This window comes from Streptomyces sp. NPDC094143 (genome assembly GCF_040303825.1).
Lineage (GTDB): Bacteria > Actinomycetota > Actinomycetes > Streptomycetales > Streptomycetaceae > Streptomyces.
Genome location: NZ_JBEOTZ010000035.1, coordinates 1 through 55,519 on the forward strand (window position 1 = coordinate 1; position 55,519 = coordinate 55,519).

General features: G+C 71.6%; 51 protein-coding genes and 1 pseudogene (1 of these 52 cut by a window edge). 25 read left to right on the forward strand and 27 right to left on the reverse strand.

Going from position 1 to position 55,519, the window contains the following annotated elements; translation table 11 throughout:
- Nucleotides 1-140: 140 nt before the first annotated feature.
- From ABTZ58_RS32435 to ABTZ58_RS32445, 3 genes are all read right to left on the reverse strand, one after another.
- Complete coding sequence (locus tag ABTZ58_RS32435; protein WP_351364566.1) at nucleotides 141-1,967, reverse strand: glycosyl hydrolase family 18 protein; 1,827 nt, start codon at nucleotides 1,965-1,967, stop codon at nucleotides 141-143.
- Between the two features lie 133 nt (nucleotides 1,968-2,100).
- Nucleotides 2,101-2,742: a response regulator gene (locus tag ABTZ58_RS32440; protein WP_351364569.1), complete on the reverse strand. Its 642-nt coding sequence runs from the start codon at nucleotides 2,740-2,742 to the stop codon at nucleotides 2,101-2,103.
- A complete protein-coding gene (locus ABTZ58_RS32445; RefSeq protein WP_351364572.1) occupies nucleotides 2,739-3,944 on the reverse strand; it encodes a sensor histidine kinase in 1,206 nt (401 codons plus the stop codon). The genes ABTZ58_RS32440 and ABTZ58_RS32445 overlap by 4 nt, the downstream gene beginning before the upstream one ends.
- A 152-nt stretch (nucleotides 3,945-4,096) precedes the next feature.
- On the opposite strand from ABTZ58_RS32445, the gene ABTZ58_RS32450 reads away from it, so the two are divergent.
- Nucleotides 4,097-4,684 carry a hypothetical protein gene (locus ABTZ58_RS32450; RefSeq protein ID WP_351364575.1) on the forward strand — a complete coding sequence of 196 codons (588 nt, stop codon included), beginning with the start codon at nucleotides 4,097-4,099 and terminating at the stop codon, nucleotides 4,682-4,684.
- The gene (locus tag ABTZ58_RS32455) at nucleotides 4,681-4,806 is read left to right on the forward strand and encodes a DUF5708 family protein (RefSeq protein WP_351364578.1); all 126 of its coding nucleotides are present in this window, start codon (nucleotides 4,681-4,683) and stop codon (nucleotides 4,804-4,806) included. Before ABTZ58_RS32450 ends, ABTZ58_RS32455 begins: the two co-directional genes overlap by 4 nt.
- Here the strand turns inward: ABTZ58_RS32455 and ABTZ58_RS32460 are convergent.
- The 3 genes from ABTZ58_RS32460 to ABTZ58_RS32470 are packed head-to-tail and all read right to left on the reverse strand — an operon-like array spanning nucleotide 4,803 to nucleotide 6,931.
- Entirely contained in the window at nucleotides 4,803-5,375 is a 573-nt protein-coding gene (locus ABTZ58_RS32460; protein ID WP_351364580.1) for a cob(I)yrinic acid a,c-diamide adenosyltransferase, read from the reverse strand. The two genes, ABTZ58_RS32455 and ABTZ58_RS32460, sit on opposite strands and share 4 nt — an antisense overlap.
- A 13-nt stretch (nucleotides 5,376-5,388) precedes the next feature.
- On the reverse strand, nucleotides 5,389-6,138 hold the full coding sequence (locus ABTZ58_RS32465) for an ABC transporter permease (RefSeq protein WP_351364583.1): 750 nt from the start codon (nucleotides 6,136-6,138) through the stop codon (nucleotides 5,389-5,391).
- Between the two features lie 10 nt (nucleotides 6,139-6,148).
- Entirely contained in the window at nucleotides 6,149-6,931 is a 783-nt protein-coding gene (locus ABTZ58_RS32470) for an ABC transporter ATP-binding protein (RefSeq protein WP_351364586.1), read from the reverse strand.
- Nucleotides 6,932-7,012: 81 nt separating this feature from the next.
- Here ABTZ58_RS32470 and ABTZ58_RS32475 point away from each other — a divergent pair, with 81 nt between their 5' ends.
- From ABTZ58_RS32475 to ABTZ58_RS32490, 4 genes are all read left to right on the forward strand, one after another.
- Nucleotides 7,013-7,651, forward strand: coding sequence for a TetR/AcrR family transcriptional regulator (locus tag ABTZ58_RS32475; RefSeq protein WP_351364589.1), 639 nt, complete (start codon nucleotides 7,013-7,015; stop codon nucleotides 7,649-7,651).
- A 129-nt stretch (nucleotides 7,652-7,780) separates the two neighbouring features.
- Nucleotides 7,781-8,629, forward strand: coding sequence for a 3-hydroxyacyl-CoA dehydrogenase family protein (locus ABTZ58_RS32480; protein ID WP_309094267.1), 849 nt, complete (start codon nucleotides 7,781-7,783; stop codon nucleotides 8,627-8,629).
- A 151-nt stretch (nucleotides 8,630-8,780) separates the two neighbouring features.
- Complete coding sequence (locus ABTZ58_RS32485) at nucleotides 8,781-9,104, forward strand: STAS domain-containing protein (RefSeq protein WP_003993003.1); 324 nt, start codon at nucleotides 8,781-8,783, stop codon at nucleotides 9,102-9,104.
- 266 nt (nucleotides 9,105-9,370) lie between these two features.
- A complete protein-coding gene (locus ABTZ58_RS32490; RefSeq protein WP_351364594.1) occupies nucleotides 9,371-11,875 on the forward strand; it encodes an ATP-binding protein in 2,505 nt (834 codons plus the stop codon).
- A gap of 63 nt (nucleotides 11,876-11,938) precedes the next feature.
- Here ABTZ58_RS32490 and nucS read toward each other — a convergent pair whose 3' ends face one another.
- A complete protein-coding gene (nucS, locus tag ABTZ58_RS32495) occupies nucleotides 11,939-12,610 on the reverse strand; it encodes an endonuclease NucS (protein ID WP_351364597.1) in 672 nt (223 codons plus the stop codon).
- A 252-nt stretch (nucleotides 12,611-12,862) separates the two neighbouring features.
- Between nucS and ABTZ58_RS32500 the strand changes: the two genes are divergently transcribed.
- On the forward strand, nucleotides 12,863-13,255 hold the full coding sequence (locus tag ABTZ58_RS32500) for an SCO5389 family protein (RefSeq protein ID WP_351364600.1): 393 nt from the start codon (nucleotides 12,863-12,865) through the stop codon (nucleotides 13,253-13,255).
- Nucleotides 13,256-13,339: 84 nt separating this feature from the next.
- Here ABTZ58_RS32500 and ABTZ58_RS32505 read toward each other — a convergent pair whose 3' ends face one another.
- The gene (locus tag ABTZ58_RS32505) at nucleotides 13,340-14,368 is read right to left on the reverse strand and encodes an LLM class flavin-dependent oxidoreductase (protein WP_351364603.1); all 1,029 of its coding nucleotides are present in this window, start codon (nucleotides 14,366-14,368) and stop codon (nucleotides 13,340-13,342) included.
- Nucleotides 14,369-14,639: 271 nt separating this feature from the next.
- On the opposite strand from ABTZ58_RS32505, the gene ABTZ58_RS32510 reads away from it, so the two are divergent.
- Complete coding sequence (locus tag ABTZ58_RS32510) at nucleotides 14,640-14,969, forward strand: Rv1322 family protein (RefSeq protein WP_351364606.1); 330 nt, start codon at nucleotides 14,640-14,642, stop codon at nucleotides 14,967-14,969.
- A 6-nt stretch (nucleotides 14,970-14,975) separates the two neighbouring features.
- On the opposite strand, the gene ABTZ58_RS32515 is transcribed toward ABTZ58_RS32510, so the two are convergent.
- The 7 genes from ABTZ58_RS32515 to mce all read right to left on the reverse strand — a co-directional run bounded on the left by ABTZ58_RS32515 (nucleotide 14,976) and on the right by mce (nucleotide 24,922).
- A complete protein-coding gene (locus tag ABTZ58_RS32515) occupies nucleotides 14,976-15,848 on the reverse strand; it encodes an ABC transporter permease subunit (protein WP_351364609.1) in 873 nt (290 codons plus the stop codon).
- Nucleotides 15,845-17,239: an ABC transporter ATP-binding protein gene (locus ABTZ58_RS32520; RefSeq protein WP_351364612.1), complete on the reverse strand. Its 1,395-nt coding sequence runs from the start codon at nucleotides 17,237-17,239 to the stop codon at nucleotides 15,845-15,847. Before ABTZ58_RS32520 ends, ABTZ58_RS32515 begins: the two co-directional genes overlap by 4 nt.
- 121 nt (nucleotides 17,240-17,360) lie before the next feature.
- Complete coding sequence (locus tag ABTZ58_RS32525) at nucleotides 17,361-18,131, reverse strand: ABC transporter permease (RefSeq protein ID WP_351364615.1); 771 nt, start codon at nucleotides 18,129-18,131, stop codon at nucleotides 17,361-17,363.
- Between the two features lie 2 nt (nucleotides 18,132-18,133).
- A complete protein-coding gene (locus ABTZ58_RS32530; RefSeq protein WP_351364618.1) occupies nucleotides 18,134-19,096 on the reverse strand; it encodes an ABC transporter ATP-binding protein in 963 nt (320 codons plus the stop codon).
- Between the two features lie 86 nt (nucleotides 19,097-19,182).
- Complete coding sequence (locus tag ABTZ58_RS32535; protein ID WP_309094258.1) at nucleotides 19,183-20,118, reverse strand: coiled-coil domain-containing protein; 936 nt, start codon at nucleotides 20,116-20,118, stop codon at nucleotides 19,183-19,185.
- Between the two features lie 183 nt (nucleotides 20,119-20,301).
- Nucleotides 20,302-24,249, reverse strand: a complete 3,948-nt coding sequence (scy, locus tag ABTZ58_RS32540; RefSeq protein ID WP_351364622.1) for a polarized growth protein Scy — start codon at nucleotides 24,247-24,249, stop codon at nucleotides 20,302-20,304.
- Between the two features lie 232 nt (nucleotides 24,250-24,481).
- The gene (gene mce, locus ABTZ58_RS32545) at nucleotides 24,482-24,922 is read right to left on the reverse strand and encodes a methylmalonyl-CoA epimerase (RefSeq protein ID WP_094055890.1); all 441 of its coding nucleotides are present in this window, start codon (nucleotides 24,920-24,922) and stop codon (nucleotides 24,482-24,484) included.
- A gap of 148 nt (nucleotides 24,923-25,070) precedes the next feature.
- On the opposite strand from mce, the gene ABTZ58_RS32550 reads away from it, so the two are divergent.
- Entirely contained in the window at nucleotides 25,071-26,270 is a 1,200-nt protein-coding gene (locus tag ABTZ58_RS32550; protein ID WP_309094255.1) for an acetyl-CoA C-acetyltransferase, read from the forward strand.
- A 40-nt stretch (nucleotides 26,271-26,310) separates the two neighbouring features.
- A complete protein-coding gene (gene meaB, locus ABTZ58_RS32555; RefSeq protein ID WP_351364740.1) occupies nucleotides 26,311-27,267 on the forward strand; it encodes a methylmalonyl Co-A mutase-associated GTPase MeaB in 957 nt (318 codons plus the stop codon).
- A gap of 292 nt (nucleotides 27,268-27,559) precedes the next feature.
- Here meaB and ABTZ58_RS32560 read toward each other — a convergent pair whose 3' ends face one another.
- Nucleotides 27,560-28,207 (reverse strand): PepSY domain-containing protein, encoded by a 648-nt coding sequence (locus tag ABTZ58_RS32560; protein ID WP_351364626.1) that lies wholly within the window; start codon nucleotides 28,205-28,207, stop codon nucleotides 27,560-27,562.
- A 116-nt stretch (nucleotides 28,208-28,323) separates the two neighbouring features.
- On the opposite strand from ABTZ58_RS32560, the gene ABTZ58_RS32565 reads away from it, so the two are divergent.
- Together ABTZ58_RS32565 and ABTZ58_RS32570 are read left to right on the forward strand one after the other, a co-directional pair.
- Nucleotides 28,324-28,992 carry a response regulator transcription factor gene (locus tag ABTZ58_RS32565; protein ID WP_351364629.1) on the forward strand — a complete coding sequence of 223 codons (669 nt, stop codon included), beginning with the start codon at nucleotides 28,324-28,326 and terminating at the stop codon, nucleotides 28,990-28,992.
- Nucleotides 28,989-30,398, forward strand: coding sequence for a sensor histidine kinase (locus ABTZ58_RS32570; protein WP_351364632.1), 1,410 nt, complete (start codon nucleotides 28,989-28,991; stop codon nucleotides 30,396-30,398). The genes ABTZ58_RS32565 and ABTZ58_RS32570 overlap by 4 nt, the downstream gene beginning before the upstream one ends.
- A 10-nt stretch (nucleotides 30,399-30,408) precedes the next feature.
- Here ABTZ58_RS32570 and ABTZ58_RS32575 read toward each other — a convergent pair whose 3' ends face one another.
- The 4 genes from ABTZ58_RS32575 to ABTZ58_RS32590 form a co-directional block, all read right to left on the reverse strand.
- Nucleotides 30,409-30,885, reverse strand: a complete 477-nt coding sequence (locus ABTZ58_RS32575) for a MarR family winged helix-turn-helix transcriptional regulator (RefSeq protein ID WP_351364635.1) — start codon at nucleotides 30,883-30,885, stop codon at nucleotides 30,409-30,411.
- A 116-nt stretch (nucleotides 30,886-31,001) separates the two neighbouring features.
- On the reverse strand, nucleotides 31,002-31,802 hold the full coding sequence (locus ABTZ58_RS32580) for an AIM24 family protein (RefSeq protein WP_351364638.1): 801 nt from the start codon (nucleotides 31,800-31,802) through the stop codon (nucleotides 31,002-31,004).
- Entirely contained in the window at nucleotides 31,799-32,449 is a 651-nt protein-coding gene (locus ABTZ58_RS32585) for an AIM24 family protein (RefSeq protein WP_351364641.1), read from the reverse strand. Before ABTZ58_RS32585 ends, ABTZ58_RS32580 begins: the two co-directional genes overlap by 4 nt.
- A gap of 1 nt (nucleotide 32,450) precedes the next feature.
- A complete protein-coding gene (locus ABTZ58_RS32590) occupies nucleotides 32,451-33,083 on the reverse strand; it encodes an AIM24 family protein (protein ID WP_351364644.1) in 633 nt (210 codons plus the stop codon).
- A gap of 169 nt (nucleotides 33,084-33,252) precedes the next feature.
- Here ABTZ58_RS32590 and ABTZ58_RS32595 point away from each other — a divergent pair, with 169 nt between their 5' ends.
- The 4 genes from ABTZ58_RS32595 to glxA all read left to right on the forward strand — a co-directional run bounded on the left by ABTZ58_RS32595 (nucleotide 33,253) and on the right by glxA (nucleotide 38,218).
- Nucleotides 33,253-33,597, forward strand: a complete 345-nt coding sequence (locus ABTZ58_RS32595) for a DUF3817 domain-containing protein (protein ID WP_351364647.1) — start codon at nucleotides 33,253-33,255, stop codon at nucleotides 33,595-33,597.
- Nucleotides 33,594-33,887: an MTH1187 family thiamine-binding protein gene (locus ABTZ58_RS32600; protein ID WP_030854324.1), complete on the forward strand. Its 294-nt coding sequence runs from the start codon at nucleotides 33,594-33,596 to the stop codon at nucleotides 33,885-33,887. Before ABTZ58_RS32595 ends, ABTZ58_RS32600 begins: the two co-directional genes overlap by 4 nt.
- 536 nt (nucleotides 33,888-34,423) lie before the next feature.
- Nucleotides 34,424-36,259: a glycosyltransferase family 2 protein gene (locus ABTZ58_RS32605; protein ID WP_351364650.1), complete on the forward strand. Its 1,836-nt coding sequence runs from the start codon at nucleotides 34,424-34,426 to the stop codon at nucleotides 36,257-36,259.
- 3 nt (nucleotides 36,260-36,262) lie between these two features.
- Nucleotides 36,263-38,218, forward strand: a complete 1,956-nt coding sequence (gene glxA, locus ABTZ58_RS32610; protein WP_351364653.1) for a radical copper oxidase GlxA — start codon at nucleotides 36,263-36,265, stop codon at nucleotides 38,216-38,218.
- 10 nt (nucleotides 38,219-38,228) lie between these two features.
- On the opposite strand, the gene ABTZ58_RS32615 is transcribed toward glxA, so the two are convergent.
- Complete coding sequence (locus tag ABTZ58_RS32615; protein WP_351364656.1) at nucleotides 38,229-39,218, reverse strand: glycoside hydrolase family 6 protein; 990 nt, start codon at nucleotides 39,216-39,218, stop codon at nucleotides 38,229-38,231.
- Between the two features lie 168 nt (nucleotides 39,219-39,386).
- On the opposite strand from ABTZ58_RS32615, the gene ABTZ58_RS32620 reads away from it, so the two are divergent.
- From ABTZ58_RS32620 to icmA, 3 genes are all read left to right on the forward strand, one after another.
- A complete protein-coding gene (locus ABTZ58_RS32620) occupies nucleotides 39,387-39,896 on the forward strand; it encodes a MarR family winged helix-turn-helix transcriptional regulator (RefSeq protein WP_351364659.1) in 510 nt (169 codons plus the stop codon).
- Between the two features lie 43 nt (nucleotides 39,897-39,939).
- Complete coding sequence (locus ABTZ58_RS32625) at nucleotides 39,940-40,278, forward strand: DUF3817 domain-containing protein (RefSeq protein ID WP_351364662.1); 339 nt, start codon at nucleotides 39,940-39,942, stop codon at nucleotides 40,276-40,278.
- Between the two features lie 75 nt (nucleotides 40,279-40,353).
- The gene (gene icmA / locus ABTZ58_RS32630; RefSeq protein WP_351364665.1) at nucleotides 40,354-42,054 is read left to right on the forward strand and encodes a coenzyme B12-dependent isobutyryl-CoA mutase large subunit; all 1,701 of its coding nucleotides are present in this window, start codon (nucleotides 40,354-40,356) and stop codon (nucleotides 42,052-42,054) included.
- Here icmA and ABTZ58_RS32635 read toward each other — a convergent pair.
- Nucleotides 42,030-42,659 carry a TetR/AcrR family transcriptional regulator gene (locus tag ABTZ58_RS32635; RefSeq protein ID WP_351364668.1) on the reverse strand — a complete coding sequence of 210 codons (630 nt, stop codon included), beginning with the start codon at nucleotides 42,657-42,659 and terminating at the stop codon, nucleotides 42,030-42,032. The genes icmA and ABTZ58_RS32635 overlap by 25 nt on opposite strands.
- 235 nt (nucleotides 42,660-42,894) lie before the next feature.
- Between ABTZ58_RS32635 and ABTZ58_RS32640 the strand changes: the two genes are divergently transcribed.
- From ABTZ58_RS32640 to ABTZ58_RS32655, 4 genes are all read left to right on the forward strand, one after another.
- Nucleotides 42,895-43,866 (forward strand): tetratricopeptide repeat protein, encoded by a 972-nt coding sequence (locus ABTZ58_RS32640; protein ID WP_351364671.1) that lies wholly within the window; start codon nucleotides 42,895-42,897, stop codon nucleotides 43,864-43,866.
- A gap of 621 nt (nucleotides 43,867-44,487) precedes the next feature.
- Nucleotides 44,488-45,120 carry a DUF6230 family protein gene (locus ABTZ58_RS32645; RefSeq protein WP_311679326.1) on the forward strand — a complete coding sequence of 211 codons (633 nt, stop codon included), beginning with the start codon at nucleotides 44,488-44,490 and terminating at the stop codon, nucleotides 45,118-45,120.
- Nucleotides 45,121-45,238: 118 nt separating this feature from the next.
- A complete protein-coding gene (locus ABTZ58_RS32650; RefSeq protein WP_351364675.1) occupies nucleotides 45,239-45,802 on the forward strand; it encodes a DUF6114 domain-containing protein in 564 nt (187 codons plus the stop codon).
- Nucleotides 45,792-47,153 carry a hypothetical protein gene (locus ABTZ58_RS32655; protein WP_351364678.1) on the forward strand — a complete coding sequence of 454 codons (1,362 nt, stop codon included), beginning with the start codon at nucleotides 45,792-45,794 and terminating at the stop codon, nucleotides 47,151-47,153. The genes ABTZ58_RS32650 and ABTZ58_RS32655 overlap by 11 nt, the downstream gene beginning before the upstream one ends.
- A 106-nt stretch (nucleotides 47,154-47,259) precedes the next feature.
- Here the strand turns inward: ABTZ58_RS32655 and pyk are convergent, their stop codons facing one another.
- The 3 genes from pyk to pta all read right to left on the reverse strand — a co-directional run bounded on the left by pyk (nucleotide 47,260) and on the right by pta (nucleotide 52,060).
- The gene (pyk, locus tag ABTZ58_RS32660) at nucleotides 47,260-48,684 is read right to left on the reverse strand and encodes a pyruvate kinase (protein WP_351364681.1); all 1,425 of its coding nucleotides are present in this window, start codon (nucleotides 48,682-48,684) and stop codon (nucleotides 47,260-47,262) included.
- Nucleotides 48,685-48,758: 74 nt separating this feature from the next.
- Complete coding sequence (locus tag ABTZ58_RS32665) at nucleotides 48,759-49,973, reverse strand: acetate kinase (protein WP_351364684.1); 1,215 nt, start codon at nucleotides 49,971-49,973, stop codon at nucleotides 48,759-48,761.
- A complete protein-coding gene (gene pta / locus ABTZ58_RS32670; protein ID WP_351364687.1) occupies nucleotides 49,970-52,060 on the reverse strand; it encodes a phosphate acetyltransferase in 2,091 nt (696 codons plus the stop codon). Before pta ends, ABTZ58_RS32665 begins: the two co-directional genes overlap by 4 nt.
- Nucleotides 52,061-52,277: 217 nt before the next feature.
- Here pta and ABTZ58_RS32675 point away from each other — a divergent pair, with 217 nt between their 5' ends.
- Nucleotides 52,278-53,303, forward strand: a complete 1,026-nt coding sequence (locus ABTZ58_RS32675; RefSeq protein WP_309094234.1) for an ATP-dependent 6-phosphofructokinase — start codon at nucleotides 52,278-52,280, stop codon at nucleotides 53,301-53,303.
- Here ABTZ58_RS32675 and ABTZ58_RS32680 read toward each other — a convergent pair.
- The gene (locus ABTZ58_RS32680) at nucleotides 53,300-54,031 is read right to left on the reverse strand and encodes a helix-turn-helix domain-containing protein (RefSeq protein WP_351364691.1); all 732 of its coding nucleotides are present in this window, start codon (nucleotides 54,029-54,031) and stop codon (nucleotides 53,300-53,302) included. The genes ABTZ58_RS32675 and ABTZ58_RS32680 overlap by 4 nt on opposite strands.
- Before the next feature lie 483 nt (nucleotides 54,032-54,514).
- Here ABTZ58_RS32680 and gudD point away from each other — a divergent pair.
- Nucleotides 54,515-54,769: pseudogene (gene gudD, locus ABTZ58_RS32685) on the forward strand (glucarate dehydratase); the annotation flags it as partial.
- Between the two features lie 52 nt (nucleotides 54,770-54,821).
- Here the strand turns inward: gudD and ABTZ58_RS32690 are convergent.
- Nucleotides 54,822-55,519, reverse strand: the 3' portion of a protein-coding gene (locus tag ABTZ58_RS32690) for a zinc-binding dehydrogenase (protein ID WP_351364694.1). 223 nt of this gene lie beyond the right edge of the window; only the last 698 of its 921 coding nucleotides appear in the window; the start codon falls outside the window, past its right edge; the stop codon is at nucleotides 54,822-54,824.

Consider the following 55,519-nt stretch of genomic DNA (forward strand, 5'->3'; position numbering starts at 1 on the left):
GTGGGGGCGCCCCCCCCCGGACCGGGGTTCACGTGGGCGACCCCCGTTCACCCGCTGCGTGGGGTCCCCCCGGACGAAGTCTGGGGGAGCGTCAATGTCGCTTAGGACCTATGGCCCTTCGAACTTCCTTGTGAAGCGGTCTACTTGAGGCCGCTGTCGATCGCGGTCGCCAGTTCTCCGTTGGCGGTGTCGCCGCTGAACTCCCAGAAGAACGCGCCGCCCAGGCCCTGGTTCTTGGCCCAGCTCATCTTGCCCGCGATGGTCGCCGGGGTGTCGTACGACCACCAGTTGCTGCCGCAGTGGGCGTACGCCGTGCCGGCGATGGTGCCGGTGGCCGGGCAGGAGTTCTTCAGGATCTTGTAGTCCTCGATGCCCGCCTCGTACGTGCCCGGAGCCGCGCCGGTGGCCGAGCCGCCCGGGGCGGACTGGGTGACTCCGGTCCAGCCGCGGCCGTAGAAGCCGATGCCGAGCAGCAGCTTCTTGGCGGGGACGCCCTTCGCCTTGAGCTTGGCGATGGCGTCGGCCGAGTTGAAGCCGTCCTGCGGGATGCCCGGGTACGAGGTGAGCGGGGAGTGCGGGGCGGTCGGGCCGTCCTTGTCGAAGGCGCCGAAGTAGTCGTAGGTCATCACGTTGTACCAGTCGAGGTACTGTGCGGCACCGCCGTAGTCGGCCGCGTCGATCTTGCCGCCGGAGGAGCCGTCGGCGGTGATGGCCGCGGTGACCAGGTAGTCCGGGCCGAACTCGTTGCGCAGCGCCTGGGAGAGGGTCTTGAAGGCCGCCGGACCGGACGTGTCGCAGGTCAGGCCGCAGGCGTTCGGGTACTCCCAGTCGATGTCGATGCCGTCGAAGACGTCGGCCCAGCGCGGGTCCTCCACGACGGCCTTGCAGGACTTGGCGAACGCGGCGGCGTTCTGCGCGGCCTGGCCGAAGCCGCCGGAGTAGGTCCAGCCGCCGAAGGAGTACAGCACCTTGATGTGCGGGTACTTCGCCTTCAGCTGGCGCAGCTGGTTGAAGTTGCCGCGCAGCGGCTGGTCCCAGGTGTCGGCGGTGCCGCTGACGGACTGGTCGGCGGTGTAGGCCTTGTCGTAGGCGGCGTAGGTGTCGTCGACGGTGCACTGACCGTTCTTGACGTTGCCGAACGCGTAGTTGATGTGGGTGATCTTCGACGCGGTGCCCGACGTCACGAGGTTCTTGACGTGGTAGTTGCGGCCGTAGACGCCCCACTCGGTGAAGTAGCCGAGCTTGACCTTGTCGCCGGTGGGCGGGGGCTCGGTGGTGCCGCCGGTGGTGCGGACGCGGACGGAGCCGCTGACCGGGCCGGTCTGGTCGGCGGTGTCGCGCGCCTGCACGGAGTAGGAGTAGTCCGTGCCCTTGGTCAGGCCGGTGTCCGTGTACGAGGTCGTCGTCACGGTGGCGACCTTGGCGCCGTCGCGCAGGACGTCGTAGTTCTTGACGCCCTTGTCGTCGGTGGCGGCGGACCAGCTCAGCTTCACCGAGGTGTCGGTGATGCCGGAGGCGGTCGGGGTGCCGGGGGCGCTCGGCGCGCTGTCGCCGGGCTCGGTGGTGCCGCCGTCGCAGCTGCCGCCGTTGAGTTTGCAGTTGGCGGGGGAGCCGGAGCCGGAGCCGTTGAAGCCGAAGGTGACGGAGGCCCCGGGGGCGAGGGTGCCGTTCCAGGACTTGTTCTTCGCGGTCCAGTGGGTGCCGGAGGAGGTGACGTCGGCGTCCCAGGCGGAGGTGACGGAGGTGCCGGAGGGGAAGTCCCACTCGACGGTCCAGGAGCTGAGGGCGGTGGTGCCGGTGTTCTTCACCGTCCACTTGCCCTCGAAGCCGGAGCCCCAGTCCTGGGTCTTGGCGTAGGTCGCGGTGGCGGACGTCGCTGCCTGGGCCGGGCTCGCCAGGCCGACGAGGCCGGCGAAGGGGAGCAACAGGGTCGCGAACCCTGCCGCGGCTCTGTGTCTGAAGCGCATGCTGCGCCTCCTTGATGGAGTTGTGGGGGGCGTGACTGAGCCTCACGCCACACATGGTGCGGTGAGAATAGAAAGGTCTGGACCACCGGTCAATAGGTCTGGACCACCGCGACGCGCTGTGATCAGGGCCGGATCAGATCCCCAACTCCTGCGCGAGCACCGCAGCTTGCACCCGGCTGCGCAGCTCCAGCTTCGCCAGCAGGCGGCTGACGTGCGTCTTCACCGTCGCCTCCGCCATGTCGAGCCGCTCGGCGATGCCCGCGTTGGACAGTCCCTCACCCAGGCAGGACAGCACCTCGCGCTCACGGCGGGTCAGCCGGTCCAGCACCGCCGGGTCGGCCGCGGGCTCCCGGGCCGGCTTCGCGGCGAACTCCGCGATCAGCCGCCGGGTGACCGCGGGGGCGATGAGCCCTTCCCCGCGCGCGACCGTCCTGACCGCCTCCAGCAGGTCCCGCGCCTCGGTGTTCTTCAGCAGGAAGCCGGCCGCGCCCGCGCGCAGCGCCCCGAACACGTACGCGTCGAGATCGAAGGTGGTCAGCACGAGCACGTCCGCGAGCCCTTCGGCGACGACCTGCCGGGTGGCCGACACCCCGTCCAGACGGGGCATCTGAACGTCCATCAGCACCAGGTCGGGCCGCAGCTCGCGGGCCAGCGCCACCGCCCGCTCGCCGTCCGGCGCCTCGCCGACCACCTCGATGTCGGGCGCGCTGCGCAGGATGAGGACCAGGCCTGCGCGGACGGCCGACTGGTCCTCGGCGACCAGGACGCGGATCATGCGGTGTCTCCTTCGGCGGTGTCGCTGACGGGCAGGGCGGCGCGGACGGCCCAGATCCTGCCGTCCGGCGAGTCCTCGGGGCCGGCCTCGAAGGTGCCGTCCAGCAGCGCGGCGCGCTCCCGCATGCCGACCAGGCCGGCTCCCGAGCCGGGGGCCGTGGGCCCGTCGCGGTCGCCGTAGGGGCTGGTCACCTGGACCGTCAGGACTCCGTCGCAGCGGGCCAGGGACACGGTGACCCGGCCGGCGCCGGCGTGCTTGAGGGCGTTGGTGAGGGACTCCTGGACGATGCGGTAGGCGGCGAGCTCCACCGGTGCCGGCACCGCGCCCCGGGCCGCGTCGAGGGCCGCGTCGAGGCTGACGTCGAGGCCGTTGGTGCGGGCGTTGTCCACCAGGGCGCCGAGGCCGTCGAGGGTGGGGGCGGCGACCGGTTCGGTGTCGCCGCTGGAGTCGCGCAGGATCCCGATGAGCCGCCGCATCTCCGCGAGTCCCTCGACGCTGTTCTCGCGGATGACCATCAGCGCCTCCTGCGAGGTCCTGGCGTCCTGGAGGGAGAGGGCGGCCGTGGAGTGGATGGCGATCGCGGAGAGGTGGTTGGCGACCATGTCGTGCAGTTCGCGGGCCATCCGGGCCCGCTCGGCGGTGACGGCCTGGGTGCGGTCCATCTCGGCGAGCAGCGCGGTCTGCTCGGCGCGCAGCCGGGCCGCCTCCGCGGCGTCGCGGTGGTTGCGGACGATCAGGCCGGTGGCGGCGGGCCCGAAGGTGACCAGGCCGGTGAGCACGCCGATGAGCAGCGCTTCGGGCTCGCGCCAGATCGCGAACGGCACCACGGCCCCGGCCACCGTGAGCAGCCCGGTGATCCGCGGGATGCGGTGGGCCGAGGCGGGCGGCCCGTACAGGACGGCCGCGTACATCAGGTCGGTGTACAGCAGGATCGTGACCAGGTTGCCCTGGGTGACGAGGTCCAGCACCAGCGCGGGGGTGCCGATCAGCAGGGCGGCGCGGGGGGCGCTGCGGCGCAGCAGCTCGCAGCCCGCCATGACCACCAGCGGCAGCAGCAGGGGCCAGCGCCCGGGCAGGAGCACGTACGGCTCGGTGTGCGTACGGGTGGCCAGGCCGACACCCCACAGCAGCAGCCCGCCGAGCAGACCGCCCAGCGCGACGTGGACGTCGAAGCGGCGGGGGCGGGGGAAGCGTGCGGCCATGGCCCCATCCAACACGGCCGCCGTGCCCCGCGCCTGATTCCCGCGAAGGGTCCTGGGCTGCATCTTTAGATGTACCGAGGGTTCGTCACGCGCGACGACGATTCCGGCCGCGCCGCCCGGGAGCCTGGAAGGGTGACCGAGAGGAGCGAACCGTGATCGTCGCCTTGATCGCCGCCTGTGAGATCGGCTTCTGGGTGCTGCTGGCGGCCGGGCTGGCCTTCCGCTACCTGCTGCGCATGCCGCGTACGGGGCTGGCGCTGCTGCTGTGCGAGCCGCTGCTGGAGGTCGTCCTGCTGGTCGCCACCGCGCTGGACCTGAGGAACGGCGCGGATCCCGACTGGACCCACGGGCTGGCCGCGCTGTACATCGGCTACACCGTCGGTCACGGCCACCGCACGGTGAAGTGGCTCGACGGGCACGCGGCCCACCGCTTCGGTGGGGCCCCGCCGCCCCGGAAGCCACCGCAGTACGGCATGGCCCGGGCCCGTCACGAGGGCAGGGTCTGGCTGGGCACGGTGCTGGGCGCCGCCGTCGCGACCGCGCTCCTGCAGCTCGCCATCTGGTACGTGGACGACCCGAGCCGCGTGACCTCCCTGGAGAGCTGGCGCTACGTGGCCTGGCGTGCGGCCGGGATCCACGGCCTGGTCGCGCTGAGTTATCTGATCTGGCCGCGGAAGGCCCCTGCGGGCGAGCCCGCGGGGGAGGCGGTCACCGACCCGAAGGAGAGGCTCCACCGATGAGCGAGGCGAAGCAGTACGCGACAGAGGGTGTCGTCACGCTGCCCGAGGTCGGCGTCGTGATGACGATCGTCGGCGGGGTCCTCTCCGCCAACGGCCTCCGCACGCCGCGGGGCCTGACCTAGCGCTCCCCGCCGGGCACCCACAGCACGTCTCCGGCCTCCTTGTTCGCCGTCCTCGCGAGGATGAACAGGAGGTCGGAGAGGCGGTTCAGGTAGGTCGCCGTGAGGGGGTTCATCGTCTCGGCGTGGACCTCCAGGGCCGCCCAGGTCGAGCGTTCCGCCCGGCGGACCACCGTGCAGGCCTGGTGCAGCAGGGCCGCGCCCGCCGTGCCGCCCGGCAGGATGAAGGAGCGGAGCTTGTCCAGCCGCTCGTTGAAGCGGTCGCAGTCGGCCTCCAGCCGGTCGATGTAGAACTGCTCGACCCGCAGCGGCGGGTACTCCGGGTTCTCCACCACCGGCGTGGACAGGTCCGCACCCACGTCGAACAGGTCGTTCTGCACGCGGGTGAGGACCTCGACGACCTCCTCGTCCAGGCCGCCCAGGGCGATCGCGGTGCCGATCACGGCGTTCGCCTCGTTGGCGTCGGCGTACGCCGAGATCCGCAGGTCCGTTTTGGCGACCCGGCTCATGTCGCCGAGGGCGGTCGTGCCCTGGTCGCCGGTCCTCGTGTAGATGCGCGTCAGATTGACCATGCGGCCAGCGTAGTTACGCCCCGGCGGATCGGAACACGCGTGTGCCCACCGTCACGGACAGCGCGGTCAGGCCGAGGGCCACCAGCACGCCGTGGAGCATGTCGGCCGTCGCGTAGCTGCCGACGTAGGCGTCGCGCACCGCGTCCACCAGATAGCGGAACGGCATGAGGTGCGACAGGACGTCCAGCCACGCCGGCCCCAGGGACATCGGCAGCATCAGGCCGGACAGCAGCATCGAAGGCATCGTCAGCGCGTTGACCGCCGGGCCGAACCCCTGCGGGGTGCTCAGCTTCATCGCCAGCGCGTACGACAGCGCGGACAGCGACACGGTGAGCAACGCGACGAAGCCGAAGCCGATCAGGACGCCGGCCAGCGGCGCCCGCAGGCCCATCGCCACCGCCGCCAGCACCAGCAGCACGGCCTGGAAGACGAAGACCGTGGCCTCCCGCAGCACCCGCCCGAGCAGCAGGGCCAGCCGGCTGACCGGGGTCACCCGCATCCGCTCGACCACTCCCTGCCCCTTCTCCAGGATGATGGTGAAGCCCGCGAACGACGCCCCGAACAGGCCCAGTTGGAGCAGCAGCCCGGGGACCAGGACCTGCCAGGAGCTGCCCGGCTCGTCGAGCGGCAGACCGGTCAGCAGTGGGCCGAAGAACAGCAGGTACAGCAGCGGCATCAGCACGCCGAACAGCAGCGCGAAGCGTGAGCGCAGGGACTGGCGCAGGTAGCGGCCGTAGACGAGGGCCGTGTCGTGGAGCAGCATCGGTGACTTCCTAGACGGCTACGGGGGCGGTGTCGGCGGGCGTGGCGCTGCGGCCGGTGACGGCGAGGAACGTGTCGTTCAGCGAGGCGTCGAGCGAGCCGCCGTACCGCAGCTTCAGCGCGCTCGGGGTGCCCTCGGCGGCGACCACGCCCCGGTCGACGATCACCAGCCGGTCGGAGAGGGCGTCGGCCTCGTCGAGGTAGTGGGTGGTCAGGAAGACGGTGGTGCCCTGCTCGTCGCGCAGCCGCCGCACCAGGTCCCACAGGTCGGCGCGGCTGCCCGGGTCGAGCCCGGTCGTCGGCTCGTCCAGGAACAGCACCTTCGGGCGGTGGGTGAGCGCCATCGCGATGTCCAGCCGCCGCCGTTGCCCGCCGGAGAGCGCGCCGCACTTGCGGTCGAGCAGCTCGGCCAGGCCCAGCTCACCGGCCAGCTCCTCGGCGCGCTCGGCGGCCCGCGTCCGGCTCAGCCGGTACAGACGCCCCTGGGTGACCAGTTCCTCGCGCACGCTGATCTGCGGGTCGACCCCGCCGGACTGGGCCACGTAACCGCAGGCCCGGCGCACTCCGGCCGGGTCGGTCGCCAGGTCGTGGCCCGCGACGGTGGCGGCGCCGCCGGTCGGCTCCAGCAGGGTCGTCAGCATCCGCAGGGTCGTCGTCTTGCCGGCGCCGTTCGGGCCGAGGAAGCCGAGGATCTCGCCCTCGCGGACGGTCAGGTCGATGCCGCGTACGGCCTGGACGGGGCCGCGCTTGGTCGTGAAGGTACGGGCCAGACCGGCCGTACTGATGATTGCCATGCCGCCCAGAAAAACAGAATGCCTCAAATTTTGCAATGCCCCCAAGATTTGGCAGACCCCAGGGAACGCTAGGATGCGGGCATGGCTGAAGGGCTCAGGGAACGGAAGAAGCGCGAGACCAGGCAGCGCATCTCCGACATCGCCACCGGGCTGTTCCTGGAGCACGGGTTCGTGAGCGTGACCATGGCGGACGTGGCGGAGGCGGCCGACGTCTCCGTGAACACCGTCTACAACTACTTCCCGGCCAAGGAAGACCTCTTCTTCGACCGCTCCGCGGGGGTCGTCGACCGGCTCTCCCGCTGGGTGCGCGGCCGGGACGCGGCGGAGTCGGCCGCCCGGGCGGTGCTGCGGGAACTGCGCGCCGAGGTCGAGGCCGTCTCCCCCCGGATCGGCCTCATCGAGGGCTACGACCGCTTCATGCGGTGCGTCGAGGAGGCGCCGCCGCTGCGCTCCCGGCTGTGGCGCATCCAGCAGGAGGTCCAGGAGAACCTGGAGGCGACCCTCCGCGAGGAGACCCGTGCCGCGGTCGGCGACCCGCTGCCGGGGCTGATCGCCGGTCAGATCTGCTGGGTCCACGGCACCCTCTTCGCCTCGATCGGCCGCGAGATGGCCCGGGGGCGCAATCCGGGCGAAGTATCCCGGGAGATGCTCGGGCTCCTCGACGACATCGAGGGCCTGTTGAGCGAGCAGGTGCTCAACTACGCCGTCCGTGGCGCGTAATGACCCTCGCCGGTGTGACGTCCGTCATGTGAGACGTGACGCGCATTACTTACCGGTCACACGGGCCCTCACGAGCGCTAGTGTCCGCCCGAGAGGCAGACACAAGCAGCGCGTCAGGGGAGTCGCACAGTGGCACGGAAGCTCGCCGTCATCGGAGCCGGCCTCATGGGATCCGGCATCGCCCAAGTCTCCGCACAGGCGGGCTGGGACGTGGTCCTGCGCGACGTCACCGACGAGGCGCTGACGCGGGGCACCGACGGCATCAAGGCGTCGTACGACAAGTTCGTCGCCAAGGGCAGGCTGGAGGCGCACGACGCCGACGCCGCCCTCGCCCGCATCACCGCGACCACCGACCTGGACGCCGCGGCCGACGCGGACGTCGTCGTCGAGGCCGTGTTCGAGAAGCTGGAAGTCAAGCACGAGATCTTCCGCGCGCTCGACAAGATCGTGAAGGACGAGGCGATCCTCGCCTCCAACACCTCCGCCATCCCGATCACCAAGATCGCGGCCGCGACGGAGCGTCCCGAGCGGGTCGTCGGCACGCACTTCTTCTCGCCGGTGCCGATGATGCAGCTGTGCGAACTCGTCCGCGGCTACAAGACCAGCGACGAAACCCTCGCCACCGCCCGCGAGTTCGCCGAGTCGGTCGGCAAGACCTGCATCGTCGTCAACCGCGACGTCGCCGGGTTCGTGACGACCCGCCTCATCTGCGCCCTGGTCGTCGAGGCCGCGAAGCTGCAGGAGTCCGGCGTGGCCAGCGCCGAGGACATCGACCTGGCCTGCAAGCTGGGCTTCGGCCACGCCATGGGCCCGCTGGCCACGGCGGACCTGACGGGCGTCGACATCCTGCTGCACGCCACGAACAACATCTACACCGAGTCCCAGGACGAGAAGTTCGCCGCCCCCGAGTCGATGCGCCGGATGGTTGACGCCGGTGACATCGGCCGCAAGAGCGGGCAGGGCTTCTACAAGCACTGAAACCGCACATGCCCCGGGGGGCATCACACCCCCGGGTGAATTCGGTATCGGTTCGCTTACAGGAAGCAACCTCTGACTCCTCCACACAGTCAGAGGTTGCATCACCCAAAACCAGAACGCGGAGCACGATTCGCACGCACGGGGAGCGCATATGCACATCAGGGGCGACCACGCCGAGCTGGTCGTCGGGGGCCGCCTCGACGTCCGGAGCGCGGCGGACGCCCGTACGGTCCTGCACTCGGCCGTCGACGACGGCGTCGGCGACCTCGTGCTCGACCTGTCCGAACTGGACTCCTGGGACGCCACCGGCCTGGGCGTGATCATGGGTGCCCACCGGCGGGCCGGCCGCTGCGGCCGACGCCTGGTGCTGCGCGGTGTACCGCCGCAGATGCAGCGCCTGCTGGTGGCCACACGCCTGCACCGAATCCTGGCGATCGAGGGGGGCATCGGGGTGGAGACACTGCCCCGCGTGTGACCCCGCGTACGGGTGTGAACCGGGCGACCGGGGAGACCCGGACGGACGTCGTCGAACCGTGCGACGCGCACAATCCTCACGAGACCGTGACGTTACGGACGCCGCGGTACCCCGGACTGTCGTAGATACTGTGCGAAGGTTTAGGGTTCGGCTGCCCGCTGCCTTGTCACCCTTCTAGCGGGCCCGGACCAGAAGCGACAGCGCGGTGTGCAGCAAGGCCGGGAGGGGCTTTCACAGCACACACCCGCTTTTGGGGGGCTTGACCTATGGACCCGAACACCCGGGGACCCGAGGAGTACGGCCACGAAGGCGACGGCCAGGGGCCGCGCCAGCGCCCGCCCCGGGAATCCCTCACACCCGACTTCGGACAGCACGCGCCCGCGCTCGCCCGCACGGTGCAGCTCGTCTCCGGCGACTTCCTGCTGACGGTCAACCCCGTCGACGGCAGCGAGATAGAAGCCTGCCCACCCGCCGAGCGGCCCGCCCGGCCCGTGAAGCTCACCACGGCCGAGCGCGCCGAGGCCGAGCGCGCGGCCCGGCCGCCCGTCCCGGCCGGACCCGCACAGCCCGCCCTGCCGCTGCTCGCCCGGCAGGACGAGCGCGAGCAACTGGTGCGCCTGCTCGCCCGCGGCCGCTCCGTCCGCCTCACCGGCCCGGCCGGCTCCGGCCGCACGCGGCTGCTCGACCTCGTCGCCGAGGACTGCGCGGACCTCGCCCCCGACGGGGTGGTCCGCCTCAACGGCTTCGGCCGCAGCTCGGCGGATCTGCTGTACGACCTGTTCCACGCGGTGTACAGCGCCCCCCTGCACCGCCCGGACCGGGACGAACTGCTCAGCCACCTCGGGGAGATCGGCGCCGTCGTCGTCCTCGACGACCTGCAGTTCGGCGGAGCCGCGCTCGACGAGTTGCTGGACGCCACCCCCGAGTGCGCCTTCCTGCTCGGCGCCACCCCGGACGTGCCCGCCCCGTCCGCCGGCGCCGCGATCGAGGAGGTCCTCCTCGGCGGCCTGGAGCGCGCGGACGGACTCGACCTGCTGGAGCACGCCGTCGGCCGGCCCCTCACCGAGGAGGAGTCCAACTGGGCGGGCGACCTCTGGTTCGAGTCCGAGGGCCTGCCCCTGCGGTTCGTCCAGGCCGGTGCCCTGCTGCGGCAGCGCGACCGGCTGCGCGCCGGCGCCGGGGCCGTCGACGAGTTCGGCGTCTTCGAGGACGCCCCTCCGGCCGACGCCGCGGGCGCGTACGACCTGGATGACGACGTACCGCTGCCCTCGCTGGGCGAGGCCGCCGCGCCCGCGCCGCTGCTCGCCTCCCGGCTGAGCGCCTCCGCGCGGGCCACGCTGCGGTTCGCCGTCGCCCTCGACGGCGAGATCCCGCACCAGGCGCATCTGCCCGCCCTGGTCGGCGACACCCACGCGGACGCCGCGCTCGGCGAACTGGTCTCGTGCGGACTGGTCTCCCCGGTCGGCTCCCGCTACCGGCTCGCCGCGGGCGTCCCCGCGCAGCTGGAGGCCGCCGGATACGCCGACGAGGCCGAGGCCTGCGCCCGCAGCGCCGCCCAGCACTACTCCTGGTGGGCCGGGCACCCCTCGGTCACTCCCGAGCGTGTGTGCGCCGAGGCCGACGCGCTCCTCGCCGCCCTCACCGTGCTCGGGCCGCTCGCCACTTCGGCCACCGAGGGCGAGGAGAGCGCGGCCGTGCACCTGGCCCGCACCGCCGCGCCCGCGTTCGCCGCCGGACTGCACTGGAGCGCCTGGGAGCGGACCCTGCGGGCCGGCGCCGAAGCCGCCCGGCTCGCCGGGGACGTCGCCGAACAGGCCTACTTCCACCACGAGCTCGGCATCCTCGCCCTGTGCGGCGGCAGCCTCGACCGGGCCCGCAGCGAACTGGAAACCTCCATCGGCCTGCGCGGCGCCCTCTCCGACAAGCGCGGCACGGTCGCGGGCCGGCGGGCCCTCGCCCTGGTCGCCGACCGCTCGGGCACGCCGATCGGGCTCGGGCCGACCGCGGCGGAGGAGGTGCCCGACGCCCGGTACGAGGAGTCGGCGTCGCCCTCCGGCGGTGTCCCGGCAGCCTTCCCGACGCTCCAGCCGCCCACGACCCCGGCCCTGATCACCCACCGCAGTTCCCCCGCGCCCTCCCGCAAGGCCCGGGGCGGGCTCAAGGGGCTGGCCCGGCGCAACCTCGTGGCCGCCGGTGCGGGCGCCCTGCTCGTCGCCGTGCTCGGCACGGTCGTGACGCTCGGCGCCACCTCCGACAACGAGCCGAACGTGCCCTCCGACCAGGTGGGCGTTAACCCCTCGGCCAGCCAGGGCGTGGGCGACGGCAGCCTGGGCGCCGACCCCGCGGCCAACGACGGCGACGGCGGCCCCGGCGCCGCGACCGGCCGTCCCACCGACCCGGGCCCGGACGGCACGCTGGGCACCTCGGACGATCCGACCCCGACCGGCTCCCCGAGCGGCTCGGCGGACCCGAGCGATTCCGCGTCACCGTCGAAGCCGCCGTCGTCCTCGAAGCCGCCGTCCTCGTCGAAGCCGCCGTCCTCGTCGAAGCCGCCGACGACGTCGAAGCCGCCGACGACGTCCGAGCCGCCCACGTCGGACCCGCCGACGTCCGACCCGCCCACCTCGGAGCCCCCGACGTCCGACCCGCCGTCCTCGCCGTCCACGTCCAACTCGGCGAGCGGCCCGGCCTCCAGCGCCCCCGCCAGCACCTCGGCGAGCGCGCCGGAGGGCGGCTCGGGGGCGCCGAGCGGCTCCCCGTCGGTGATCTGACGCCCGTACGCACGAAGGGGCCGGGTCCGCTCAGCGGACCCGGCCCCTTCGTGCGTGGAGGGGTCAGAACAGGCGCAGCTTGTCGTCCTCGATGCCGCGCAGGGCGTCGTAGTCGAGGACCTGGCAGCCGATGCCCCGGTCGGTCGCGAGGACGCGGGCCTGGGGCTTGATCTCCTGAGCCGCGAAGATGCCGCGCACCGGGGCGAGATGGGGATCGCGGTTCAGCAGCTCCAGGTAGCGCGTCAGCTGCTCCACACCGTCGATCTCACCGCGCCGCTTGATCTCCACGGCGACGGTCCCCCCGTCGGCGTCCCGGCACAGGATGTCCACCGGGCCGATGGCCGTCGGGTACTCGCGGCGGATGAGCGTGTAGCCCTCGCCGAGTGTCTCGATGCGGTCGGCGAGCAGCTCTTGCAGGTGCGCTTCCACGCCGTCCTTGATCAGGCCCGGATCGACGCCCAGTTCGTGCGAGGAGTCGTGGAGGACTTCCTCCATCGTGATGATGAGCTTCTCGCCCGCCTTGTTGATGACGGTCCAGACGCCCTCATCCTCGCCGGTGCCCTCCTTCAGGGTGCAGGGCGGCGACATCCAGTTCAGGGGCTTGTAGGCCCGGTCGTCGGCGTGGATCGAGACGCTGCCGTCCGCCTTCACCAGGATCAGGCGCGGGGCCGAGGGAAGGTGGGCGGTGAGCCGCCCGGCGTAGTCCACGGAGCAGCGGGCAATGACGAGACGCATGGTCGGCAACGCTACTCGACGGGCGCCGGTCCACGCGATTCGCCCTGGAAAACACGTGTTCGGTAATGGCCGATTGTGTGCACGGTGTGCTCACTGGGAGTGTCTCATCTGCGCATTTTCCTGGTGCCGCCCCCGGCCGTTGCTTACGGTATGAACGGGAGGTCGCGGTGCGTGTACGCAGCGTGTCCGGTATCGCGCTCTCCCTCATCTGTCAGGCAACCCCTGCTCCTTGGGGGTGCGAGAGGAGAACTCATGTCGCTCGACGTCTCACCGGCCCTACTCGATCAGGCCGAGCGAGGCGAGGTCGACGAAGCGGAATTCGTCGACTGCGTCCGGACCTCCCTGCCCTATGCGTGGGAGATGATCAGCTCCCTGGTGGCCCAGCTGAAGGTGGACGGCGGCACGTTCGCCGACAACCAGACGCCCCCACCGGACGAGCAGGCACGCGGCCAGCTGCTGCGTGCGCTTGCGAGCGACGCGATACGCGGCGCGCTGCAACGGCACTTCGGTGTGCGCCTGGCCTTCCAGAACTGCCACCGGGTGGCCGTGTTCCCGCTTGACTCCTCGGTCGACGAGACGCTGACCCGCTTCACCTCGATCCGCAGTCAGGTGCTGAACCAGTCGCCCGAGTTCCGGGACTGCTGACGCGGCGCCGCTTGCTTGCCGCTCCGTACGGGGGAGGTGCAGTGCTGTACCGGAGCGGCAAGCCCCCAGGAAGTCACCGCGTCCTCAGACGAGTTGGGGGAGCACCTCGGCCCCCAGCCGCCGTACGTTCTCCTCGGTCGCCGCCAGGTCCCCGGAGCCCTCGACCAGCAGCGCGAAGCGGGTGATGCCCGTCCGCTCGCTGGTCGCCGCCAGCCGGTCCGCGCACAGCCGCGGGGTGCCCACCGGGTGCAGCCCGCAGAGCAGTTCGGTGTACGCCAGGGGGTCGCGCATCCGGCGCGTGCGCCCGTCGACCGTGACATGGGCCTCCAGGCCCTGCTTCAGCCAGCCCGGCATGGCCTTCAGCAGCGTCTCCGCCGCGTCGATCCTCCGGTCCCCGATCTGGCAGACACCGGCCGAGACATGGGAGGCGCGGTGGATCTCCTCCGCCGGCCGCCCGGACCACCGCGCGTACCGCCGCCACAGGGCGACCATCTCCGCCTTCTCCTCGTCCCCCACGTGCATCCCGAGGAGCATCGACAGCCCGCGCTCGGCCGCCAGCCGCACACTCGCCGGCGACGTACAGGCGACGACGAGCTCGGGTCCGGCGACCTCGGTGAGTGCCTCCGAGGGCCGGGGCACCACCGGGACTTCACGGAAGCGGTACCGCTCCCCGTCGGCCGCCACGGACGGCTCGCGCAGCCACCGCCGCAGGACGTCAAGGGACTCCGGGAACCCCTTCTCGTAGGCCTCCAGGCCCGCGCCGAACACCTCCAGGTCGACCCACGGGCCACCGCGCCCGACGCCGAGCGTGAAACGGCCGCCGCTCGTGTGGTGCAACAGCGCCGCCTGTTCGCCGAGGGCCACGGGGTGGACGGTGGGCAGCACGCTGACCGCCGTACCGACCCGGACACGGCGGGTGCGGCCCAGCAGGAAGGCGGCCAGGGTGATGGCCGACGGGCACGTGCCGTACGGCACGAAGTGGTGTTCGGCCAGCCAGACCGTGTCGAGCCCGGCCTCCTCGGCCACCTCGGCCGAGCGGACCGCGCGGTGCAGCGCCTCTCCCTCGCCCTGACCGGGGAACTGGGCTGCCAACACGAAACTTCCAACGCGCATTGCTTTCCTGCTTCCTTGGCTCCGACACGGAGCTCCCCACAGGGCATAACCGTCTGACACGTGCCGAGGACACGGCCGGCCGGGGCAATTTGCGGATTGTCTGCAGAATGCGGCGCTCCGCGAGGGATTCGGCAGACCCCGCGGGCGGGTCCGGGGGAGAGCCCGCCCCGCCCGGGAGGGACTTGTGGCGATTGGTGCCGTACGCGTACCCCGCCGTGCGCCGCGTAGGCTGGACACGGCCCGCTTCCTGTATAGCCCCGAGAGGTGTCCCGTGTCCCCGCGTCGTAACCGACCCAAGGGCGCCGGATCGTCCGGCCGGACTGCCGAGGACGAGAACGGCCGCTACGGCGGCTGGCAGTCCTCGGAGCACTGGCGGGGCGAGAACTGGAGCGTGCGGCACGTGGCCGGCGCCAGCGCGCAGGGCAAGTCCTACCGCTGCCCCGGGTGCGACCAGTTGATCCCCGACGGGGTGCCGCACGTGGTGGCGTGGGCCGAGCACGCGGGCGTCGACGACAGACGGCACTGGCACAAGGCCTGCTGGAACGCGCGGGACCGCCGCACCCCGGGGGTGCGGCGGTCCCGTAACGCGCCGAGGTTCTGACCGGACTCAGACGTCCCGCTTCTCCAGCAGAGCGAAGGCGGCGGCGAAGGCGACGGCCGTGGCGCCGAGCATGATCCACAGCGGGTCCCAGCCGGACGGGCCGGACGTGCTGAGGGAGTTGGAGTAGAAGACGCTGAGCTGGTTCGGGATCGAGTACTCGAACAGCGCGTCGCGGACGTCCTGCAGCGACTCCGCGAACATGAACAGCGCGATCACCAGCGGGGCCAGGACGGCGCCGATCATGATGGTGATGGCGCCCGCCGAGTGCCGGATGATCGAGCCGACGGCCAGCGAGAGCAGGCCGAGCAACGCGACGTAGGCGGCGATGCCGACCGTGGCCTTCAGCCACTCACCACCGGAGGGGGACCTGGCGCCGTCGCCCTCCAGCATCGCCACGTGCATGACGGCCACGAGGGCCGCGGACACCAGCGTCACGACGAACGCGACCAGGAAGAACACCACGGCCTTCGCCGCCAGTACCCGGCCGCGGCTCGGGCAGGCGACCATCGTGGTGCGGATCATGCCCGTGCCGTACTCCGAGGCCGTGGTCAGCACGCCCAGCGTGATGATGCACATGCTGCCCAGGAGCAACCCGAAGAACCCCAGGCCGAGCGGGCTCTCGCCGCCCAGGGCCGGGTCGGAGTTGGCCACCACCACGCCGGTCAGCGTGCCGATGCCGATGACGAGCAGGACGAACACGCCGAGCGTCCACAGGGTGGAGCGCACCGACCTGATCTTCGTCCACTCGGACGCGATGGCGTTCCCGAGGTGCGTGCGCACGATGGGGATCGGCGAGGTGTAGCCGGACGGAAACGCGGTGCCGGGCGCCGCCGGCCAGGCGGGCGCGGCCTGCGGCATCTGGGACTGGGGGCTGCTCATCGGGCGTCCTCGGGCTTGGTCAGGTCGGCGGTCGGGGCGGCGGCTGGAGCGGACGGCGCGGCGGCGGGCCGGGGCGCGGGTGCCGCGTCCGCCTGCGGCGCGGCCGGAGCGCCGGCGTGGGCCTGACCCGCCGGGGCCTGCGGCGCGGGCGCCACGGAGGCGTCAGCCGGCCGGTCGGCCCCGACCTGCGGCGCGGGCTGCGGGGCGCTCTGCGGGGCACCCTGGGGCGTCTGGACCGGCTGGGGCGCGGGCTGGGCGTACGGGTTGGGGCTGCCCGGCCCGGAGGGGTCCTGGGCGGCCCCGTACGGTCCCGCCGGGGCCGGTCCCGGGGCGCCCTGCGGCGGCATCGGGAACGGCTGCCCGCCCTGCTGGGGCGGCGGCGGGGCGTACCACCCCGGCTGTCCCTGGCCCGGTACCGGCATCGGCGGCTGCACACCGGGCGGCAGCGGCTGCTGCAGGCCTTCCTTCTGGTCGATGGTCGAGCGGTAGTCGACCGCGCCCTGCGTCATCCGCATGTACGCCTCCTCCAGCGAGGCCTGGTGCGGCGACAGCTCCCACAGCCGGACGTCGCTGAGGTGTGCGATGTCGCTGATGCGCGGCAGCGGCAGTCCCGTCACGCGCAGCGCGCCGTCCTGCTCGGGCAGCACGTGCCCGCCCGCCTCGGTGAGCGCCGACGACAGCTTCTCCCGCTGCTGCGGCTCCGAGTCCGGCGTGCGCACCCGCGCGAAGTCGGCGGAGTTCGCCGAGATGAAGTCCGTGACGCTCATGTCGGCGAGCAGCTGACCGCGCCCGATGACGATGAGGTGGTCGGCGGTCAGGGCCATCTCGCTCATCAGGTGGGAGGAGACGAAGACCGTCCGGCCCTCCGCGGCGAGCGCCTTCATCAGGTTCCGCACCCAGAGGATGCCCTCGGGGTCGAGGCCGTTGACCGGCTCGTCGAACAGCAGCACCTGCGGGTCCCCGAGCAGCGCCGCGGCGATGCCGAGCCGCTGCCCCATGCCGAGCGAGAAGCCCTTGGACCGCTTCTTGGCAACGTCCTGCAGACCGACGACCCCGAGCACCTCGTCCACCCGCCGGGCCGGGATGCCCGACAGCTGGGCCAGGGACAGCAGGTGGTTGCGGGCGGAGCGGCCGCCGTGCACGGCCTTGGCGTCCAGCAGGGCACCGACCTGACGGGCGGCGTTGGGCAGCCTGCGGTAGGGATAACCGCCGATCGTCACCTGCCCGGCCGTCGGGTTGTCCAGCCCGAGGATCATCCGCATCGTCGTCGACTTGCCCGAACCGTTCGGCCCGAGGAAGCCCGTGACGGCGCCCGGCCGCACCTGGAAGGAAAGGTTGTACACAGCGGTCTTGTCGCCGTAGCGCTTCGTCAGGCCGACTGCTTCGATCATGCTCCGCACCCATCGCAAGGTTCAGGACAGCGGGGCACACGCCCCCGTAAGGGTTAGGAGGATATCGAGGCGCTGACGGTTCCACCCAAGAGCAGGTAAAAGGCGGGCCCGGCCCGTCCCTCTAGGCGTCGCGCTTCTTCAGCAGCACGTAGCCGCCGATCAGTGCCGCGAGCACCCACAGCCCCATGATCCCGAGGCCGCCCCACGGCCCGTACGGCGTGTCGTCGTCGAGGGGCGGGACCACCTGCATGATCCTGCTGCCGGCCTGGTCGGGCAGGAACCGGCCGACCTTCTTCGTCGCGTCGACGTTCCCGAGGATGTTGGAGATGAGGAAGAAGAACGGCATCAGGATGCCCAGCGACAGCATCGGCGAGCGCAGCATCGCGGCGACGCCCATGGAGAACATCGCGATCAGCGTCATGTAGAGGCCACCGCCGAGCACCGCCCGCAGCACCCCAGGGTCGCCGATCTCCGCCCGGTGCTCGCCGAGCATCGCCTGCCCCAGGAAGAAGGCGGCGAGGCTGGTGACCAGCCCGACCAGCAGCGCGAGCGCGGTGGCGACCGCGATCTTGCTGAACAGGAAGGAGCCGCGCTGCGGTACGGCGGCCAGCGAGGTGCGGATCATGCCCGTGCTGTACTCGTTCGAGACGACCAGCACCCCGAACACGATCATCGCGAGCTGGCCGAGGCTCATCCCCGCGAAACTGATGAAGGTCGGGTCGAACTCCGCCCGGTCCTGCGCGTTCATCGAGTCGAACTCGCTCTTCGACAGGGCCGAGATCAGCATGCCGAGCGCGACCGTCACGACCACCACCAGCGACAGGGTCCACACCGTCGACGCCACCGACCGGATCTTGGTCCACTCCGACCGTACGACCTGGGTCACCGCCATGCTCAGCCCCTCTTCCAGCCGTCGCCCCACTGCTGCTGCGGTGGCGGCTCGGCGCCCGTCCCGCTGTGGGCGTGGTACTCCACCGACTCCGCCGTCAGCCGCATGAACGCCTCCTCCAGCGAGGCCTGTTGCGGGCTCAGCTCGTGCAGCGTGATCCCGTGCTGCGCCGCCAGCTCGCCGACGTGCTCGGCCTTGTCACCGTCCACCTCCAGCACACCCTCGTCGCTCTCGACGGCGACGACCCCCGCCTGGTGCAGCACATCGAGCAGCCGCTCCCGCTGCGGGCTGCGCACCCGGACGTACGAGCGCGAGTTGCGCGCGATGAAGTCGGCCATGGAGGTGTCCGCCAGCAGCCGCCCCTGCCCGATGACGACCAGGTGCTCGGCCGTCAGCGCCATCTCGCTCATCAGGTGGGAGGAGACGAACACCGTCCGGCCCTGCGCGGCCAGCGACTTCATCAGGGTGCGGATCCAGTGGATGCCCTCGGGGTCCAGGCCGTTGACCGGCTCGTCGAACATCAGGATCCGCGGGTCGCCGAGGAGCGCGGCCGCGATGCCGAGCCGCTGCCCCATGCCCATGGAGAAGCCCTTGGTCTTCTTCTTCGCGACCGCCGTCAGCCCGACCGTCTCCAGCACCTCGCCCACCCGGCGGCGCGGGATGCCGTTGCTCTGCGCGAGGCACAGCAGGTGGTTGTAGGCGCTGCGCCCGCCGTGCCAGGCCTTGGCCTCCAGCAGGGCGCCGATGTACGTCAGCGGGTCCTTGAGCTGCTGGTAGTGCTTGCCGTCGATCCGGACGTGCCCGGCGGTCGGGTGGTCGAGACCCAGGATCATCCGCATGGTGGTGGACTTGCCCGCGCCGTTCGGCCCGAGGAAGCCGGTGACGATGCCCGGTCTCACCGCGAACGACAGGTTGTTGACCGCCACCTTCTCGCCGTACCGCTTGGTCAGCCCCTCCAGCTCAATCATGCCCGCCACGCTAGAACGGGACAAAGCCCTCTGCCACCCGAGCGGCAGAGGGCTTTGCGGAGATTCAGACTCCGTGTGCCGGGCTGTTACCGGGACTGCTGGGCCGGCACCCCACGGGAGATCGGCTCGTCCTCGGTCGGCGTGCCGGCGGCGGCCACCGCGGCGCCGGTGAGCGTCGCGAGCATCTCGCGGACGTTCGTCAGCTGCGCGTTGATGCTGTCGCGGCGGTTGGTGAGGGCGGCCAGCTCGCGCTCGGATTCCGAACGGATGCGGTCGGCCTTGGCGTTGGCGTCGGCCACGATGTCCTCGGCCTGGCGCTGGGCCGTCTCCACCGTCTGGCGGGCGCGGCGCTCGGCGTCCGTGCGCAGCTTCTCGGCCTCCAGGCGCAGCTGCTCGGCGCGGTGCTCGATCTCGGCGAGGCGCTTCTCGGCCTTGGCCTGACGGGAGGCCAGGTCGCGCTCGGACTGCTCGCGGCGCTTGGCGAGGTTCGTCTCGAAGTCGGCGGCGGCCTGCGCGGCCTTGGCGCGGGTCTCCTCGAAGAGGGCGTCCGCCTCCTCGCGCTTGGACTGCGCGTCCTTCTGCGCCTCGGCCCGCAGCTGGGCGGCGTCACTCTTGGCCTTCTCGACGATCCGCAGGCCCTCGTCCTCGGCCTTCGCCTTGCGCTCCGCGGAGTACGACTCGGCGTCGTTGCGCACCTGCTGGGCCGCCGACTCGGCGAGCTCGCGGTGCTGCTCCGCCGCGCGCCGGGCCTCCTCGCGCAGGTCCTTCGCCTCTTCCTCGGCGAGGCGGAGGATCTTCTCCACGCGTGCGCCGAGACCCGCGTACGACGGCTCGGCGTCGGTGATCTGGGCCTGGGCGTTCTGCGTCTCGAGGTGGAGCTCTTCGATGCGCTTTTCCAGAGCGGTGATGCGGGCGAGAGCGCTGTCACGGTCGGAGACGAGCTTGGAGATACGTTCGTCCACCTGAGCGCGGTCGTACCCACGCCGCACAAGCTCGAAGCCGTAGGGGGAAGTGTCGCTCATGGGGTTCCTGTCGAATGAGACCGGTGAGGTGATAGGTGGAATCCTAGGGGCCGAAACGGTGTGTCATCGAGCGGATGCGCGTTTGATCTGGAAAATGACACCCCTTTTGAGTGGCTGACCGTCGGACTGCTTGCCAAGTCTTGGTCAAAGCCCCTCAGCACACACCGGATTCGCCCCACTTCGCTAGCTTTCCGAGCTCTTGCCACCCGATCGGGGTGCGCCGACCGTCGCGCCCGCCTTGACTCCGCTGTCCTTGGCGGCGGACGGGGCCTCGAAGGACTCCAACGCCTCCAGCACGTCCTGGACACGGGAGATCTCGGCGTTGATGTCCTCGCGGCGCCGGACCAGGACCTCAAGCTCGCGCTTGCCCTCCTCGACCGTGCGCCTGGCCTCGCGGATCGCCTCGGCCTTCAGCTCCTCGGCCTCCCGGACGAGCGTGTTCTTCTTCTGCTCGGCCTCCTTGAGGAGACCCTCGGCCTTCTTCACCGCGGCGATCCGGACCTTGCCCGCCTCGGAGTTGGCCTCCGAGACGATCTCCTTGGCCTTCGCCTGCGCCTTCGCCAGCTGCTCCTCGGCCGCCTTGACGAGCGCGTCGCAGCGGTCGCCCGCCGTCTTCATCGCCTCGGCCGACTCCCGGCGGGCCCGCTCGTGCAGCTCCTCGATCTCCGAGGTGATGCGGTCGCGCAGCTCCTCGGCGCGCTCCCGGATCTGCGTGGCGTCCCGGCGCGCGCCGACCAGCAGCTCGTCCGCGTCCGTACGGGCCTTCTCCACCAGCGAGTTGCCCTCGACCGTCGCCTCGGACACGATCCGCTCGGCCTCGGTGCGGGCCGCGCCCACCATCGTGTCGGCCTGCGCCTCGGCCTCCGCGGTGGTCTTGTGCGCCTGCTGCTGCGCCTCGGTGAGCAGCTTGTCCGCCTCGGCCGTGGTCTCCGTGATGAGCTTGTCGACCTGCTCGGCAGCCTCGGAACGCCGCTTGTTGGCGTCCTTGCGGGCCTCGTCCAGGGTGCGGTCGGCCTTCTCGCGCGCGGTGGCGACGAGCCGCTCCGCCTCCGCCTGAGCGTCGGCCTTGACGCGCTCGGCCTCGGAGCGGACCCGCTCCGCGTGCTGCTGCGCCGAACCGACCGTCTCGGCGGCCTCGGCCCGCAGCCGCTCCGCCTCGCCGGTGGCCTCCCCGACCAGCTGGTCGGCCGTGGCGACCGACTCCGCCCGCAGCCGTTCGGCCTCCGCCGCCGCCTCGGACCGGACGCGCTCGGCCTCGGAGAGGGCCTCGGTGCGGACCCGCTCGGCCTCGGTGACCGTCTCCATGCGCAGCCGGTCGGTCTCCTGGACCGTCTCGGTGGTGAGCCGCTCCGCCTCGCTGCGCGCCTCGGTGATGAGGGCGTCCGCCTGCGCCGCCGCGTCCGACCGGATGCGGTTGGCGTCCTCGCGGGCGTCGGCCCGGGTGCGCGAGGCGCTCTGCTCGGCCTCGGCGATCGTGTCCGACGCCTCCGTGCGCACCCGCTGGGCGTGCTCGGCGACCTCCGTACGGATGCGCTCCGCCTCCGCGATCGCCTCGGACATCGTCCGCTCGGCGAGCGCCTTGGCGGCCTCGGACTCCTCGTGGGCCTCGCGTCGCAGCCGGCCCGCGTCCTCGCTCGCCCGCTCCCGCTCGGCGTAGGCGTCGGAGCGGACCCGGTCCGCCTCCTCCTGCGCCTCCCGCCGCGTACGGTCCGCCGCGTGCTCGGCGGCGGAACGCAGTCCGGCGATCTCCTCCTGCGCCTGCTCGTGCAGCCCGGCGACGGAGTCCCGGACCTGCTGCGCGTGCTGCTCGGCCGCCGACACCATCTCCGTGGCACGCCGGTCGGCCTCCTCGACCAGCCGGACGGCCTCGGTCTGCGCCTCCTCCACACGCTTGCGCGCCGAGGCCAGCAGCTCCTCGCTCTGCTCGCGGGCCCGCTCGCGCTCCTGGTCGGCCTCCTGCCGGGCGCTGCCGAGGAGTTCCTCGGCCTCGCGGCGGCGCCGGTTGGCCTCCTCCTGGGCAGCGGCCAGCGTCTCGGACGCCTCCGTGGCCAGCCGCTCGGCGGCCGCCTGCGCCTCCGCGCGCATCCGGTCGGCGCTCTCCTGCGCCTCCGACTTCAGCCGCTCGGCCTCGGTCGCGGCCTCCGTGCGCAGCCGGACGGCGACGGCCTCGCCCTCGGCGCGCGCCGCGGACGCGTCCGACGCGGCCTCGTCGCGCAGCCGCTCGGCCTCGGCCTCGGCCTGCTGCTGGAGCGAACGGATCCGCTCGGCGGCCTCGGCGCGCAACCGCTCGTTCTCCTCGGCGGCCTCGCGGCGGATCCGCGCGGCCTCCTCACGGGCGTCCGACAGCGCCTGCTCGGCCGCCGTCAGCCGCTCCTCCGCCTCCGCCTGGAGACGCCTCAGCTCCTCGGCGGCCTCCGCCCGCCGGGCCTCCATGGCCCGCTCGGTCTCCTCGTGCAGCTCCCGCGCCGCGCGCTCGGCGTCCGCCTTGAGGGCCTCGGCCTGCTCGACGACCTCGTCGCGGTGCCGCTCGGCCTCCTGCCGGGTGCGCTGGAGGGTCTCCTCGGCCTGCCGGCGCAGGGTCGTCGCCCGCTCGATGGCCTCCGTGCGGACCTTCTCGCTGTCCGTCTGGGCCGTCGCGCGCAGCTCGTCCGCGTCCGCCTTGGCCTTGGCGAGCAGTTCCTCGGCGGACCTCGCCGCCTCCTCGATCTGCGCCACGGCCTCCTTGCGGGCCCCGGCGCGGATCTTCTCGCCCTCCTCGACGGCGTCCGCCCGCAGCTGCTCGGCCTCGCCGCGCAGCCGGCGGGCCTCCTCCTGCAGTTCGACCGTCTTGGCGCGGTACTCCTTGGTGTCGTCCTTCGCCGCGCCCTTGAGCTGCTCGGCGATGTCGTGCGCCTCGGCGCGCAGCCGGTCCGCCTCGGCCTCGGCCTCCCTGCGGATCCGCTCGGCCTCCTCGGCGGCGGCCCTGGTGGTCTTCTTGGCGTCCTCCGACGCCTTGTTGAGGACCTCCTCGGCCGTGCGGGCGGCCTTGGACAGCTGGGTCGCGGTCTCCTCGGCGGTGAGCGTGCGGGCCCTCTCGGAGGCCTCCGCGACGATCTTCTCGGCCTCGGCGCGGGCGTCCGCGACGATCTGCTCGGCCTCGGACTTGGTGTTCTCGGCCTCCTTCGTGGCCTCCTCGACCAGCCGGGCGACCTGCTCCTTGGCCGTGCGCGTGCGCGTCTCGTTCGCGGCCTCGGCGCTCGCCAGGGCCTTGGCGGCGGCCTCCTTGGCCTCCGCGACCAGCTTCTCCGACTCGGCCTGCGCCTTGCGCAGCGCCTCCTCGGCCTCGGCCATCCGCTGCTCGGCGGCCTTGCTGAGCTCCTGGGCGCGGCGGCGCGCCGACTCGGACTCCGAGACGGTGGACGTGCGCAGCTGCTCGGCGTGGTCGGTGGCCTCCTGGGCCTGCGTGGAGGCGGCGTTCAGGAGCCGCTCGGCGTCCGTGCGGGCGCGCCGCAGGATCTGCTCGGCCTCGGCCCGGGCCTCCTCGGCCGCGTTCGTCAGCCGCTGCCGGGCCTCGGTCGCCAGCCGCTCGGCCTCCGCGCGGGCGGTGGCGAGGGCCTGCTCGGCCTCGGCGCGGGACTCCTCCAGCAGCCGGCGGGCCTGCTGCTCGGTGCGGGCGCGCAGCTGCTCGGCCCACGCCACGTTCTCGTTGACGTGCGACTCGACCGTCTGGCGGCGCTCGGCCAGCTCCTGGTCCAGCTGCTGGCGGCGGGTCACCGCCTCCTGGTGCAGCTCCGCCTGGAGCCGGGCCGCCTGCTCGGCGTGCTCCTGGAGGATCCGCTGGGTCTGGGCCCGGGCCTCGCTCAGCTCGCGGTCGGCGTCCGCGCGGATCTGGTCGGCCTGCATCTGCGCGTTGCGCAGCAACTGCTCGGCCTGCCAGCCGATGTCGCCCCCCTCGAAGGAGGGCCGGGACATGATGGTGCGCCGCGCCTCGTGCAGCTTGGCGCGCAGCACCTCGACCTGGTAGCCGAGGTCCTCGGCGTGCTGGATCGCCTTTTCCCGTTCGGTCTTCAGCCGCTTCATCTCGGCTTCGAACCGAGAGAGGTGGTCGACGTCAGCCGCCGGCTCTCGCTCCTGGCTCTCGTAGCCCCGCACTGCGCGGTCCCATCCGTCCCCTGGTCGCAACTCTTTCCGAACGAGCTCCGTCCATCCGCCGAACGGGGCCCCCGGGGAATGGTGTCAGATCATCGGCGGAGCAGAGGCTGCTGCCCCGGCGCTCGTCCCCCGAAACCCGGACCCCGGTGGTCCTGCCGTCGCACGGCGGGACCGCGGTCACCCTGGCTGAGCGGCGACCGCACCCAACCCTACCGGCCCCTATGTACGAGGGTCAGTGCTCAGGTGACTCAACAGGCGCCGAAGTGACCAGTTCTGTCAGTACGCCATGGCAGTCCTTGGGGTGCAGGAAGGTGATCCGTGACCCCATGGAACCGCGTCGGGGCTCTTCGTAGAGCACGCGAACGCCCTTGTCGCGGATGTCCGCGGACTCCGCGTCCACGTCCGCCGTGCCGAAGGCGATGTGGTGGACGCCCTCGCCGTTCTTCGCCAGCCACTTCGCGACCGTGGAGTCCTCGCGGGTCGGCTCCAGAAGCTGCAGGTAGGAGGCGCCGCCGTCGGACGTCTCGTTGATCTTGAGCATGGCCTCGCGCACGCCCTGCTCCTCGTTGACCTCGGAGTGGAACACCTCGAAGCCGTAGGTGGCACGGTAGAACTCGACGGTCTTGTCGAGGTCGAAACAGGCGATTCCGATGTGGTCGATTCGCGTCAGCATGAGTTCAGTGCAGCGCCCCCGGGGTGGTTACGCAACGTGCGCGCGATCACACCGACAGCCCGATGACGGCACGGAGTGCCACTCAGTACATTCGAAGTAAACCCTCGTTCACTCCTCGGCTGTGCAGCCGGTAAGGGGATCGCAGCTCATGTCTTCTGCAACGACCAGCTCGGTCATCGTCTCGGGCGCGCGTACGCCCATGGGACGGCTGCTGGGCTCCCTGAAGTCCTTCTCCGGAGCCGACCTCGGCGGCTTCGCGATCAAGGCCGCCCTCGACCGTGCGGGGATCGGCGGCGACCAGGTGCAGTACGTGATCATGGGCCAGGTGCTCCAGGCCGGGGCCGGGCAGATCCCGGCGCGCCAGGCCGCGGTCAAGGCCGGCATCCCGATGAACGTGCCGGCGCTGACCATCAACAAGGTCTGCCTGTCCGGCCTCGACGCGATCGCGCTCGCCGACCAGCTCATCCGCGCCGGCGAGTTCGACGTGATCGTCGCCGGTGGCCAGGAGTCCATGACCAACGCCCCGCACCTGCTGCCCAAGTCCCGCGAGGGCTTCAAGTACGGCGCGGTCCAGATGCTCGACGCCATGGCGCACGACGGTCTGACCGACTCCTTCGAGGGCATCGCCATGGGCGAGTCGACGGAGAAGCACAACACGCGCCTGGGCATCGGCCGGGCCGAGCAGGACGAGATCGCCGCGCTGTCGCACCAGCGGGCCGCCGCCGCGCAGAAGAACGGCCTGTTCGAGGCCGAGATCACGCCCGTCGAGATCCCGCAGCGCAAGGGCGACCCGGTGCTGTTCAGCAAGGACGAGGGCATTCGCGGCGACACCACCGCGGAGTCGCTCGGGAAGCTGCGTCCGGCGTTCTCCAAGGACGGCACGATCACGGCCGGTTCCGCCTCGCAGATCTCCGACGGTGCCGCCGCCGTGGTCGTGATGAGCAAGGCCAAGGCGCAGGAGCTCGGCCTGGAGTGGATCGCCGAGATCGGGGCGCACGGGAACGTGGCCGGGCCGGACAACTCGCTGCAGTCGCAGCCGTCCAACGCGATCCGGCACGCGCTGAAGAAGGAGGGGCTGGAGGTTTCGGACCTCGACCTCATCGAGATCAACGAGGCGTTCGCGGCGGTGGCCGTGCAGTCCATGAAGGACCTCGGGGTGTCCACCGAAAAGGTGAATGTCAACGGCGGTGCCATCGCCCTGGGTCACCCGATCGGGATGTCCGGTGCGCGTCTCGTGCTGCATCTGGCGCTGGAGCTGAAGCGGCGGGGCGGTGGCGTCGGCGCGGCCGCGCTGTGCGGTGGCGGTGGCCAGGGTGACGCGCTGATCGTCCGGGTACCGAAGGCCTGAACGGCGGTCTACTGATCGCCCTGTCATGAACGGAGCTGTGATGCAGGACGTCTCCACGCTGGTGGCCCAGGCCAGGGAGGGGCGGCCACGGGCCGTCGCCCGGCTGATCTCGCTGGTGGAGGGGGCGTCCCCGCAGCTGCGTGAGGTCATGGCGGCGCTGGCACCGCTGACCGGCGGGGCGTACGTGGTGGGGCTGACCGGGTCGCCCGGAGTCGGCAAGTCGACGTCGACCTCGGCGCTGGTCTCCGCCTACCGCAAGCAGGGCAAGCGGGTCGGCGTGCTCGCCGTCGACCCGTCGTCCCCGTTCTCCGGCGGCGCGCTGCTCGGGGACCGGGTGCGGATGTCGGAGCACGCGTCCGACCCGGGCGTGTACATCCGTTCGATGGCGACGCGTGGGCACCTGGGCGGGCTGGCCTGGGCCGCTCCCCAGGCGATCCGGGTGCTGGACGCGGCCGGCTGCGACGTGATCCTCGTCGAGACGGTGGGGGTCGGGCAGTCGGAGGTGGAGATCGCCTCGCAGGCGGACACGTCCGTGGTGTTGCTGGCGCCGGGGATGGGGGACGGGATCCAGGCGGCCAAGGCCGGGATCCTGGAGATCGGGGACGTGTACGTCGTCAACAAGGCGGACCGGGACGGGGCCGACGCGACGGCCCGCGAGCTGAACCACATGCTGGGGCTGGGGGAGGCGCGTGGGCCGGGTGACTGGCGTCCCCCGATCGTGAAGACGGTCGCCGCGCGGGGTGAGGGCGTGGACGAGGTCGTCGAGGCGCTGGAGAAGCACCGGGCCTGGATGGAGGAGCGGGGCGTGCTCGCGGAGCGGCGGATGTCCCGGGCTTCGCGCGAGGTCGAGACGATCGCGGTGACGGCACTGCGGGAGCGGATCGGGGACCTGCACGGGGACCGGCGCCTGGGGGCGCTGGCGGAGCGGATCGTGGCGGGGGAGCTGGATCCCTATCGGGCGGCGGACGAGCTGGTGGCGGGGTTGACGGAGAGTTGACGGAGGGCTGAGCGCGGGTTGTGGCTCAGCGTGTCTTCGCCTTCTCGCCGGTGGTGGGTCGGGGCCGCGCCGGGGGGTGTCCGTCCTCGGAACGGCGCGATCGACTTGCGTGCCGACCGACTCCCCGTTGACGCGCCAACCGCTGCGGGCGGACACCCCCCGACACGGCCCCTTGCGCCGTCCGGCGGCTGCGGGCGCGTGTCGGCTGCCGCCGCACCTCGCTGCGCCGGGGTTGCGGAACGCCCCGGCGTCAGCAGTGACGCCGGGGCGGCTGAAATCCGGCAGTGACCGGTCAGTCCTGGTCGTCGGCGTCGTCGTCCTGGGTGTCCGAGCGGTCCGCCGTGACCTTGCCCGACGTGAGGTCGATCTTCCAGTCCTGCTCGGCGCCGCCGGGCTTGCGGGTCTCGGCCTCCCAGGACTTGTCCTTGCCGTCCTCGTCCAGGCCGACGGAGGTCACCACGCCCTTGCCGGCGGCGGCCTTCGCGGCCTCCTCGGCCGTCACCGAGGACCCCTTCAGCGCCGTCCGCACCTGCGCCGTGTCGTCCTCGTCGTCGGTGTGCGAGCCGAGCACCTTCCCGTTGGACGGGTCGACGCTCACGCTGCGCCAGGTGTCGCCGGACAGGACGTCGACCGTCCAGACCGCCTTGCCGCCGTCGTCCTCGTCGTCCAGTTCGGCGGAGACGGCCGTACCCGAGGTGTGCTTCAGCGCGGAGGCGATCGCCTCGGGCGCGGTGACGCCGGACGAGGACACCCGGGCGTCGTCGTCGCGGTCGTCCGCGCTGTCGTCCTGGTCATCGCGGGCGTCGTCGCCCGTCAGCCGGGTGTCGGCCGCCTGCCGCGCCGAGCCCTCGTCGTCTCCCGTGGTCGCGAGGGCCGTGGCCGTACCGCCTCCGATCAGAGCGGCGGCGGTCACAGCGGCGATCACGATGTTGCGCTTCATGCGGATTCCTCCCGAGTCGTTTCGTTTTCGATGTCTTCGACTCTGGCGGACGGAGGCTGAGGGGAAGCTGAAGGCCCCTGAAGGGATCTTCAGGTTCCCTTTGCGACTCTTTACCCATGCGCCTGTTGATCGTGGAGGACGAGAAGCGGCTGGCTCTGTCGCTGGCCAGGGGCCTGACGGCCGAGGGATACGCCGTGGACGTCGTCCACGACGGGCGGGAGGGGCTGCACCAGGCCTCGGAGGGGACGTACGACCTGGTCATCCTGGACATCATGCTGCCCGGGCTCAACGGCTACCGGGTCTGCGCCGCCCTGCGCGCGGCCGGGCACGAGGTGCCGATCCTGATGCTGACCGCCAAGGACGGTGAGTACGACGAGGCCGAGGGCCTCGACACGGGCGCGGACGACTACCTGACCAAGCCGTTCTCGTACGTCGTGCTCGTCGCCCGGGTCAAGGCGCTGTTGCGGCGGCGCGGGCAGGGGGCCGGGGCCTCGCCGGTGCGTGTGCACGGGGACCTGAGGGTGGACACCGCGGCGCGCCGGGTGTTCCTCGGGGAGGAGGAGATCACCCTGACGGCCAAGGAGTTCTCCGTGCTGGAGCAGCTCGTGCTGCGGGCAGGCGAGGTGGTGTCCAAGTCCGAGATCCTGGAGCACGTCTGGGACTTCGCCTACGACGGCGATCCGAACATCGTCGAGGTGTACGTCAGCACCCTGCGGCGCAAGCTGCGGCCGGGGCTGATCCGGACCGTGCGCGGCGCCGGGTACCGGCTGGAGGCCTCGCCGTGAGGCGGCTGTTCGGGTCCGTCCGGGCGCGGGCCACGCTCGGTGCCACGCTCGTCGTCGCGGTGGCCCTGGTCGCGGCCGGCGCCGCCGTGCTGCTGTCCCTGCGGTCCAACCTGATGGGCGAGGCCGGCACCCAGGCGGAGCGCTCCGCGCGGGCCGTCGCCTCGGAGCTCGCCGCCGGGACGCCGTACGACAAGCTGTCGGGGCTGGACGGGGACATCGGGCCGGTGCAGGTCCTCGACGAGGACGGGCGGCTGGTCGCGGTCAGCGAGGACCTGGAGCGGATCAGCGGCACGGACAGCGACCGGGTCAGAGCGCAGCCCGCCGCGCGGCCGGCCGGGGACGACGAGGACGACGCCGAGACCACGGGCGAGGCCCTCGAACCCGGGGAGATCTCCGGGGAGAGCGTCTTCCGGAACGGGTCCGCGACCGTCGACGGGGACACGGAGGACTACCGGTACGCGGCCGTGGAGGTGGAGACCCACGACCGCGGCACCCTCACGGTCTACGCCGGCGCCCCGCTGGCCGCCGAGCACGGGGCCGTGCGGACCGCACTGACCGTGATGCTGATCGGGTTCCCGCTGCTGCTCGGCGTCGTCGCGGGCGTGACCTGGCTGGTCACCCGGCGGGCCCTGCGGCCGGTGGAGGGCATCCGGCGGGAGATGGCCGCGATCACCCGGTCCGAGGACCTCGCCCGGCGCGTCCCGGAGCCGGACACGCACGACGAGATCGCGAGGCTCGCCAGCACCACCAACGAGACGCTGGCGGCGCTGGAGACCTCCGTGGAGCGGCAGCGGCGGTTCGTCGCCGACGCCTCCCACGAGCTGCGCAGCCCGATCGCCTCGCTGCGCACACAGCTGGAGGTGGCCGCCGCCCATCCCGAGCTGCTGGACCTCGACGGGGCCGTGGAGGACACCGTGCGGCTGCAGCGGCTCGCCGCCGACCTGCTGCTGCTCGCCCGGCTGGACGCGGGGGAGCGGCCGAACGACACGCGGGTCGACCTCGCCGGACTCGCCCGGGAGGAGGCCGAGGGGCGGGCCGGGGTGACCGTGGCGGCGGAGCCGGTCGAGGTGGCCGGTTCGCGGGGGCAGCTCGGGCGGGTGCTCGCCAATCTGCTCGACAACGCCCAGCGGCACGCCCGGTCGGGCGTCACGGTGAGCGTGCGGCGGGAGGGCGACCGGGCCGTGGTCGGGGTGGCCGACGACGGGGACGGGGTGCCGGAGGCGGACCGGGAGCGTATCTTCGAACGGTTCGTCCGGCTGGACGCCGCCCGCAGCCGCGACGACGGCGGCGCCGGTCTGGGGCTCGCCATCGCCCGGGACGTCGCCGTACGGCACGGCGGCACGCTCACGGCCGGGCAGGGGCCCGCAGGCGGAGCCCTGTTCGAGCTCCGCCTGCCGCTCGTCTAGCGGACCGCGGTCACGGGCGCCCGCGCTGTCCGCGCAGGTGCTCCGCGATGGGCTTGAGGGCCTTGTCGAGCTCCGTCAGGGCCTCGGGGGACAGCAGGTCGATGAAGTGCCTGCGCACGGACGCCACGTGGTGCGGCGCGACCTTCTGCATCGTCGCCATGCCGTGGTCGGTGAGGACCGCGTAGAGCCCCCGGCGGTCCGACTCGCAGTTCTCGCGCCGGACCAGGTTCGCGTTCTCCATGCGCGTGATCTGGTGCGAGAGGCGGCTCTTGGACTGGAGGGTGGCGGAGGCGAGGTCGCTCATCCGCATCCGCAGGTCCTCGGACTCGGAGAGATTCACCAGGATCTCGTAGTCGTTCATTGTCAGGCCGAACGGCTGCAGGTCCTTTTCGAGTTGGTACGTCAACAGCCTGTTGACCTCCAGGTGGGTGCGCCAAGCGCACTGCTCCGCATCGGTCAGCCAGCGGGTGGCCGTCTCGGTCTCCATGAATGAAGTCTACCTAAAAGGTTGAAAGGCGAACTAGTGAGGGGTGGCGTGTGACGGCGCACACCTGGCGAACAACAGTGCGCAGGCGTTCGATGTCACACTCCGCAGACTACCGCTCACAGCCCGAAGCGACGCTGGAGGTCCCCCAGCTGTCCGGGAAGGCGCGGTACCCCGGACTGGCCCGGCTGATGCCCGGAAGGACCGCCTCCGGGCACGCCCGCCTGCTGTGGAACGGCTCCCGTGGCCTGCTCGGCCATCAGGGTCTCGGACGACTGGAGCAGGACCGTGCCCGCGCCGGCGAACTCGAACTGGTGCTCCTCGCCGGAGGCCCCGCCCAGGCCCGTCAGCGCACGTAGACCGCCCATCACGCCGGTCATGTACCCGTGGTCGTAGTGGTGGCAGGGCGAGGGGCAGTCGGCCCAGCCGACCAGGGCCTGGGGGTCCACCCGGATCGGGGGCTCCATGAAGACCACCGGGCCGTTCGACGCCGCCACGAACTTTCCGGTTCCGATGAGGGTCAGAAAACCCGGCACGATTGATTGCTTCAGTGACAGAGTTGGCTGAAAAGCAAGCAAGTTGCCCGAGCGAATGGTCAGGTTGCCGTCTTCGAGGTCGTACGAATTGACGTCGAAGGCCCGGTCGGCGAGGAGCATCTTGCCCGAGCCCTCGGCCACGACCCAGTCGCTCGCATGCAGTGGCGAATGGAACGACGTACGCACGAGACGGTCCAGCCGGCCGTGTCCCACGCCGTTGAAGTCGATCGAGCCGTAGTAGGCGATCATCTTCCCCTTCTGCAGGAACCACTGGCTCCCCTTGAGCTCCACGCAGAAGGTGTAGGGGTTGACGTTGTCGTCGGGCGGCAGGGTCGCCGGGTCGAAGACCGCGGGGCCGGCGCCCGGGGTTCCGTAGGTGCTCACAGCTTCTCCTCCGACGCCTGGACGTACACCGCACCGCTGCCGCTGAGCTCCAGCTGGAACGCCTCGCCCGAACCGCGGCCCACCATGTCCCGCCACCCCAGGGCCGTGGACAGCTTGTTGCGGACCTCGCCGTGGTGGGCGACGTAGGCCTGCGGGTCCACGTGCACCGGGCGCTGCGGGGTGATCGGGATCTCGATGACGCCGCCGTGCGCCATGACCGCGACGGCCCCCTGCCCCTGCAGCGTGGTCGTGAACAGTCCCTGGCCGCTGACCTGCCCGCGCACCATGCCCATGACGCCGCCCTGGGAGCCCAGGAACATCGTCCCCTGGCGGAGTGTGCCCTCGAAGGCCAGCAGCCGGTCCGCCTCGACGTACAGGGTGTCGCCGGTGAGCCGGATCACCTGGATGTGATGCCCTCCGTGGCCGAACAGGACGGTGCCGCTGCCCTCGACCGTCATCAGGGGCGTGTCCTCGTCGGCGACCCGGCGGCCGATCATCGACATGATCCCGCCCTGGCCGCCCGCCGTGCTGGGCGTGAAGGACACCTCGCCCCGGTAGGCCAGCATCGCGCCGCGCTGACTGAACAGGCGCTGTCCCGGCTCGACCGTCGCCTCGATCATCTTCGCGTTGATCTCCCGGAAGGCCATGTCACACGTCTCCCGCGATCGTGTTCCGCTCGCTCGGCTGCACGTACACCAGGCCGTCCCCCTCGAACCGCATCTGGAAGGCCTCGCCGCCGCCCTCCCCGAGCAGCGTGCGGAACGTCACGCCGGACTGGAAGGACTGCCGCAGGTTCCCCTGGTGCGCCACGTACGCTCCCGGGTCCACGGTCAGCGGGTACTGCGGGCTGACACGCAGCACCACGGCCGGGCCGTCCGACATGATCGCCGCCTGGCCGTGGCCCTCGACGGTCGTCGTGAACAGCCCGTTGCCCTGCGAGGCCCCGCGCAGGCCCGTGAACTCGGTCCCCGTGCGCAGCCCGCCGTCGGTCGCGAGCAGGTTGCTCGACTCGACGTAGAGCTTGTCGCCCTGGAGACCGACCAGGTTGATCTCGGAGGCGCGGTCGGCGAACCAGCAGGTCCCCCGCCCCTTCACCTCCATCAACGTCATCTGCTCGCCGGTGAGCCGCCGGGTCACCATCCCGCGTAGGCCCTCGCCGCCGCCGCTGAGCTTCCTGAAGGCCATCTCGCCGTCGTACGCGACCATCGAGCCGTTCTTCGCCTTGACGGCGTCTCCGGTCATGTCGACGGCGAGCACCTTGCTGCCCTGAAGTCGGAACATCGCCACATACGGGAAGGTAGCCGCAGGTCGGGCCCCACCGACAGGTCCCCTGGGTGGAGAACGACCCTGAGCGCACCCCTACGGACCGGGGTCCCCGGCGGTTTGCCACAATGGGCGGGACGCTTGTGCGTGCGTTCACAAACCGTTTCTCTCCCACCGAAGGTGACCCGTGGACCTCAAGACCGCCACCTCCCTCCGCCGCCTCCGCCTGGTCTCGGCCCCCGAGGCGATCTCGTTCCTGCTCCTGCTGGTCTGCTCGGTGCTGAAGCGGACCACCGACTTCAACGCCGTGCCGGTGATGGGAGCGGTGCACGGGGCGCTGTTCGTGCTGTACGTGATCTTCTGGGCGGACGCGTGGAACCGGGCGAAGTGGCCGCTGCAGACGGCCGCGCTGTATTTCGTGCTCTCGGTGCTGCCGGCCGGCGGGTTCTTCGCGGAGCGCAAGCTGCGGCGTGAGGCCGAGGACGCGGTCATCGCGTCCCGGGCCCGCAACGAAGGCGTGGTGAACGCGTGATCGTCGCCTTCTCCGTGACGCCGCTGGGGGTCGGTGAGGACGTGGGGGAGTACGTCGCCGACGCCGTGCGGGTGGTGCGGGAGTCCGGGCTGCCGAACCGGACGGACGCGATGTTCACGTCCGTGGAGGGGGAGTGGGACGAGGTGATGGACGTCGTCCGCCGCGCGGTCGCCGCGGTGGAGCGCCGCGCGCCGAGGGTCTCCCTCGTCCTGAAGGCGGACATCCGCCCGGGCGTGACGGACGGCCTCACGTCCAAGGTGGAGACGGTGGAGCGGCATCTCGCGGAGTAGCTCCGCCGGATCTTTTCGACGCCGACGAAACCCCGGTTCCTCCGAACCGGGGTTTTCGCGTACCCGGCGTCGGTGCGGGGGCCGGGGCGTCGCGCAACCCGGCGCGGCGGGGTGCGGCTGCGCCCACCCGTGCCGCCCCCAGCGGCACGCATGCCCGCAGCTCAGCGGACCGGCGCCCGCGCGGCAGCCGAGACGCGTCCGCACCCGCGGGACGGCGCGAGGGGCCGTGCCGGGGTGTCCGCCCGCAGCGGTTGGCGCGTCGACGGACAGTCAGTCGGCGTCCGACCCCATCGCGCCGTTCCGAGGACGGACACCCCCCGGCGCGGCCCCGACCCACCCACACCGCGAAGGCGAAGCCACCCACCGGCCGGCCGCGGGCACCCACCACCGGCAGGCCGGCCGCGGGCACCCACCGGCCGGCCGCAGGCACCCCACCCGCCTGGACGCCCCCAGTTCGACACCGCACCAAAGATCCACTTTCGTATGGGTATCGGGGTATTGCGCTTCGATCAGGTCTCAACCATCTGGAGGGCGCTGTGCGGCCGGAGGGCTACGACTACGACTCCCACAGCCGACTCGCCGGACCGCTCACGGAGCCGTCCGGTGAGGCGTACCGGGTGCAGTACGCCTCGCTCCTCGCCCGCGAGCCCCGCCGAATACGAGCCGTCCTCCTGATGTGCCTCGCCCCGCTGCTGACCGGCGCCCTGCTGGTCTACCTCGTCTGGCCCACCCACTGGGTGGAACGCGAGGGCGGCGAACGCTGGCTCGTCGGGCTCGACGTCACCATGCTGCTCTCGATCGGCCTCATCGAACTGTTCATGCTCGTCAACGTCGCCTCGGTCGCGCACGCCACGATGGTCGCCCGCGACCCCGTCCCCGTGGTCCCCGAACCCGGCACCCGCGTCGCCTTCCTCACCACCTACGTCCCGGGCAAGGAACCTCTGTCCATGGTCCGCGCGACCCTGGAGGGCGCCCTCCGCATCCACCACACCGGCCCCCTCGACGTCTGGCTCCTCGACGAGGGCGACGACGACGCCGCCAAGGCCCTGTGCGCGGAACTCGGCGTGCGGCACTTCACCCGGCTCGGCGTCCCCGAGTGGAACCGCTCCGAGGGCGTCCACAAGGCCCGCACCAAGCACGGGAACTACAACGCCTGGATCGCCATGCACGGCGACGCCTACGACTTCTTCGCGTCCGTCGACACCGACCACGTCCCGCTCCCGGACTTCCTGGAGCGGATGATGGGCTACTTCCGCGACCCGGACGTCGCCTTCGTCGTCGGCCCGCAGGTGTACGGCAACTACCACAACCCCGTCACCAAGGCCGCCGAGTCCCAGCAGTTCCTCTTCCACGCCCTGATCCAGCGTGCCGGCAACCGCTACCGCGCCCCCATGTTCGTCGGCACCAACAACGTCGTGCGGATCTCCACCCTCAAGCAGATCGGCGGCCTGTACGACTCCATCACCGAGGACATGGCCACCGGCTTCGAGATCCACCGCCACCGCAACCCGGCCACCGGCCACCACTGGCGCTCCGTCTACACCCCGGACGTGCTCGCCGTCGGTGAGGGCCCCGTCTCCTGGACCGACTTCTTCACCCAGCAGATGCGCTGGTCGCGCGGCACCTACGAGACGCTCCTGAAGCAGTACTGGAAGGCGCCCTTCAGCATGCCCCCGGGCCGCCTGCTGTCCTACACGCTGATGCTCGTCTACTACCCGATGACGGCCGTCAACTGGCTGCTCGGCATCCTCAGCTGCGTCCTGTTCCTCTGGTTCGGCGCCTCCGGCACCCAGGTCTCCGCCTCGGTGTGGATGATGCTGTACAGCGACGCCGCCGCCCTCCAGGTCGGCCTGTACCTGTGGAACCGCCGGCACAACGTCTCCCCGCACGAACCCGAGGGCTCCGGCGGCCTGGCCGGCATGGCGATGTCGGCCCTGTCCGCGCCGATCTACCTCAAGTCCCTCGGCGAGGCCGTGCTGCGCCGCCCCAGCCGCTTCGTCGTCACGCCCAAGGGCGGCGACACCAGCCCCGACCGGCCGGCCACCTTCCGCATCCACCTCTTCTGGGCCGCCCTGCTGGCCACGTCCCTGGCCGCCTCGGTCGCCCTGGACCACACCCACGCCGCGATGCGCACCTGGGCCGTCCTCGCCATGGTCACCTCCCTGGCCCCGGCCGGGGTGTGGGCCGTGACCCTCCTCAAGGAGTACCGGGAGCGTCACCCGCGGCCCGTGCAGGCCCCGCAGCCCGCGCAGGCGCCCGCCGCCACCCCCACGCACGCACGCGTGCCCGAATCCAAGGAGCCCGCCCCGGCGCTCGCCACCGTGTCCCCGGCGGCGGCCCCGGCGACCGGCACCACGACAGGAGGCAACTAGCCCATGGCGTACCAGCCCTCACAGAAGACCAAGAAGACCGTCCTGGGCATCGGCGGCATCGCGGTCCTGGCGGGCCTGAACGCCCCGGCCGCGCTGGACTTCGCCTCCACGCAGTACCACGAGTACAAGATCGCCCAGCCCGGCTACAAGGCGAAGTACGGCTCCTGGGACCAGGTCGACATCCCCGAGGAGTACCGCACCAACGCCATCCACGCCGCCCTGCTGCACACCGGCAAGGTGCTGATCGTCGCCGGATCGGGCAACGAGCAGCGCAAGTTCGACAAGGGCGAGTTCGACACGGTCCTGTGGGACCCGGAGAAGAACACCTTCAAGAAGGTCCCCACCCCGGAGGACTTCTTCTGCGCCGGTCACGCCCAACTGCCCGACGGACGCCTGCTGGTGGCCGGCGGCACCGCGCGCTACGAGCTGCTGGACGGCGAGGTGACCCGGGCCGGCGGCGGCATGCGCGTGAAGAACGAGAGTCCCGACAAGGCGGTGCACCTGAAGAAGGGCACCCGCTTCCGCTCCCCCTCGGGCGTCGAGTACGTCACCCGGTTCGACGTCACCGTCCCCAAGGCCAAGCGCACCTTCAAGGTCACGTACAACAGCCGTGGGGTGATGCAGCCCTGGAAGACCAAGGTCACCGCCAGCGAGGCCCGCGTCTTCGTGGAGGCCGTCAAGAAGGGCAAGCGGTCGGTCGCCCGGAAGCAGGCGCAGTACTCGGTCGTCGGCCTCAAGGGCCGGGCCGCCGCCGACGTCTACGGCCTGTCGGAGAAGATCACCCTCGACAAGCAGGACTTCCAGGGCATCCGGGCCGCCTACGAGTTCGACCCGAAGGCCGAGAAGTACGTGCCGGTCGACCCGATGGACAAGGCCCGCTGGTACCCGACGCTCGTCGGCCTGGACGACGGCCGGGTCCTCGCGGTGTCCGGCCTCGACGACGTCGGCATGATCGACCCGGGCGACAACGAGATCTACGACCCGGAGACCAAGAAGTGGTCACCCGGCCCCAAGCGCTACTTCCCGACGTACCCGGCCCTGTTCCTCACCAAGGGCGGCAAGCTGTTCTACCCGGCCTCCAACGCCGGTTACGGGCCCGCCGACCAGGGGCGCGAACCAGGCCTGTGGGACCTGGAGACCAACACGTTCCGGAAGGTGCCGGGCCTGAAGGACATCGACCAGACCGAGACCTCGGCCTCCGTCCTGCTGCCCCCCGCACAGGACCAGAAGGTGATGATCCTCGGCGGGGGCGGCGTCGGAGAGTCCAGGAAGTCCACGCCGCGCACGGCCGTCGTCGACCTGAAGAAGGACAACCCGGCCTTCGAGACCGGCCCCGACCTGCCGCAGGGCACCCGCTACCTGAACAGCGTGATCATGCCGGACGACACCGTGTTCACGTCCAACGGCTCCAAGGACTACCGCGGCCGCAGCGCCAGCAACATCCTCCGGGCGCAGTTCTACGATCCGAAGGCCAACGCCTTCCGGGAGGCCGCCGCGCCCAAGGTGGGCCGCAACTACCACTCCGAGGCGCTGCTGCTGCCCGACGGCCGGATCGCCACCTTCGGCTCCGACCCCCTCTTCGACGACCAGCAGAACACCAAGCTGGGCCACTTCGAGCAGCGCATGGAGGTCTTCACCCCGCCCGCGCTGCACAAGAACGCCCTGAAGCGCCCCGTGCTGAAGGACGGGCCGCGGACGCTGGACGAGGACCACCGCATCACGTTCCGCACGGACCACCCGGAGCGCGTGGCCGCGGCCCGGCTGATGCGGCCCAGCGCGGTCACGCACACCACGGACGTCGAACAGCGCTCGATCGAGCTGGACATCACCAGGAAGGGCGGCACGGTGACGTTCGACGTGCCGCGCGACCCCGCCCTCGTGCCGCCCGGCTGGTACATGCTGTTCGTGACGGACGCCGAGGGCACGCCCTCCAAGGCCAAGTGGGTCCACGTGGAGTGAGCGGGCGGGGTCATCCCTTGCTGTTGCGCGCCAGCTCCAGGGCGTACTCCGGCCACCAGCGCCCGGCGGCCGGCCCGCCCTCGCAGGTCCCGTCCGACTCGCCGGGCCGCTTGATCCACAGGTAGGCGTCGATGACGGGCCGGCCGGTGGCGGTGGTGGGCGGGGTGCCGAGCGCCCGGCCCGGCGGGTTGCACCAGACACCGGGCAGGGGGCCGTTGCCGTTGCGGCTGGTGTCGACGACGAAGTGCTTGCCGTCGAGGGCCTCGGCGAGCCGGCCGCCGTACTCGGTGGTGACCTCGTTGCTCTGGAAGTTGGAGACGTTGAGGGCGAAGCCGTCGGCCTGGGCGATCCCGGCCCGCTTCAGCGGCTCGACCAGCTTCTGCGTCTCCCGGATCCAGTCCGCGTTGCCCGCGTCCAGGTAGACCTTGGTGTTCGGCTGCTGCTTCAGCCGGGCGATGGCCTCGCCCAGCAGCTGTTCGCGCTCGGCGTGGTACTCGCCGGGAGTGCACCCGTCCACGACGTGCGCGACCGCGTCCGGCTCCAGGACGACCAGGGCGTCGGCCTCGCCGAGGGCGTCCGCGAACTTCCCGATCCAGGCCCGGTAGGCGTTCGCGTCCGCCGCCCCGCCCGCCGAGTGCTGGCCGCAGTCCCGGTGCGGGATGTTGTAGGCGACGAAGACCGCCGTCTTGCCCTCCCGGCTCGCGGCCGAGGCGGCCGCCCGGACCATCGGGGCCGGGTCGATCTCACCGGCCGGCCACAGCGCGACCGGCTGGTCGGCGATCCGCTTGATCAGCGCGGCGTCCCGCTCCCGGCCCTGCCGCTGCCAGAGCCGTGCCTGCCGGGCGGCGGGGCTGTCGGGGTCCACCCAGAACGGGGAGGCCGCGTAGCCGGCCTGCGTGGTGTCGGTGTCGCCGGCGGCTTCGTCGCGGTGCGCGGACGTGCAGCCCGCGGCGAGACCGAGCACCGCGAGGGCCGCGAGGGCGTGGATCAGCCGAGTCATGCCGCTCCCTGGAGGGTGGTGACGGTGGGTGACGAATCGAAGGCAATCGTGACACACCGGCAGGAATCCCAGCGGAAAGGACATGACTCGACCGCACCTGTGCAGGCGGCCCGACCGAAGGGCGAGACGGAGCTGACCACCATGTGACCGGCCGGTAAGGTCTGGACCGTGCCGAAGCCGCTCAGTCTCTCCTTCGACCCGATCGCGCGCGCCGACGAACGCTGGAAGCAGCGCTGGGGGAACGTGCCGTCCATGGCCGCGATCACCTCGATCATGCGCGCCCAGCAGATCCTCCTGGCCGAGGTCGACGCGGTGGTCAAGCCGTACGGGCTGACGTTCGCGCGCTACGAGGCGCTGGTGCTGCTCACCTTCTCCAAGTCGGGTGAGCTGCCGATGTCCAAGATCGGCGAGCGGCTCATGGTGCACCCCACCTCCGTGACGAACACCGTGGACCGCCTCGTGAGGTCCGGTCTGGTCGCCAAGCGGCCCAACCCGAACGACGGCCGGGGCACCCTCGCCAGCATCACCGGCAAGGGCCGCGAGGTCGTCGAGTCGGCCACCCGCGACCTGATGGCGATGGACTTCGGGCTCGGGGTGTACGACGCCGAGGAGTGCGCGGAGATCTTCGCGATGCTGCGTCCGCTGCGGGTCGCCGCGGGGGACTTCGAGGAGCAGTGACCCGGGGCGAGATCCCCCGGAACGGGTGGTTACGCTCGACGGCATGAAAAAGAGCGTGCTGACCCGCTACCGCGTGATGGCCTACGTCACCGGCGTGCTGCTGGTCCTGCTGACCCTGGGCATGATCGGCAAGTATGTGCTCGACCTGGACGGCGCGGCCGACTTCACGCGCGTCGTCAGCATCGCGCACGGCTGGCTCTACGTCGTGTACCTGGTCTTCGCCTTCGACCTGGGCTCCAAGGCGAAGTGGCCGGTCGCCAAGCAGCTGTGGGTGCTGCTCGCCGGCACCATCCCCACGGCCGCCTTCTTCGTGGAGCGCAGGATCAGCCACGAGCTGCGCGGACGGGTCGCGGAGGACACGCCCGCGCCCGTCAAGGCGTAACCGCACCGCCGTACGGAGCAACGTACGGCGGTCTGCCATCGACATTTACTAGGACGTCCTAGTAAATTCGAGGGTATGGACGCTCACGCCATAGAAGAAGGCCGCCGTCGCTGGCAGGCCCGCTACGACGCCGCGCGCAAGCGCGAGGCCGACTTCACGACGCTCTCCGGCGATGCCGTGGAGCCGGTGTACGGGCCCCGGCCCGGGGACACGTACGAGGGCTTCGAACGGATCGGCTGGCCGGGGGAGTACCCCTTCACCCGCGGTCTGTACGCCACCGGCTACCGAGGGCGGACGTGGACGATCCGGCAGTTCGCCGGGTTCGGCAACGCCGAGCAGACCAACGAGCGCTACAAGATGATCCTCCGCAACGGCGGGGGCGGGCTCTCGGTCGCCTTCGACATGCCGACCCTGATGGGCCGCGACTCCGACGACCCGCGCTCGCTGGGCGAGGTCGGGCACTGCGGTGTCGCCATCGACTCGGCCGCCGACATGGAGGTCCTGTTCAAGGACATCCCGCTCGGTGACGTCACGACGTCCATGACCATCAGCGGCCCGGCCGTCCCGGTCTTCTGCATGTACCTGGTCGCCGCCGAGCGGCAGGGCGTCGACCCGTCCGTGCTGAACGGCACGCTCCAGACGGACATCTTCAAGGAGTACATCGCCCAGAAGGAGTGGCTCTTCCAGCCCGAGCCGCACCTGCGGCTCATCGGCGACCTGATGGAGTACTGCGCGGCCGGCATCCCCGCGTACAAGCCGCTGTCGGTCTCCGGCTACCACATCCGCGAGGCCGGGGCGACGGCCGCGCAGGAACTGGCCTACACCCTGGCGGACGGCTTCGGGTACGTGGAGCTGGGCCTGTCGCGCGGCCTGGACGTCGACGTCTTCGCCCCCGGCCTGTCCTTCTTCTTCGACGCGCACGTCGACTTCTTCGAGGAGATCGCCAAGTTCCGCGCGGCCCGCCGGATCTGGGCCCGCTGGATGCGGGACGTCTACGGCGCGAAGTCCGAGAAGGCCCAGTGGCTGCGCTTCCACACGCAGACCGCCGGCGTCTCCCTCACCGCGCAGCAGCCGTACAACAACGTCGTACGGACGGCCGTGGAGGCCCTGGCCGCCGTGCTCGGCGGGACGAACTCACTGCACACCAACGCCCTCGACGAGACCCTCGCCCTGCCGAGCGAGCAGGCCGCCGAGATCGCGCTGCGCACGCAGCAGGTGCTGATGGAGGAGACCGGTGTCGCCAACGTCGCCGACCCGCTGGGCGGTTCCTGGTACGTCGAGCAGCTGACCGACCGGATCGAGGCCGACGCGGAGAAGATCTTCGAGCAGATCAGGGAGCGGGGCCTGCGGGCGCACCCCGACGGGAGGCACCCCATCGGCCCGATCACCTCCGGTATCCTGCGCGGCATCGAGGACGGCTGGTTCACCGGGGAGATCGCCGAGTCGGCGTTCCGGTACCAGCAGGCCCTGGAGAAGGGCGACAAGAAGGTCGTCGGCGTGAACGTCCACACCGGCTCGGTCACCGGCGACCTGGAGATCCTGCGGGTCAGCCACGAGGTGGAGCGCGAGCAGGTGCGTGTCCTGGCCGAGCGGAAGTCGGCCCGCGACGACGCGGCGGTGCGGGCCGCGCTGGACGCGATGCTCGCCGCCGCGCGCGACGGCTCCAACATGATCGAGCCGATGCTGGACGCCGTACGCGCCGAGGCCACGCTCGGCGAGATCTGCGGGGTGCTGCGGGACGAGTGGGGGGTCTACACGGAGCCGGCCGGCTTCTGAGCGAGGCCGTTCAGCAGCACCTTCGTGAAGCCGTGGATCCACTCCTCGTCCACCGGCTCCCCGCTCACCAGGGTGCGGTGGACCACCGCACCCGCCACCATGTCGAAGATCAGGTCCACCGTCCGGGCGGCCGCCCCGGGGTCCGGTTCCGGCGGGAGTTCGCCTCTCGCCTGGGCCCGGGCGCGGCCCTGGAGGACCAGGCGCTTCTGCCGGTCGACGACCGAGGCGCGGACGCGTTCGCGCAGGGCCTCGTCGCGGGTGGCCTCCGCCACCACCGCCATCAGGCCGCTCTTCGCCTCGGGCAGGGTCAGGATGGTGGCGAACTGCAGGACCACGCCCTCGATGTCCGCCGCCAGGGAGCCGCGGTCGGGCAGTTCCAGTGCGTCGAAGAGTTCGGCGACCGCGTCGACGACCAGTTCGTTCTTGCCCGCCCAGCGGCGGTAGAGCGTCGTCTTCGCGACCCCGGCGCGGGTCGCGACGTCTCCCAGCGTGAGCTTGGACCAGCCCAGGTCCACGAGCGCCTCCCGCGTGGCGGCCAGGATCGCGGCGTCCGCCGCGGCGCTGCGCGGACGCCCTGTGCGGCTGGCTGGGCTGCGGCTGTGCATGTCCCGACCATAAACCGGCGGTTCCCGTGCGGCGCCGTGAGGGAGATCACCGGGGCGCGGTGTCCCGGGGGTGCGGCATGGCATTACGCTACGACTCGTAGCGAAAGCCTGTGAGGGACGTACACGGGCCTCGCGCACCCGGCGTGGGTGGGGACCCGGCGCCGAACGGCACCCGGCCGGCCTTGCTTTCACGCCGTTTTTCACACGCGCGCACAGTACGGGGGAGGATAGACGCATGCAGCCACGGAACATGTCCATGAGCGGAGTCGTCGACCTCGCCGCGGTGAAGGCGGCCCAGGAGGCCAAGGCGAAGGCGGAGCAGGCGCGCGCCCAAGCAGCCCGTGAGGGCGGGGCGGGGGCGATCTCCCCGGCCGATCTCGTCATCGACGTCGACGAGGCGGGGTTCGAGAGGGACGTCCTGCAGCGGTCCGCCGAAGTACCGGTCGTCATCGACTTCTGGGCCGAGTGGTGTCAGCCCTGCAAGCAGCTGAGCCCGGTCCTGGAGCGGCTGGCCGTCGAGTACAACGGCCGCATCCTGCTCGCCAAGATCGACGTCGACGCCAACCAGATGCTGATGCAGCAGTTCGGCATCCAGGGGATCCCCGCGGTCTTCGCGGTCGTCGCCGGGCAGGCGCTGCCGCTCTTCCAGGGCGCGGCGGGCGAGGAGCAGATCCGGCAGACCCTGGACCAGCTGGTGCAGGTCGCCGAGCAGCGCTTCGGCCTGACCGGCCTCACCGTCGACCCCGACGCCCAGCCCGGCGCCCGGCCGGCCCCGGAGCGGCCGGTCGGCCCGCACGACGGGCTCCTCGAAGCAGCCGTGCAGGCGCTGGACTCGGGGGACCTGGGCGGTGCCGTCCAGGCGTACAAGAACGTGCTGGCCGAGGACCCGGGCAACGAGGAGGCCAAACTGGGCCTCGCCCAGGCCGAGTTGCTCCGGCGCGTGCAGGGCGTCGACCCGCAGACGGTGCGCCGGGAGGCGGCCGAGAAGCCGGCCGACGTTCAGGCGCAGATCGCCGCCGCCGACCTGGACCTGGTGGGCGGCCATGTCGAGGACGCCTTCGGCCGGCTCATCGAGACCGTGCAGCGCACGGTGGGTGACGACCGGGACACGGTGCGGAAGCGGTTGCTGGAGCTGTTCGAGGTGGTCGGGCCCGAGGATCCGCGGGTGATCGCGGCGCGCCGGGCCCTGGCGCGCGCCCTGTTCTGACCAGTCGTTAAACGCGCGGGCCGGTGATGCCCGCGTGAAGAGTTCGCCCTCAACGGGTCACTGCGGCCGCGCTTTGCCAAAACTTGGTAATCGCGGCCGCTGTTACTGCGAGTAAGTCGCAGCCGTTGATCTGTCGGATTCTGTCCAGCGATCAACAGCTTTGTACCGCCTCTCCGGGCCACCCTGAGTCGCCGACCGAGACCGATGGGTCGTTGATCGGTTATCGCGCCGTTACTAGCGAGTAACGAACCCCCTTGTGCGGGCGGCGAGAATGCACCACGATCGGCCACGCTCGGTCCAATCCCGTACCCCGGCAGCCGGTTGGGTCGCGGGACGTCCTGGGTCCCCACCGAGCAGAGCCGGCGGCAGTGGCGCCGGCTCTTGGACAGGGGGGTCTTCGCCCGTCCGGCGAAGCCTGTCCAGCAGGGTTGTGCGTGATGCGTGTCAGGCGCGACCAGTGGTTGTCGCTCGGGGGTGATCGCCGGTGATTCGGGCGCAGTTGCGCCGCCGAGTGCAGGCGCTCTCCTTCCCGAGGACGTAGCACTTCTCCCATCCCTGCCCGGCTGAGCCGCGACTCGGGGCGAGCCAGGACAGGAGATGTACGTCCGAGAAGGAGGAAATATGGAGTCCCAGGTGCGTGGCGGGACCAGATGGAAGCGGTTCGCTGTGGTCATGGTGCCCAGCGTCGCCGCCACGGCTGCGATAGGTGTCGCCCTCGCGCAGGGCGCTCTCGCCGCGTCGTTCAGCGTCTCCGGCCAGTCGTTCAAGGTCACGACCGACCAGCTCGTCGGTGAGGGCTTCTCGCAGTACGGCGCCCTCGACGAGGGATACACGCTCGACGGCAAGAAGTCGGTTCACCCGGTCGCGGTCTCGTCGTTCAAGTCGGCGACGATCAAGAACCTGTGCCAGTCGGTCGTCACCCCGAACATTCCGGTGCTCGGGAACGTCAGCCTGATCCTGCGCGCGGGTCAGGGTGCCAAGCCGGTCGAGGCGCAGAACCTCTACATCGACGTCGCCGACCTCAGCGCGGACGCGACGTTCGAGAACATCGACATCGGCGTGGCCGCCAAGGACGCCAACAAGGGTCCGGCCATGAGGAAGGGCGAGACGGCGAACCCGTACGGCTTCGCCCAGCAGGCGGACCGGGCGACCCTGACCGACGTGAAGCAGACGGCGTGGGCGACCACCGCCGGAACCTTCAAGCTCAGCGGCCTGAAGATGTCGCTGTCGACGGGTGTCAAGGAGTGCTACTAAGCACTCGATGACGGGCGGGGGAGCCGGTGGCGCCCCCGCCCGTCCACCTTCCGGCCGTGCCTTCACGCGCGGCCCACATCACCACCACAGCAACGCCGTACCAGGGAGCTGTTTTTCCATGAGCGCCGAGACTCCTGCCGCAGGCGGCCAGTTCACTCTGCGGAGGCAGCAGTTCCGCGCCTGGCGGGGTACGCGGCCGTTCTGGGCCGGGCTGTTCGTCCTGCTCAGCGGACTGCCCATCGCCTACTTCCCGTACGCCAACCTCCAGATCGGTCACCTGACGCTGGCGATGGCGACCACCGCGGGCGCCGGGTCCCTGATCATCGGCGTGCTGCTCGTCGTACTGGGCGTCAGCCTCTGGTTCCAGAAGCACGTCCGCGTCTTCGCGGGAGTCGCGGCCATCCTGCTGGCGCTGGTGTCCATCCCGGTGTCCAACCTCGGCGGCTTCCTCATCGGCTTCCTGCTCGCCCTCGTGGGCGGCGCGATGGCCGTGGCCTGGGCGCCGGGCGCACCGCCCGCCGGGCAGCTCGCCACCCACGCCGCCGAAGGCACGGGCGGGGCTCCCGAGGCGACGGACCACGACACCACGGTGATCAAGCCCGTGGACGGGCTGGACGCGCCGAACGATCTGTCAGGAACGAACCCGGCCAACGGGGCGAACGGGAGGCACAGTGCCGGCTGACGAGGTGAGCCACGGGGCGGATGTGGAGGCGCCCCGGGTGAGAACCGGGCCGCGCCACGCGGCACCCAGGAAGCCGCTGTTCACCAGGTTCAACAGACCGGCCGGCAAGGCGATAGCCATGGCGGCGATGCCGACGGCGGTGCTCATGGGGATGGGCTTCACGTCGACGCTCGCCATCGCCGACAGCAACAACCCGGCGACGCCGACGGCCAAGAGCCTGACGGTGGACGAGTACAAGGACTGCGTGGCGGCCCTGGAGGACGAGGGGAAGACCGCCGAGGACGACGCCTCGGCCTCGCCCACGCCGTCCCCCTCGGCCAGTGACGGCGCGAGCGACGACAAGGACGACCAGAGCGGCACGGCCCCGAAGCCGTCGCCCTCCACGGGCACGGGCGGCACGGACGACAGCGAGGGCGGTTCCTCTTCGCCGGATTCAGGTTCCGACGACAAGGACGAGCCCGCGCCCGCCCCGTCCGCCAGCGAGCCGGCCACGGGCGGCGACGACGCGACGGCCACGCCGTCCCCCTCGCCGTCCGGGAAGGGCGGCGGCCTGCTGGAGGGCATCGGCGACGCGATCGGCGGCATCCTGGGCGGCGGCGACAAGGCGGAGGCGAGCCCGAGCCCGACCCCGTCCGCCACGGCGTCCGAGACCGCCGAGGAGCCGGCCGAGGACGCGGGTGGTACCGCCCGGGACACGACCGAGAAGGCCACCGGCGCCGCCGAGGACACCGTCAAGGACTCCGCGGACGAGACCGAGGAGCCCGCCAAGACGGCCGAGGGCACCACCGAGGCCGTCGGGAAGGCGGCCGAGGAGAAGGCGGCCGAGGCCACCGCCTCGCCCAGCCCGACCCCCAGCGCGAGCGCCACCACGGACCCCGACGACTGCCCGGCCGCCACCGACGCCGAGGGCGGCGTCGACAACACGGTGCCGCTGCCCGACGACCCGTGGTACCTCAACGCCAGCTCGCTGACGCTCAAGGGCGCCGACTACAAGGGCGTCGTCGAGGTGCGCACCGCGGGCGGCTCGGTCAAGAAGGTCCTGAAGTACGTCATCTCCGGCGGCACGGACATCGGTGACCTCCACCAGACGGTCAAGGACAAGCAGTCCGGCAAGACCTACCACGTGCAGGCGGCCAAGGGCTCGACGTCCACGATCCGCGACGGCGACACCGTGATGTACACCGAGAGCATCTCGGGCAACCTGCTCGGGCTGATCCCGATCACGTTCGACCCGGAGCACCCGCCGCCGCTGAACATCCCGCTGATCTACTTCACCAACGTGAAGGTCACGCAGGCGGGCCAGTTCGGCGGGACCCTGCACGTGCCCGGGCTGCACAACTACATCGACTGAGCGCCGCACGGAGCCCGTTCGGGAGCCGCACACGCCGAGGGGCGCCCCCCGGATCCAGGGGGCGCCCCTCGGCGTCGTACACGGCCCCGCGAGGGCCTGGGGCGGATCAGGTCTCGGAGCCCAGGTGGTGGACCCGCACCATGTTGGTGGTGCCGGGGACACCGGGGGGCGAACCGGCCGTGATCACCACGATGTCGCCCGCGTTGAAGCGGTTGAGCTTGATCAGCTCCTGGTCCACCAGGTCGACCATCTCGTCGGTGCTGTTCACGAACGGCACCACGTACGGCTCCACGCCCCAGCTCAGCGCCATCTGGTTGCGGGTGCCCTCGTCGGTGGTGAAGGCGATGATCGGCTGCTGCGCGCGGTAGCGGGACAGCCGGCGGGCGGTGTCGCCGGACTGGGTGAAGGCCACCAGGCCGCGGCCGCCGAGGAAGTCGGCGATCTCGCAGGCGGCACGGGCCACCGAACCGCCCTGCGTGCGCGGCTTCTTGCCCGGGACGAGCGGCTGCAGGCCCTTGGACATCAGCTCCTGCTCGGCCGCGGTGACGATCTTCGACATCGTCTTGACGGTCTCGATCGGGTACGCGCCCACGCTCGACTCGGCGGACAGCATGACCGCGTCGGCCCCGTCCAGGATCGCGTTGGCCACGTCGGAGGCCTCGGCGCGGGTCGGACGGGAGTTGGTGATCATCGACTCCATCATCTGGGTCGCCACGATCACCGGCTTGGCGTTGCGCCGGCACAGCTCGATCAGGCGCTTCTGCACCATGGGGACCTTCTCGAGCGGGTACTCGACGGCGAGGTCACCGCGGGCGACCATCACGCCGTCGAACGCCATCACGACGTCCTCCATGTTCTGCACCGCCTGCGGCTTCTCGACCTTGGCGACGACCGGGACGCGGCGGCCCTCCTCGTCCATGATGCGGTGCACGTCCTGGACGTCCTTGGCGTCGCGGACGAAGGACAGCGCGACCAGGTCGCAGCCCATGCGGAGGGCGAAGCGGAGGTCCTCGACGTCCTTCTCGGACAGGGCGGGCACGTTGACGGCCGCGCCGGGCAGGTTGATGCCCTTGTGGTCGGAGATGACGCCGCCCTCGATGACGATCGTCTTCACCCGGGGGCCCTCGACCTCGGTGACCTTCAGCTCGACGTTGCCGTCGTTGATGAGCACCTGGTCGCCCTTGTTGACGTCGCCGGGCAGACCCTTGTAGGTCGTCCCGCAGATCGTCTTGTCGCCGGGGACGTCCTCGGTGGTGATGGTGAACTCGTCACCGCGCACCAGCTCCACGGGGCCCTCGGCGAAGGTCTCCAGCCGGATCTTCGGGCCCTGGAGGTCGGCGAGGACACCGATGGCCCGGCCGGTCTCCTTGGCGGCGGCCCGGACCCGGTCGTACCGGCCCTGGTGCTCGGCGTGGGTGCCGTGGCTGAAGTTGAAGCGGGCCACGTTCATGCCGGCTTCGATCAACGCGACAAGCTGATCGTGGGAGTCGACCGCGGGGCCGAGAGTACAGACGATTTTCGAACGGCGCATGGGGGCGATCCTATCGGTTTGTTTCCCAGCGGAATATTCCGTCTGGCGGAAAATACAAAAGGGCGGGATGCCGCTCAGGTGTGATTCCCCGAACCATTTACCAGCGCGTAGGTCTGTGTCGCGATCTCCAATTCCTCGTCGGTGGGGACCACCGCCACCGCCACCCGGGCGCCCTCGGGCGAGATCAGCCGGGCCCCGTCGCCGCGCACGGCGTTGCGCTCGCCGTCCACCGCGATGCCCAGCTCCTCCAGGCCCGCCAGGGCGGCCTCGCGCACCGGTGCCGCGTTCTCGCCCACACCCGCGGTGAAGGCGATCGCGTCCACCCGCCCGAGTACGGCGTAATAGGCGCCGATGTACTTCTTCAGCCGGTGAATGTAGATGTCGAACGCCAGCTCCGCCCGCTCGTCACCCGCGTCGACGCGGCGGCGGATCTCCCTCATGTCGTTGTCGCCGCACAGACCGATCAGACCACTCTTCTTGTTGAGAAGAGTGTCGATCTCGTCGGCGGACATTCCCCCAACACGCATCAAATGGAAGATGACGGCCGGGTCCATGTCTCCGGAGCGCGTACCCATCACGAGCCCCTCCAAAGGCGTCAGGCCCATGGAGGTGTCCACGCAGCGACCGCCCCGCACGGCCGAGGCCGACGCCCCGTTGCCCAGGTGCAGCACGATCACGTTCACCTCGGACGGGTCCTTGCCCAGCAGCTCCGCGGTGGCCCGGGAGACGTAGGCGTGGGAGGTGCCGTGGAAGCCGTAGCGGCGGATGCGGTGCGCGTCGGCCGTCTCGACGTCGATCGCGTAGCGCGCGGCCGACTCCGGCATCGTCGTGTGGAAGGCGGTGTCGAAAACGGCGACCTGCGGCAGGTCGGGCCGCAGCGCCTGCGCCGTGCGGATGCCGGTGAGGTTGGCCGGGTTGTGCAGCGGGGCCACCGGGATGAGCCGCTCGATCTCGGCGAGCACCCGGTCGTCGATCACGGTCGGCTCGGTGAAGGACCTGCCGCCGTGCACCACGCGGTGGCCGATCGCGGCCAGCTCCGCGGAGTCCAGGCCGAGGCCGTCCTTGGCGAGCTCCTCGGCCACGGCCTTCAGGGCGGCGTCGTGATCGGCGATCGCCCCGCCGCGCTCCCGGCTCTCGCCGCCGGCCGGGGTGTGCTTCAGCCGGGAGGTCCGCTCGCCGATCCGCTCGACCAGGCCCACCGCGAGCCGGCTGCTGTCCCGCATGTCCAGCAGCTGGTACTTGACCGACGAGGAACCGGAGTTGAGGACGAGGACACGGGTCGGGCTCACTGGGCTGCTGCCTTCTCGCTCGGGGTCTGGGCCTGGATCGCCGTGATGGCGACGGTGTTGACGATGTCCTGGACCAGGGCGCCCCGGGACAGGTCGTTGACCGGCTTGCGCAGGCCCTGCAGCACCGGCCCGACGGCGATCGCGCCGGCCGAGCGCTGCACGGCCTTGTAGGTGTTGTTGCCGGTGTTCAGGTCGGGGAAGATCAGCACGCTCGCCTGGCCGGCGACCTCGGAGCCGGGCAGCTTGGTCGCCGCGACCGACGGCTCCACGGCGGCGTCGTACTGGATCGGGCCCTCGATCTTCAGGTCGGGCCGGCGCGAGCGGACCAGCTCGGTGGCCTCGCGCACCTTGTCGACGTCGGCGCCCGAGCCGGAGGTGCCGGTCGAGTACGACAGCATCGCGATCCGCGGCTCCACCCCGAACTGCGCGGCCGTGGTCGCCGACTGGACGGCGATGTCGGCCAGCTGCTCGGCGTTCGGGTCCGGGTTGACCGCGCAGTCGCCGTAGACGAGGACCTTGTCGGCCAGGCACATGAAGAACACCGACGAGACGATGTCCGCGTCCGGCCTGGTCTTGATGATCTCGAAGGCCGGGCGGATGGTCGCGGCCGTGGAGTGCACCGAGCCCGACACCATGCCGTCGGCGAGGCCCTCCTGGACCATCAGCGTGCCGAAGTAGTTCACGTCCGAGACGACGTCGTACGCCAGCTCCACCGTGACGCCCCGGTGGGCGCGCAGGGCCGCGTACTTCTCGGCGAAGCCGTCCCGCAGCTCGGAGGTGGCCGGGTCGATCAGCCGGGTCTCGCCCAGGTCCACGCCGAGGTCGGCGGCCTTCTTGCGGATCTGGTCGACCGGACCGAGCAGGGTCAGCTCGCACACGCCCCGGCGCAGCAGCACCTCGGCGGCGTGCAGCACGCGCTCCTCGGTGCCCTCGGGCAGCACGACCCGGCGCAGGTCGCTGCGGGCCTGCTCCAGCAGCTTGTGCTCGAACATCATCGGCGTGACGCGGTCGCTGCTGGGCGCGGAGACGCGGCGCGCGAGGTCGCCGGTGTCGGCGTAGCGCTCGAACAGGCCGAGGGCCCGCTCCGCCTTGCGCGGGGTGGCCGCGTTGAGCTTGCCCTCCAGGGAGAACAGCTGCTCGGCGGTGGGGAAGCTGTTGCCGGTCACGGAAAGCACCGGGGTGCCGGGCGCGAGACGGTGGGCGAGGGTGAGGATGTCCGGGCCGGGCACCTCGTTCAGGGTGAGCAGGATCCCCGCTATCGGCGGGGTGCCGGCGCTGTGCGCGGCGAGCGCGCCCACCACCAGGTCCGCCCGGTCGCCCGGGGTGACGACGAGGCAGCCCGGGGTCAGGGCGCCGAGGAAGTTCGGCAGCATCGCGCCGCCGAAGACGAAGCCGAGCACGTCCCGGGCGAGCCCGGAGTCGTCGCCGAGCACCACCTCGGCGCCCAGGGCGTGGCTGATCTGCGAGACGGTCGGGGCGGACAGGGCCGGCTCGTCGGGCAGCACGTAACAGGGCACCGGGAGCCGGGAGTCCAGCTGGCGGGCGATCTCGTCGCGGTCCTCGCGGGCGACCCGGTTGGCGACCATCGCCAGGACGTCGCAGCCGAGGGTGTCGTAGGCGCGGTAGGCGTTGCGCGTCTCGGCGAGCACGGCCTCCACGGACTGCTTGCGGCCGCCGACGACCGGGAGCACGGACGCGCCGAACTCGTTCGCCAGCCGGGCGTTGAGCGACAGCTCGTCCGGGAGCTGGGTGTCGGCGTAGTCGGTGCCGAGGACCAGGACGACGTCGAAGTCGCGGGCGACCCGGTGGAAGCGGTCGACGAGCGTGGAGACCAGCTCGTCGGTGCCGGCCTCGGCCTGGAGGGCGGACGCCTCGTGGTAGTCCATCCCGTACACGGTCGCCGGGTCCTGGGCGAGCCGGTAGCGGGCGCGCAGCAGCTCGAAGAGCCGGTCCGGCCCGTCGTGGACCAGGGGGCGGAAGACGCCCACGCGGTCGACCTGGCGGGTGAGGAGTTCCATGACCCCCAGTTCGACGACCTGGCGGCCGTCACCGCGGTCGATGCCGGTCACGTACACGCTGCGGGTCACGCGGGCTCTCCGTTTCATCGCGAAGGGGGGTACACATCAGGACGACTGTCCAGCCGGGGGCACAAAAATCGCCCACCGAGGTGAGCAGAACCCTCTTGACAATACCTCTTCAGCTAGATAAGGCGCCCGTCAGAGCGGGGTGCCACGGCGGGCTGCGGAGCGTGAAACAATCGACAGTGGCTCACCGGTGTCAACAGCGAGCAGGAGACACAGCACGATGCGTATCGGAGTTCTCACCGCAGGCGGCGACTGCCCCGGCCTGAACGCCGTGATCCGGTCGGTCGTGCACCGGGCGGTCGACAACTACGGCGACGAGGTCATCGGGTTCGAAGACGGCTACGCGGGGCTGCTGGACGGGCGCTACCGCACCCTCGACCTGAACGCGGTCAGCGGCATCCTCGCCCGCGGCGGCACGATCCTCGGTTCGTCCCGCCTGGAGCGCGACCGGCTGCGCGAGGCCTGCGAGAACGCCTCCGACATGATCCACGAGTTCGGCATCGACGCGCTCATCCCGATCGGCGGCGAGGGCACGCTGACGGCGGCCCGCATGCTGTCCGACGCGGGGCTGCCCGTGGTGGGCGTGCCGAAGACGATCGACAACGACATCTCCTCCACGGACCGCACGTTCGGCTTCGACACCGCGGTCGGCGTCGCCACCGAGGCGATGGACCGCCTGAAGACCACCGCCGAGTCCCACCAGCGCGTGATGGTCGTGGAGGTCATGGGCCGGCACGCGGGCTGGATCGCGCTGGAGTCCGGCATGGCCGCCGGCGCGCACGGCATCTGCCTGCCGGAGCGCCCGTTCGACCCGGCCGACCTGGTGAAGATGGTCGAGGAGCGCTTCGCCCGCGGCAAGAAGTTCGCGGTGGTCTGCGTCGCCGAGGGCGCCCACCCGGCCGAGGGCACCATGGACTACGGCAAGGGCGCCATAGACAAGTTCGGCCACGAGCGCTTCCAGGGCATCGGCGCGGCCCTCGCGCACGAGCTGGAGCGGCGTCTGGGCAAGGAGGCCAAGCCGGTCATCCTCGGCCACATCCAGCGCGGCGGTGTGCCGACCGCCTACGACCGGGTGCTGGCCACGCGGTTCGGCTGGCACGCGGTGGAGGCCGCGCACCAGGGCCGGTTCGGCCACATGACCGCGCTGCGCGGGACGGACATCGTGATGGTGCCGCTCGCCGAGGCCGTGACCGAGCTGAAGACCGTGCCCAAGGACCGCATGGACGAGGCCGAGTCGGTCTTCTAACCACCCTCCCGGCCGTCGTCGTCCTGCAGCTTCGCCCAGAAGTGCTCGACGATCCGGTCGAGGAAGTCCTGGCCGGCGCCGCCCGCGTCACCGCTGCCGCCGCCCCAGCTCAGGGTGGCCGCCATGTGCCCCTGGTAGTCCTCGTGCAGGCTCCGCAGGGCTGCCTCCAGGAACCGCCGGTCCAGGGGGACGAGCCGGGCCGCCGGGCGTACGTAGGCCTGCCAGCGGGTGGTGACCGCGCTGCGCAGCAGGTCGCCGAGGCGGGCGTCGCGGCCGGTGACGGTGACGAAGTCGGGCAGGCCGAGGCCGAGCAGCTCGGCCAGCGCGGCGGACTGGCGCTCGGTGCCGCGCCAGCTGTCGGTCTCCTCCATGCGCAGATACGCGTGGACGTCGTGCCCGACCGCCCGGGCCACGTCCTCGGGGGCGAGGCAGCGGGCGATGCGGTGCTCGCGCAGGGTGCGCGGCCGGCCGATGAGCTCGGCGGGCGAGCACCACAGCACGCCCGCGAGGGCGGTGAGTTCGGAGTCGGACGGGGCCGTGATCCCGCGCTCCCAGGCGATGACGTGGTCCGGGGAGACGTGCGGGTGCCCGTACGAGACGCGCATGCCGTGGGCGACGTGCTCGGGGGCCATGCCGAGGGCCGCGCGCAGCCGGCGCGCGGCGGGGGCGTTGAAGGGCGGAGTCGTCGTGGGGGAGGGCTCGCTCGGGCGGGGTGAAGGTCGGCGCACGGGCCTCAAGCTAGGGGCGCCGGGGTGGGGCGACTACGATCGGTTCGGCCAGGATCACGGATTGTAGGAAGCTACGGCTACCGGCGGGTTCGCCGATGCCGAGGACCGCCCGTCCGGTGGACGGTTGTGCGGGCACGGGCCGCGTCCGGTGCGCTGACCGGGTCGCGCGGCGACCGCGCCTGCGGCGAACGGCAAGCTCAGCGGGCATATTCGCGTCCCCGATCTCCCCGCGCCCCGGGGGCGTGGGCGTGGCCGGGGTGTCCCCGATGTCGGGCACGCGGGCGGGCGTCGAAGCCGCGTGCGTCCCAGTCACCTCCTCGGCGGGGCGGGCGCGCGGGACGAGGCGCGGCCCGATTCGTACGGTCCGCCGCGGGCGTTCCCCCGCGGGTGATGCGTGATCGTCGAACCATTGCCCCATGTCGTTCACTCACTTAGCCTCCATCTATACGTAGACGCCGTCTGCATCAGAGATGGGCCGTCGGTTCACCGGGGGAGTGCAACGCGCTGGACACGCACTGGATCTGGCAGGAGGGGCTGGAGCGGCTGACGGTGGACCCGCCGCGGACGTGGACGGGGAGATCGCGGTGCCGAACGCGCCGGGGCTGGGCGTCGCGCTCGACGCGGACCGGCTGCTGGCGGCGCACGAGCTGTACCGGGAGAAGGCGCTGGGGGCGCGGGGCGATGCGGTATCTCGTGCCGGGCTGGTCGTTCGACGCGAAGCGGCCCTGCCCGGTGCGCTGGCCGCCAGGTCGGGGGCGGGGGAGGGCCGGGCCGTCCCCCGCCCCGCCGCTCAGCGGGACGTCACCTCCAGCACGGCCTTCCCGCGGATCCGGCGCGCCCGCAGCGCTTCCGCCGCCTCGTCGAACCGGTCCCACGGGCCCTGCCAGCCGGTCTCGACGGTCAGGACCCCCTCGGCGGCCAGCGCGGTGAGGACGGCCAGGTCCGCGCCCGCGTCCGAGTCGATGACGAAGGAGGACAGGGACTTGGCCGGGCCGACGGTCGCGTACGGCGGGAAGACCGCCGGTTCCCCCGAGGTCCAGCCGACGCTCTGGACACTGCCGCCGGGCGCGAGCAGGCTCCAGGCGGCGACCAGTTGAGGGCCACCGACGCTGTCGATGACGATGTCCACCGGCTCCCGCAGCCCTTCCAGCCCGACCAGCACCTCGTCCGCGCCGGACTCGGCCAGGCCCTCGGCGCGGGCGGCCGAACCGACGGACGCGATCACATGGGCACCGGCCCGGGCCGCCAGCTGGACGGCGAACCGGCCGACTCCGCCGGACGCCCCCGTGACCAGCACCCGTTTGCCGGGACCGAGTCCGGCGGCCCGCAGCGAGCGCAGAGCCGCCACCCCGGCGACCGGCAGGGCCACCGCCCTGGCCGGGTCCAGACCCCCGGGCACCTCGGCGAGCGCACCCACGTCGATCGCGACGCGCTCGGCGAACGCCCCCGAGGTGAGGGCCACCACCCGCGTGCCCACCGCCGGCCCGG

Bases quoted from the DNA above. Each gene is read 5' to 3' on its own strand.
- ABTZ58_RS32645 (WP_311679326.1), top strand. From the start codon at position 44,488: ATGGAGTCCCAGGTGCGTGGCGGGACCAGATGGAAGCGGTTCGCTGTG.
- ABTZ58_RS32675 (WP_309094234.1), top strand. From the start codon at position 52,278: ATGCGTATCGGAGTTCTCACCGCAGGCGGCGACTGCCCCGGCCTGAAC.
- ABTZ58_RS32460 (WP_351364580.1), bottom strand. From the start codon at position 5,375: ATGGTCAATCTGACGCGCATCTACACGAGGACCGGCGACCAGGGCACG.
- ABTZ58_RS32530 (WP_351364618.1), bottom strand. From the start codon at position 19,096: ATGATTGAGCTGGAGGGGCTGACCAAGCGGTACGGCGAGAAGGTGGCG.
- ABTZ58_RS32565 (WP_351364629.1), top strand. From the start codon at position 28,324: ATGCGCCTGTTGATCGTGGAGGACGAGAAGCGGCTGGCTCTGTCGCTG.
- ABTZ58_RS32470 (WP_351364586.1), bottom strand. From the start codon at position 6,931: ATGGCAATCATCAGTACGGCCGGTCTGGCCCGTACCTTCACGACCAAG.
- ABTZ58_RS32435 (WP_351364566.1), bottom strand. From the start codon at position 1,967: ATGCGCTTCAGACACAGAGCCGCGGCAGGGTTCGCGACCCTGTTGCTC.
- glxA (WP_351364653.1), top strand. From the start codon at position 36,263: ATGGCGTACCAGCCCTCACAGAAGACCAAGAAGACCGTCCTGGGCATC.
- pyk (WP_351364681.1), bottom strand. From the start codon at position 48,684: ATGCGCCGTTCGAAAATCGTCTGTACTCTCGGCCCCGCGGTCGACTCC.
- ABTZ58_RS32525 (WP_351364615.1), bottom strand. From the start codon at position 18,131: ATGGCGGTGACCCAGGTCGTACGGTCGGAGTGGACCAAGATCCGGTCG.
- ABTZ58_RS32500 (WP_351364600.1), top strand. From the start codon at position 12,863: ATGTCGCTCGACGTCTCACCGGCCCTACTCGATCAGGCCGAGCGAGGC.
- icmA (WP_351364665.1), top strand. From the start codon at position 40,354: ATGGACGCTCACGCCATAGAAGAAGGCCGCCGTCGCTGGCAGGCCCGC.
- ABTZ58_RS32615 (WP_351364656.1), bottom strand. From the start codon at position 39,218: ATGACTCGGCTGATCCACGCCCTCGCGGCCCTCGCGGTGCTCGGTCTC.
- ABTZ58_RS32475 (WP_351364589.1), top strand. From the start codon at position 7,013: ATGGCTGAAGGGCTCAGGGAACGGAAGAAGCGCGAGACCAGGCAGCGC.
- ABTZ58_RS32650 (WP_351364675.1), top strand. From the start codon at position 45,239: ATGAGCGCCGAGACTCCTGCCGCAGGCGGCCAGTTCACTCTGCGGAGG.
- ABTZ58_RS32635 (WP_351364668.1), bottom strand. From the start codon at position 42,659: ATGCACAGCCGCAGCCCAGCCAGCCGCACAGGGCGTCCGCGCAGCGCC.
- ABTZ58_RS32585 (WP_351364641.1), bottom strand. From the start codon at position 32,449: ATGGCCTTCCGGGAGATCAACGCGAAGATGATCGAGGCGACGGTCGAG.
- ABTZ58_RS32560 (WP_351364626.1), bottom strand. From the start codon at position 28,207: ATGAAGCGCAACATCGTGATCGCCGCTGTGACCGCCGCCGCTCTGATC.
- ABTZ58_RS32640 (WP_351364671.1), top strand. From the start codon at position 42,895: ATGCAGCCACGGAACATGTCCATGAGCGGAGTCGTCGACCTCGCCGCG.
- ABTZ58_RS32505 (WP_351364603.1), bottom strand. From the start codon at position 14,368: ATGCGCGTTGGAAGTTTCGTGTTGGCAGCCCAGTTCCCCGGTCAGGGC.
- ABTZ58_RS32625 (WP_351364662.1), top strand. From the start codon at position 39,940: ATGAAAAAGAGCGTGCTGACCCGCTACCGCGTGATGGCCTACGTCACC.
- ABTZ58_RS32465 (WP_351364583.1), bottom strand. From the start codon at position 6,138: ATGCTGCTCCACGACACGGCCCTCGTCTACGGCCGCTACCTGCGCCAG.
- ABTZ58_RS32440 (WP_351364569.1), bottom strand. From the start codon at position 2,742: ATGATCCGCGTCCTGGTCGCCGAGGACCAGTCGGCCGTCCGCGCAGGC.
- ABTZ58_RS32455 (WP_351364578.1), top strand. From the start codon at position 4,681: ATGAGCGAGGCGAAGCAGTACGCGACAGAGGGTGTCGTCACGCTGCCC.
- ABTZ58_RS32445 (WP_351364572.1), bottom strand. From the start codon at position 3,944: ATGGCCGCACGCTTCCCCCGCCCCCGCCGCTTCGACGTCCACGTCGCG.
- mce (WP_094055890.1), bottom strand. From the start codon at position 24,922: ATGCTGACGCGAATCGACCACATCGGAATCGCCTGTTTCGACCTCGAC.
- meaB (WP_351364740.1), top strand. From the start codon at position 26,311: ATGCAGGACGTCTCCACGCTGGTGGCCCAGGCCAGGGAGGGGCGGCCA.
- ABTZ58_RS32535 (WP_309094258.1), bottom strand. From the start codon at position 20,118: ATGAGCGACACTTCCCCCTACGGCTTCGAGCTTGTGCGGCGTGGGTAC.
- ABTZ58_RS32520 (WP_351364612.1), bottom strand. From the start codon at position 17,239: ATGATCGAAGCAGTCGGCCTGACGAAGCGCTACGGCGACAAGACCGCT.
- ABTZ58_RS32485 (WP_003993003.1), top strand. From the start codon at position 8,781: ATGCACATCAGGGGCGACCACGCCGAGCTGGTCGTCGGGGGCCGCCTC.
- ABTZ58_RS32590 (WP_351364644.1), bottom strand. From the start codon at position 33,083: ATGTTCCGACTTCAGGGCAGCAAGGTGCTCGCCGTCGACATGACCGGA.
- ABTZ58_RS32550 (WP_309094255.1), top strand. From the start codon at position 25,071: ATGTCTTCTGCAACGACCAGCTCGGTCATCGTCTCGGGCGCGCGTACG.
- ABTZ58_RS32575 (WP_351364635.1), bottom strand. From the start codon at position 30,885: ATGGAGACCGAGACGGCCACCCGCTGGCTGACCGATGCGGAGCAGTGC.
- nucS (WP_351364597.1), bottom strand. From the start codon at position 12,610: ATGCGTCTCGTCATTGCCCGCTGCTCCGTGGACTACGCCGGGCGGCTC.
- ABTZ58_RS32490 (WP_351364594.1), top strand. From the start codon at position 9,371: ATGGACCCGAACACCCGGGGACCCGAGGAGTACGGCCACGAAGGCGAC.
- ABTZ58_RS32515 (WP_351364609.1), bottom strand. From the start codon at position 15,848: ATGAGCAGCCCCCAGTCCCAGATGCCGCAGGCCGCGCCCGCCTGGCCG.